This is a genomic window from Streptomyces sp. ISL-98 (genome assembly GCF_018614055.1).
Lineage (GTDB): Bacteria > Actinomycetota > Actinomycetes > Streptomycetales > Streptomycetaceae > Streptomyces > Streptomyces spiramyceticus.
Genome location: NZ_JAGGPB010000027.1, coordinates 1 through 57083, shown reverse-complemented (window position 1 = coordinate 57083; position 57083 = coordinate 1). Strand labels below are relative to the sequence as shown.

The window sequence follows — 57083 nt, the reverse complement described above, 5'->3', positions numbered from 1 at the left end:
CGTGTTGAAGTCCTGGGCGGCCTGCTTCCAGCCGTCGACGGTCGCGCCGTAGCGCCAGGGCCCGGATGCCGTGCCGATGTGCTTGAGGCCGAGGGCCTGGGCGTCGTCCAGGACCTTGGTCAGGTTCTGGGCGAAGGTGTACGCGTTCGGGTTGCCGTCGGCGTAGTAGCCGACGTGGCTGCCGATGCCGCGCAGGCCGTGGTCCCGGGTGAGCTGCCGGAGCTGGGCGAGGGTGATGGGGCCCGCCGAGCCCTGGGTGTAGCCGGCGTACTCGACCTCGTCGTAACCGAAGCGCTCCAGCTCGGCGAAGACCTTGGCGAAACCGAGGGTGCTCACCTTGTCGCGGAGGGAGTAGAGCTGGATGCCGAGGCGGCCGGGGGGAAGGACGGGGCGGCCGCGGCCCGGTGCCTGGGCTGCGGCTGTGGTCGGTGCTGCGGCGGCGGTCGGTGCGGTCGCGCCGAGGAGGGCGGCAGCGGTGGCGCCCGCGGCTACGCCGAGCATGCCGCGTCTGGAGAGCTTGTGGACGAGTTCGGGGTCGGTCGTGGTCTTGCGGCTCGGGCGGCTCAGGGGACTCTGGGGACTCATGCGTGGAACTCCTTTGTCAGTGCAGTCCGGCAAGCTGAAGGAGCAGAGCTTTCACATCGGTGGCCGCGACGCGGCCGGTGACAGCGCGGGGGGTGGAGCACAGGATGAGCGGACCTTCTTCGTCGCTCTCGGGGAGGCGGCCGTGGCTGCCGCGAATAGGTGAGGGGTCGAGCGGTACGACCGCCATGCGGTAGCGCATGCCCAGCTTCTTGCGGGCGAGGGCCTTGGCTGCCTTGAGGCGTACGTACGGGTCGAGGGGGTCCATGAAGAGCTCGACGGGGTCGTAGCCGGGCTTGCGGTGGATCTCGACGAGCTGGGCGAAGTCGGGCGCTCTGGTGTCGTCGAGCCAGTAGTAGTACGTGAACCAGGCGTCCGGTTCGGCTACGGCGACGAGTTCGCCGGAGCGGGGGTGGTCGAGTCCGTGGCTCTTCTTGCCCTCGTCGTCGAGGAGTTCGGCGATGCCTTCGACGTCCGCGAGTGCGGCGCGGGCAGCTGCCATGTTCTCGGGGTTCTCGGGATGGCGTACGTAGACGTGCGCGAGCTGGTGGTCGGCGACGGCGAACGCCCTTGACGCCATGGGATCGAGGTACTCCATGCCGTCCTGGGTGTGGACCTCGACGAGTCCCGCGCGGCGCAGCGCCCGGTTGATATCGACAGTGCGGGAGACCCGGGTGATGCCGTACTCGGAGAGCGCGACGACGGTACGGCCCTCGGCTTTCGCGTCGGCGAGCAGTGGAGCGACCACGGCGTCGAGTTCAGCCGCGGCCCGGAATGCGCGGGGGTCGTCGGGGCCGTAGCGCTGGAGGTCGTAGTCGAGGTGCGGGAGGTAGCAGAGGGCCAGGTCGGGGTGGCTGGTGCGCAGGATGTGACGGGTGGCGTCGACAATCCACCGGGAGGAGACGATGTCGGCGCCCGGGCCCCAGAAGTGGAAGAGGGGGAACGTACCGAACTTGTCGGTGAGTTCGTCGTGCAGGGAGGGGGGCCGGGTGTAGCAGTCGGGTTCCTTGCGGCCGTCGGCGTAGTAGACGGGGCGGGGTGTGACGGTGATGTCGGTGTCGGCGCCCATCGCGTACCACCAGCAGATGTTGGCGACGGTGTAGCCGGGGTGCGCGCGGCGGGCGGCGTCCCAGATCTTGTCGCCGGAGACGAGGCCGTTGTGCTGGCGCCAGAGGAGGACTTCGCCGAGGTCGCGGAAGTACCAGCCGTTGCCGACGATGCCGTGCTCGGCGGGGGTGGTGCCGGTGAGGAAGGTCGACTGGGCGGCGCAGGTGACGGCGGGCAGAACGGTGCCGAGGGGGGCGTGGGAGCCGGACTGGGCGAGCCGTTTGAGGTGGGGCATGTGGTCGAGGAGGCGGGGGGTGAGGCCGACGACGTCGAGGACGAGGAGCGGGGTGGGGCGCTCTGGCTGTGCTGCTCGTTCCGCCTGCTGTGCTTGCTCTGTCTGTTCTGCCTGTTCTGTCTCTGTCACGGCAGCTCCTTGAGTCCGAGATCGACCAGGAGGTCGCGGGCGAGGGTGAGTTCGGCGGCGATACCGTCCGCGAGCTGGGCCCGGGTACGGGGGCGCAGCTCGGCTGGGAGCGCCTGCCAGGTGTACGTCTCGACCTCCAGGTGACGGGTGAGCGGCGCCGGGCCGCCGACGAGGCGGGTCAGCGTGTCCTGGAGTACGGACAGGGTGGAGGTGAGCGGTGGGGCGGGCGGGGCGTGCAGGGGGACGTGGAAGTGGGCACGCCAGGGGGCGCCGTCCGGGAGCGCCGTACCGGCGAGCGCCTCGTCGAGGTCGTCGGTGCCGCGCAGGCCGGCGGCTGTGGCAGTGCGGGTCTGGTGGAGGAAGCGGGGCTCGGCGAAGGCTGCGAGGGCTTCGCGTACTTCGGGCAGGTGGGGGTGTTCGGCGTGCAGGGCGGCGGACAGCTGGGCCTTGGGGATGGTGACGCCGGCGGCGGTCAGCGCGTCGAGGGCGGTCGCGGGGTCCTCGAAGGAGGTGGCGAGGTGGCAGGTGTCGATGCAGATGCCGATGCGGCGGGACGCGAGCGCGGTGAGCGGGCCGATGGCGTCGGCGGTGGTCTCGACAGTGCAGCCGGGTTCGGGTTCCAGGCCGATCCGGATGGACTTGCCGGTCAGCTCTTCCAGGGCGTCGAGGCGTTCGGCGAGCGTGGTGAGGGCCGCGCGGGCGGTGTCGGCGCCGGTCGCGTCGAAGTGGGTGCGCCAGGCGAGCGGGAGGGTGGAGATGGTGCCTTCGGTGACGTCGTCGGCGAGGAGCGCGGCGAGCAGGCGGGCGAGGTCGGTGGTGTGGGCGAGGCGCTCGGTATCGGTCCAGTCCGGCTTGTACACGCGGTACTTGACCTCTTCGGCGCCGAATCCTTCGTACGGGAAGCCGTTGAGTGTGACGACTTCGAGTCCGCGCCGGTCCAGTTCGGCGCGCAGGCCGCGCAGCGCCGCCGGGTCGGTGATCAGGGCGTGCGCGGCGTCCTTCGCCAGCCACAGGCCGATGCCGATGCGGTCCCGGCCGAGGCGTCGGCGTACGGGCTCGCAGTGGTCACGGAGCTGGGCGAGTACGCCGTCGAGGGTTTCGGCGGGGTGGACGTTGGTGCAGTACGCGAGGTGGACGGTGGAGCCGTCGGGGTGACGGAAGCGCATACTGGCTCCCCCTCATTCTCCGCCGCGAAGGATGGAGTTGCCCTCGTGGAGCGGCTCCGGGACTTCGGACACGTCGAGGCGGAGGCGGCCGCTGAGGCCGTAGAAAGCGACGGGGTTGCGCCAGAGGACCTGGTCGACGTCGTCCTCGGTGAAGCCTGCGGCGAGCAGGGCGTCACCTACCTTGCGGGTCTTGAGCGGGTCACTCTTTCCCCAGTCCGCGGCCGAGTTGACCAGCACCTTTTCAGTGCCGTGGTCCTTGATGACCGCGACCATGCGGTCCTCGTCCATCTTCGTGTCGGGGTAGACGGAGAAGCCGAGCCAGCAGCCACTGTCAGTGGCGGCCTTTACGGTTGTTTCATTGAGGTGATCGAGGAGGACACGGCCCGGGGGGAGGTTCGATTCGCGGATGACGTCGATGGTGCGGTGGAGACCGGCGAGCTTGTCGCGGTGCGGGGTGTGCACGAGGGCGGGCAGGCCGTGTTCGGCGGCGAGTTGGAGCTGGGCGGCGAGGGCGGTGTCCTCGGCGGGGGTCATGGAGTCGTAGCCGATCTCGCCGACGGCTACGACGGAGTCCTTGACGAGGTAGCGGGGCAGTTCGTCGAGAACGGGGGTACAGCGGGGGTCGTTCGCCTCTTTGGGGTTGAGGGCGAGCGCGCAGTGGTGGGCGATGCCGTACTGGGAGGCGCGGAACGGCTCCCAGCCGAGGAGTGCGTCGAAGTAGTCGAAGAAGCTGGCGGGCGAGGTGCGGGGCTGGCCCAGCCAGAAGGACGGCTCGACGACGGCGCGCACACCGGCGGCGTACATCGCCTCGTAGTCGTCCGTGGTACGGGAGGTCATGTGGATGTGGGGGTCGAAGATGCGCATCAGGACTCCTCTGTGGGGGCGGCGGCCGTGAGGTCCGGGCCGGCCGTGAGGGCGAGGACGCGGTGGAGATCGTCCGGCACTGGGCGGCTTGCGGCGGTGCGTTCGGCGGCGTAGTCGCGGAGCATCCGGGCGAGCTCGGCGTCGTGCCGGGCACGTAGGGGGAGGCCGTCGACGGCGTCGACCGGCACGCCGGTGAAGAGGCACTTGAGTACGGCGTGACGCCAGGCGTGCTGGTCGAGGTGCTCGGCGGCGTACGGGCCGACCGCGGCGGCGACGAGACGGGTGTCGTTGGTGCGCAGGGCGTCTTCGACCAGCGGCAGGGCCTGGTCGCCGAGTCCGCCCAGGTGGGGCAGGGCGAGCAGCACGGCGCGGCGCTCGGCGGCGGTGCCTTGGGAGTAGAGGCGGGTGGTGGTGGCGTGGTCGGGCTGTACGGCGTGCAGGAGGAGGACGCGGGCGGCGTCGGCCAGGTCCTCGCCTTCCTGGCCCACCAGGGCCGTACGGCAGTGGCGTCCTGCCTCGGCGAAGCGGCGCTCCCAGGTGGGGAGGCCCCACTGGTGGGCTGAGCGGGGTGAGGCGGCCTCGGCCTCTGCTTGGGCCTCCACCTCTGCTTGGGCCTCCACCACCGCTTGGGCCTCCGCCACTGCTTCGGCCTCCGCCAGCGCCTCGTGCAGCCACGCCCGGCTCGCGCCGGCGAGGCGGGCTTCGAGTGCGGCTTGCAGGGCGGGTGCCGGTGCGCTGCTGATCAGTTCGGTCAGCATCGCTCGCCTCCTGCCGGTGCGGCGTGGCGGTCGGACGCCCGGGACTCCGCCGCGCGCAGGAAGCGGATGGAGCGCTCGGCCAGGTCGGGCCCGGCGTGTGAGTGGCGGGGCAGTTCGACGACCGTCAGGCCCTCGTAGCCGGTGGCGGCCAGTGCGTCCAGGACGGGAGGGAAGTCGATCTCGCCCTCGCCGAAGGGCAGATGTTCATGGACGCCCCGGCGCATGTCCTCGATCTGGACGTGCCGAAGCCAGGGGGCAGCCTCGCGTACGCAGTCGGCGGGCGGGGCCGGTTCCAGGCACTGGCAGTGGCCGATGTCGAGAGTGAGACCGAGGGGAGCCGGGTCGCCCAGGGCGCGGCGCAGGTGATGGAAGTCGGCGAGGGTGGAGAGGAGGTGGCCGGGTTCGGGCTCGACAGCGAGGGGTACGCCGGCGGTGGCGGCGGCTCCGATGACCGGGGTCATGGCCTCCGTCAGCCGCTGCCAGGCGGTGTCGGCCCGGGTCGCCTCGGGGGTGACACCGCTGAAGCAGTGCACGGCGTGGGCCCCGAGGTCGGCGGCGACCCGTACGGCGGTGACGAGCAGGTCGGCGCGGGCGGCGCGGCCTTCGGGGTCCGGGTCGAGCAGGGACGGGCCGTGTTTGCGACGGGGGTCGAGGACGTACCGTGCGCCGGTCTCGACGGTGACGCCCAGGCCGAGTTGTGCCAGTCTGCGCGCCACTCGGCCGGTGCGGGCGGCGAGTTCGGGGGCGAGGGGGTCGAGGTGCATGTGGTCGAGGGTCAGTCCGACGCCTTCGTAGCCGAGGTCCGCGAGGAGGGCGAGGGCGTCGTCGAGGCGGAGGTCGGTGAGGCCGTTGGTGCCGTAGCCGAAGCGGATCGGGGCGGGGGCGCCGGTCATGTGGGGCTCACCTTTCGCGAGAGCTTCCGGGCGAGGGGTACGAGCCCCATGAGCGCCACTCCGGTACCGACCGCGCCACTGCGGGCCGCGAGTGCGGCCTGCAACGGGATCATGGCCCGGATCCCGCCGCCCACGGCGCGCTGGGTGAGGGGTGGGGAGGGGTTGAGCGCGGCGTGGAGGAGGGGGTTGGCGGCGGTGCGGAAATAGGCGGCGGCCGCGAGGGCGGCGGGGGTCGCGAGGTGGGTGGCGATGCGGATCGCTTTGTGCGGGGAGCGGTTGGGTGCGGGGGTGAGTGTGCTCCCTGTGCCCACCCGGGACCCCCAACCGGCGCCCCGGGGCGCCACCGCGCTGGGGGTGTGCGCGAGGTCGGCGGATGGCCTTGGGTGGGACGGTTCGGGAACGGGTGCGGACCCCGCGCCAGCCCGGGGCCACCAGCGTTGGTTCGCGGGGTCGGGCTGTGGCTGCGGAATCTCCCCTGACCCGCCCCTTCCCGGCTGTGACACTTGCGGCTCCGCCGCGTGAGGGGGCAAGCCCCCTGGCCCCCCAGGCGTGGAGGGAGTGAACGTGGGGGCCGACGCCCCCGCGCCCCCCGGTGCGGCAGCTTCGCGCCGCAGGGTCGGGGCAGCCTCAGGGGTGCGTTGGCGGGAGACCAGGGCGGCCAGCACCGTGGCCGCTGCCAGGGCGGCCAGCGGTGCCGCCGTCGAGCCGCCGTGCGCCTCGCGGCGCGAGACCTCCGTAACGGCATAGGTGTGCGCGCCGAGCATCGCGGCGGCGGCCAGCGTGCCGGGTGACGTGAGGCGGCGCAGCGCGGATGCCACCCCGGCGCCGTCAACTGCCGGTATCGCGGAGCACCCCGCGTCCCTCAACCCCTGGGGGGCGGGCACCAGGCCAGGACCGGCGCCGGCCACGGCCAGTGCCTTCCGCGCCCCGCCGCCGTGTCCCGCTGCCGACCTGCCTGTCCGGCGGTTGAGGACCGGTGGCCGGGGCGGCGCCCCCGTCCGGGAAGGAACGGGTTGGGGTGGGGCCTTCAGCGGGCCGCGCCCCCTTCCCGTCGCCGCCGCGCCCAGGAACAGGTCCAGGGCCCGCGCCGTGGCCATCGTGGCCGAGGCCGCCGGGGTGTGCTTCAGGCCCAGGTCGTACGCCCAGACCGTGGCCGCCAGTGTGCTTGCCACCGCCAGCGCCGGACGACCCGCCCCCGCCGCCAGCGTCAGGCCCGTCACGGTCAGGGCCGCGGACGCCGCAAGGGCGGCCGGCGGGGTGATGCGGCCCGAGGGGATCGGGCGGTGCGGGCGGTCCACCGCGTCCTCCTCACGGTCCGCCCAGTCGTTCAGGGCCATGCCCGCCTCGTACAGGCACAGCGAAGCCCCGACGGCCAGTGCGGTGCCCCGGTCGGGGCGTACGCCGATGGAGGCCGCGCCCGCCAGGGCGTCCCCCGGGATGGTGAACAGGGCCGAGATGCGCAGGAGTTCCGCCCATGCGCCGAGCGTGGAGGAGGGCGTCATCGGGCCTCCCGCAGGCGGGCCGCGAAGCCGAGCAGCGCCGCGTACTGTTCCGCCAGCGCCGCCGGTGCACCGCCGTCCGGGTCCTTGAAGTAGAAGCCCAGCTCTGGGAGCGGACCCGAGATGCCCACCTCATGGGCGCGGGCCAGCAGCCGGGCCAGGTCCAGGACCAGTGGCGCCGCGAGCGCCGAGTCGCAGCCCTGCCACGTCGTCTGGAGCGTCATCCGCGAGCCGAGGAAGCCCTCGAAGGCGATGTGGTCCCAGGCTGTCTTCCAGTCACCCAGTGCCGGTACGTCGTCGATGTGGACGTTGCCCTCCGGAAGGGCGCCCAGAGTGTCCGCCAGGACACGGTTCTTGCCGGCGTTCTTGGCCGCCGCCGCAGCCGGGTCGGCCAGCGCCGCTCCGTCACCGCCGCCCAGCAGGTTCGTGCCGGACCACGCCCGTACGGACAGGGCGCGCTGCACGAACATCGGGGCGAGTACGGAACGGAGCAGCGTCTGGCCCGTCTTGCCGTCGCGGCCCGCGTGGGGAAGTCCGCTGGCCGCGACGGCATCCTGGAGGGCTGCGGCGCGCAGCCCGGTGGAGGGGGTGAAGTTGACGTACGGGCAGCCGGCCCGGAGCGCGGCCGTCGCGTAGAGGGAGCTGGGCGGCAGGGAGAGGTCGCCCGCCGCCGGCGCCGGTTCTGTCGAGGCGACGTTGACGACGACCACCCGGTCCAGGCGCTGCCTGTGAGCGAAGTCGAGCAGGTGTGCGGCGAAGGTGTCGATGAGTTCCGCTTCGCTGCGCGTGTCGCCGGGGAGCGGCCCACCCGTCCTTGTCTCCCGCTCCGCTGCTGCGAGTTCGCTGCGTACCGCCGAGGCCAGCCCGTACGGCAGGACGCCGCCGGCCTCCAGTTCCTCGGCCCGTTTGGGCAGCGGGCAGCTCACCGTGTCGTGCCCGCCGAAGACGAGCGAGGACAGCGGCGCCAGGCCGCTCTCCTCGAACGGCGGGCTCTCGGTGACCATGCCGTGCGCCGCGTGGAGCCCGGCGGCGAGGGCCGCGCAGCCCGCGACGGCGGTCGTGGCAACGGAGCCGCGTGCTCCGACGAACCACACTCCGGTCCGTGCCGTGTGCGTCGCGGCCGCTGCTGTCCCGTCGGATTGGGTGGTCACGGACTGCCTCCCTGCCGGAGAGATGGGGTGAACTGGAGTGAGGGACGGCGGGCGGGGGCTCGGCGTGCTCCCGCCCGCCGCCGGTCCTGGGTTTGCCGGTCTAGGAGCCACTCCTCGCGGCGAGCTCCTTGACCTTGATGTTGCGGAAGGCGACCTGGTCTTCGGCGCCGTGGTTCTGGATGCCGATGTGGCCCTGGGCCAGGCTGCGCGCGGGATCGGTGTTCGTGAAGTCGTTGATCTTCACGCCGTTGAGGTAGATGCGGAGCCGTTCTCCCTCGACCTTTATCTCGTAGGAGTTCCACTCCCCCGGCGGGTTGAGCGCGGCGTCACGTGCGGCATTGTCCGCCGCCTTGAAGCCGTAGACCGAGCCGGTGGTGCGGTCGGGGGCGTCGGACGCGTCGATCTGGATCTCGTACCCCTTGTTGACGGCCGACCACGGGTCGTCGGAGGCCGGGAAGCCGACGAAGATCCCGGAGTTGTCGTCACCCGCCATCTTCCAGTCCAGCTTGAGGGAGTACGACGTGAACTCCTTGGCCCGGTACCAGAGCATGCCCATGCCGCCGACGGAGTTCAGCGTGCGGTCGTCCTTGATCTCGAAGGACCCCGGACCCGCCTGCTTCCATCCGTCGAGGGTCTCGCCGTTGAAGATCGGCCGGTAGTCCTTCGAGGGCGTGCAGTCGGCCTTGGTGATCCCGGCGGCGTACAGCATTCCGCCCAGCAGGTGCTTGCGGAAGGCCGGTTCGGCGTACGACTCCTTGGTGTGGCCGCCGCCGGTGTAGAAGGAGCGCCCGCCCTCGTACGGCTGGCACCAGGCGATCGGGTGGTCGCCCTTCATGTTCCCGCCGGTGTAGCTGGTCTCGTCGAGGGTGGCCAGGACGCGGGCCTGCTCACGCGGGTTGGTGCGGTAGTTGTACCACTCGTCGGTGCGCTGCCAGGTGGAGCCGAGGTGCGTGGTGGCGGGATGGTCGTGGTCCTCGACGCGTACGGTCGCGGGCTGGATCTGCGGGTGCGAGTCGAAGTACGCGCCGACGAGTCCGCCGTAGAACTTCCAGTCGTACTCGGTGTCGGCGGCGGCATGGATGCCCATGTAGCCGCCGCCGTCGGCGACGTACTGCTCGAAGACCGTCTGCTGGTCGGCGTTGAGCACGTCACCGGTCGTGGAGAGGAACGCCACTGCGTCGTAACGCGCCAGGTTCTCGCGGGTGAACTGCTTCGCCTCCTCGGTGGCGTCGACGACGATTCCACGCTCCGCGCCGAGCTCCTTGAGCGCGGTGATGCCCGTGCCGATGGAGTCGTGGCGGAATCCCGCGGTCTTGGAGAAGACCAGGACGCGCTTCTTGGGGATCGCGTCGGACTTCGCCGTGGAGAAGGTGAAGTCGTCGACGTCGTAGAGGGCTCCGGCGCCGCCCTTGAAGACCAGGTAGAGGGTGGTCGTCCCGGCCGGGGGCCGCTTGATGGTGGTGGTGACGTTCTGGAAGACGTCCCAGCCGCCGGTCACGGGGACGACGGTGGAGCCGATGAGCCGGCCGTCCGGTGATCCGGTACGGACCTCCAGGGCGCCGCCGGCTCCGCCGGACGAGACGCGCGCGGTGAGCGAGGTGGCGTCGCCGACCCGGTAGGGCTTGAAGGCGATCCAGTCACCGTTGCTGATGTCGCCGACGGTCTTGCCGCCGTGCGCGGTCGGCTTGCTCTGCGGCGCCACGCCGCTCTGGGTGGAGTAGTGCTCGGCCTGGCGCTGCTTGGGCTGGAGCACCTTCTGGTCGTGGCTGGTCAGCGGGGCCTGGCCGCCGCCTCCGCCGTCCGTGTACTCGGCGTCGAAGACCGCGAAGATGTTGGCGTTGGGGTCGTGGCTGCTGTCGCTCGGCGTTTTTATGATGCCGGTGCAGCCGTTGACCGAAGTGACCGGGTGGCCGTGGCTGTCGTGGCCGAGGATGTACGTCACCTTGACCTTGGCGCAGTCGACCGTGCCGTCCTCCGGGTCGGTGACCTTCACCTTGAAGGGCACGTCGTCGCCGAAGTTGAACAGCTGTCCGTCACCGGGCAGTTCGAGTGTCACCTTGGGCGCCGTGTTGCCGACCACGACCTGTACGCTCGCCGATCCCGTACGCCCGGTCGTGTCCTTGGCGGTCACGGTCGCGGTGTACGTGCCGTTCTGCTTGTACGTGTACGTGGGGTTGGCAGCGGTCGACTTTCCGCCGTCACCGAACGCCCAGGAGTAGGTGAGGGCGTCACCGTCGGAGTCCGTTGTCCCTGCCGAGGAGAACTTCACGCGCAGCGGGGCGATTCCGGATGTCTTGTCGGCGGCGGCCTCGGCGACCGGGGAGTGCCCGCCGGTGGCGTTCTCGATGCGGTAGAGCCCGGAGTTCTCGTTCCCGCCGAACCAGGCGGTTCCGTAGTCGAGGACGTACAGCGCGCCGTCGGGACCGAAGGCGGAGTCCATGACCTGGGTGCCGGTCCAGGGGAAGGGGTTGATGGACTGTACAGCGCCGTTGACGTCCTGTTCTATGCGCTTGATCCAGCGCCGGCCGAACTCGCCCGCGAAGAAGTCGCCGTCGTACGCCTCGGGGAACTTCACCGGGGAGTCGAGGTCCTTGTCGTACCGGTATACGGGGCCGCCCATCGGGGACTCGGAGCCGGTGCCGAACTCGGGGACGGAACCGCCGTCGTACGGGATCCAGGCCTCCTGCGCGGGTGGCAGGTCGGTCAGTCCGGTGTTGTGCGGCGAGGTGTTCTTGGGCGCGGCACAGTCGAACTTGGCGCCGGACTCCTTCGTCGCGAAGTCGTAGTCGACGTAGGCGTCGTTCTTGCCGGTGCAGAAGGGCCAGCCGAAGTTGCCCGGCTTGGTGACGCGGGCGAACTCGACCTGTCCGGCCGGGCCGCGCTTGGGGGCGGCGGCGCCGGCGTCGGGGCCGTAGTCGCCGACGTACAGCACGCCGGTGGGCTTGTCGACGCTGAAGCGGAAGGGGTTGCGGAAGCCCATGGCGTAGATCTCGCGGCGCGTTTTGGCGGTTCCCGGGGCGAAGAGATTCCCTTCGGGAACTGCGTACGAGCCGTCCTCGTTCACCTTGATACGGAGGATCTTCCCGCGCAGATCGTTCGTGTTGCCGGAGGTGCGGCGTGCGTCGTACGCCGGATTGCGGTTCGGGCGTTCGTCGATGGGGGTGAAGCCGTCGGAGGCAAAGGGGTTGGAGTCGTCGCCGGTCGACAGGTAGAGGTTGCCCTGCGCGTCGAAGTCGATGTCGCCGCCGACATGGCAGCAGATGCCACGCGTTGCGGGTACGTCGAGGATCTTCTTCTCGCTGGCGTTGTCGAGGCTGCCGTCGGCCTTGAGGACGAAGCGGGAGAGCCGGTTGACGCCGTCGTACTTCGCGAATTCGGCGGCGGTGCCTTCGTTGGGGGCGTCACCGGCCGGGGTGTCCAGCGGGGGTGCGTAGTAGAGGTAGATCCGCCGGTTCTCGCTGAACTTCGGGTCGATGCCGATGCCCTGGAGGCCCTCTTCGTCGTGCGAGTAGACCGGAATCGTGCCGATGACGCGGGTGTTGCCGGCGGCGTCGGTCATCCGGAGCTCGCCGTCGCGTGAGGTGTGCAGGACGCTGCGGTCGGGGAGCACCGCGAGCGACATGGGTTCGCCCGTCTCGGGCTCGCCCTTGGCGAGGGTGACCTGCTGGAAGTCCTCGGCCGCGGCGGAGGGGGCGGCGGCGCTGCTGCCGGAGGCGGGCTTCTCGGCGGCGGGCTCTTCTGCAACGGCTGCGGGTGCTGTGAGGGCGAGTGATGTGGCGGCCAGGAGGCTGCTGGTGAGGAGTGCGAGAGTTCTGCGTGCGTTGAGCCGTTTTCTATGCACGAGTGTCCTCCGGAAGTGAGCCGGTTGAACGGGCGGGTGCGGATGCGCTCGGATTACGGGAACCGGAGTGCGCCGTCACACCGGATTCCAACTCATGTCCTGTACACCTCAGGGACGGTAGCGGCGTTCGTCCGGATCTGAAAGCCCTTGTGCGGGAGGGAAGTTGAACTTTGCCCTTACGCAGGACAAAGCGGTTTGGGCGCAGCCGGGACCGGCCCGGCGGCGGTGCGTTCCGCCGGGAAGGGGCGCGGGGGTCCCTACCCGCCCCTTCCCGGCTGTGGCATTTGCGGCTGCCGCCGCGTGGGGGGGGCAAGCCCCAGACCCCGGACGGCTGAAATACGAAGGGGAGCTAATCTCCCCCACCGAACGCCGCGTCGAACGACGCCGTCGGCGGGTCGAAGTCGTAGCGCTTCAGCGTGGCAAGCGCTTCCGGTGCGCCCGTCAGGCGGTCCATCCCCGCGTCCTCCCACTCCACCGAGACCGGCCCTTCGTACGCGATCGAGCGCAGCATCCGGAATACGTCTTCCCACGGAACGTCACCGTGCCCGGCCGACACGAAGTCCCAGCCGCGCCGCGGATCCCCCCACGGCAGATGCGAGCCGAGACGCCCGTTGCGCCCGTCGAGCCGCTTGCGCGCCTCCTTGCAGTCGACGTGGTAGATCCGGTCGCGGAAGTCGAAGAGGAAACCGACCGGATCGAGGTCCTGCCACACGAAGTGGCTCGGGTCGAAGTTCAGCCCGAAGGCGGCCCGGTGCCCGACGGCCTCCAGCGCACGGTGCGTCGTCCAGTAGTCGTACGCGATCTCGCTCGGGTGCACCTCGTGGGCGAAGCGCACACCCTGCTCGTCGAAGACGTCGAGGATCGGATTCCAGCGCGCGGCGAAGTCCTCGTACCCGCGTTCGATCATCCGTTCCGGCGCCGGCGGGAACATCGCCACCAGGTGCCAGATCGAGGAACCGGTGAACCCGACGACCGTACGGACCCCGAAGGCCGCCGCGGCCCTGGCCGTGTCGGCCATCTCGGCCGCCGCCCGCTGCCGTACGCCCTCAGGCTCGCCGTCGCCCCAGATGCGCGCGGGCAGGATCGCCCGATGCCGCTCGTCGATGATCGCGTCGCAGACGGCCTGGCCGACGAGATGGTTGGAGATCGCCCAGCACTTCAGGCCGTACTTGTCGAGCAGCGCGCGGCGACCGTCGAGATAGCCGGGGTCGGCCAGCGCCTTGTCGACCACGAAGTGGTCGCCCCAGCAGGCGAGTTCGAGCCCGTCGTAGCCGAAGTCGCGGGCGAGCCGGCAGACCTCCTCCAGGGGCAGGTCGGCCCACTGGCCGGTGAAGAGCGTGAATGGACGTGGCATTCCTGACGGACCTCCTAAGGGAGTACGGGCGTGTAGATCGCGTTTTTCTCTGCACTCTCCTCCACTGCCGCCAAAACCCGCTGCACCTGGAGCCCGTCGGCGAAGGACGGCTCCGGGTCGGCGCCGGTGGCGATGGCGTGGACCAGGTCGCGCGCCTGGTGGACGAAAGTGTGTTCGTAACCGAGGGCATGGCCGGGCGGCCACCAAGCCTCCAGGTACGGATGCTCCGGCTCGGTCACGAGGATCCGCCGGAACCCGGAGGAGACGGCCGGCTCGGTGTGGTCGTGGAAGGACAGCTCATTGAGCCGCTCCAGGTCGAAAGCCAACGAGCCCTGTTCACCGTTGAGTTCGAGCCTGAGTGCGTTCTTGCGGCCCGCCGCCATCCGCGTCGCCTCGAAGGAAGCCAGCGCCCCGGACGCGAGCCGCCCCGTGAAGAGCGCCGCGTCGTCGACGGTCACAGCGCCGCGCTCGGCCGCTGCGCCACCGCCGCCCGAGAGCCCGGCCGACGCCCCTGCGGGCAGCGGCCGCGACCGAACGAACGTCTCGGTCATCGCCGACACTCCCACGAGCGGCTCCCCCGCCAGATACTGCGCGAGGTCGACGATGTGCGCCCCCAGGTCGCCGAGCGCGCCGGACCCGGCGTGCTCCCGCCGGAGCCGCCAGGCCAGCGGGAACTCCGGGTCGACGAGCCAGTCCTGGAGATAGGTGACGCGTACGTGCCTGAGCGCCCCGAGCCTGCCCTCACCGATCATGCGGCGGGCGTACGCCATGGCGGGCACCCGGCGGTAGTTGAAGCCGACCATCGCCACCTGGCCGCGTGCGCGGGCCCGTTCCGCCGCCGCCGTCATGGCCTGTGCCTCGGCGACCGAGTTGGCCAGCGGCTTCTCGCACAGCACATGCTTGCCCGCGTCGAGCGCGGCGACGGCGATCTCCGCGTGGCTGTCCCCCGGCGTGCAGATGTCGACGATCTGCACGTCGTCGCGGGCTATGAGGTCGCGCCAGTCGGTCTCCGCCGCTGCCCAGCCGTGCTTGTCCGCCGCTGCCCGTACGGCCGCCGGGTCGCGTCCGCAGACGGCCGCGAGGACCGGCCGCGCCGGCAGGTCGAACACACGGCCCGCGGTGCGCCAGCCCTGGGAGTGGGCCGCGCCCATGAACGCGTATCCGACCATGCCGACGCCGAGCGCGGGCGGCGCACCGGCCGCCGCCTGTGCCGCAGCCTCCGCAGCCGCACCTGTACCCGTCTCCGTATCCGTCTCTTCCTTACGGGCCATCCGGATTCCTCCTCGTCGGACTCGTCACTCGCTCGGTGGGGGCAGGCGGGCGGGCCCGGTCAGCTGAAGCCCGTCGGCAGGTAGTCGTCGACGTTGTCCTTGGTGACGACGGCCGAGTAGAGGGTGATCGAGGCCGGGATCTCCAGCTCGGACATGCCGCTGACGCCCTTGCCCTGGCCGAGTGCGCGCGCCAGGTCGATGGCGGACGCAGCCATGGTGGGCGGGTAAAGGACGGTGGCCTTGAGCACGCTGTTGTCCGCCTTGATGGCGTCCATCGCGGCCTTGGCGCCCGCGCCGCCGACCATCAGGAAGTCGTCGCGCCCGGCCTGCTGGATGGCGCGCAGGGCACCCACACCCTGGTCGTCGTCGTGGTTCCACAGCGCGTCGAACTTCTTCTGCGCCTGCAACAGCTGGGCCATCTTGGCCTGGCCCGACTCGACGGTGAAGTCGGCGGCCTGGCGGGCGACCCGCTTGATGTTGGGGTAGTTCTTGAGGGCGTCGGCGAAGCCCTGGCTGCGCTGCTTGGTCAGCTCCAGGTTGTCGAGCCCTGCCAGTTCCACCACCTTGGCGTTCGGCTTGTCCTTGAGCTGCTCACCGATGTAGTTGCCGGCGTTCAGCCCCATGCCGTAGTTGTCGCCGCCGATCCAGCAGCGGTAGGCCTGCGGCGATGCGAAGATCCGGTCCAGGTTGACGACGGGGATGCCCGCCTTCATCGCCTGGAGGCCGACCTGGGTGAGGGCCTTGCCGTCGGCCGGCAGGATCACCAGTACGTCGACCTTCTTGTTGATCAGCGTCTGGACCTGGCCGATCTGCGCCGCGGTGTCGTTCGAGCCCTCGGTGATCTCCAGGGTCACCTCCGAGTACTTCTCGGCGCGCGACTTGGCGTTCTCGTTGATGGCGTTGAGCCACCCGTGGTCGGCCTGCGGACCCGCGAAACCGATGGTGACCCTCTTGCCGGGCTTGTCGTCGGCAGCGGGCTCGTTGTTGGCCGCCGGCTCCTGCTTCTTGGGCTCATTGCTGGTGCATGCGGTGAGCAGGGCGCCCGCGGACACGGCCGCGGTGCCGAAGAGCAGTCCTCTGCGACTGGTTTCTGGCATGGCTGTTCAACCCTTCGGTCAGGGATGTACGGGCGGTGAGAGAGGAGGAGCGGGAGGAGGCGGAGGGGCGTGATCAGGCCTCGCCGTCGCGCGCCGTCCGGCGCTGGACCAGTACGGCGGCGACGATGATCGCGCCCTTGGCGATCTGCTGGACGTCGCTCTGCAGGTTGTTGAGCGCGAAGATGTTGGTGATCGTGGTGAAGACGAGGACGCCGAGTACGGAGCCGACGATCGTGCCCCGCCCACCGCTGAGCAGCGTGCCGCCGATGATCGCGGCGGCGATGGCGTCGAGTTCGTACAGATTCCCGTTGGTGTTCTGTCCTGAGCCGGACAGGATGATCAGCAGGAAGGCCGCGATGCCGCAGCACAGTCCGGACAGCAGGTAGAGGTACAGGCGCTGGCGCCGTACGTCGATACCGGCGAGCCTGGCCGCCTCCGCGTTGCCGCCGACCGCGACCGTGCGCCGCCCGAAGGTGGTGCGGTTGAGCAAAAGCCAGCCCACGACGGTGACCACCGCGAAGACGAGGACGAGCGGTGGGATGCCGAGGACGTACGCGTCCGGGATGCCGAGGTCGAGTACCGGCTCGACGGTCACGATCTGCGTCTTGCCGTCGGTGATCTGGAGGGCGAGTCCGCGGGCCGATGCCAGCATGGCGAGCGTCGCGATGAACGGCACCATCCCGCCGTACGCGATGAGCAGCCCGTTGACGAGTCCGCAGGCCAGGCCCACGATCACCGCCGTGAAGAGGATGCCGGCGAAGCCGTACTCCTGGGTCGCGAGCGTCGTCGCCCACACCGAGGCGAGCGCCACGATCGCACCCACCGAGAGGTCGATGCCGCCGCTGGTGATGACGAAGGTCATGCCGACGGTGACGACGCCGATGACGGAGGCCTGGGTGAGGACGAGCTGGAGGTTGCTGCTGTCCAGGAACTGCTCGGGCTTGGTGAAACCGCCGACCGCGACGAGGACCGCGAGTACGCCGAGGAGCGACAGGTTGCGTACGTCGAGGCGCAGCCCGAGCGCGCGCCAGGCCGACTGCGCCGCTGGCGTCTTGGTGGTGACGACCGGTCCGTCCTGCTGCTGTTGCGCCGGCGAGGCAGGCTGCGTCATGGCGTCGGGCTCCCTTCCATCACGAGGTCGAGGACGCGGTGCTCGTCGAGTTCCCGGGCGGGCGCGGCGTGTACGACGCGCCCCTCCCTGAGCACCAGCACCCGGTCGGCGAGGCCCAGGACTTCCGGGACTTCGCTGGATACGAGGAGTACGGCCAGGCCTTCGTCGGCCAGCCTGCGGATCACGGCGTACAGCTCGGCGCGCGCCCCGACGTCGACGCCGCGCGTCGGCTCGTCCAGCAGCAGGACGCGGCAGCCGCGCAGCAGCCAGCGGGCCAGGACGGCTTTCTGCTGGTTGCCGCCGGACAGGGTGCGGATGCGGGCGTCGGGGTTGTCGGGGCGCAGGGACAGTTCGCGGGTGGCTTTCTGGGCCGCCCTGCGTTCGGCCGTACGGTCGAGCCAGCCGCCGCGCGAGAAGCGGGACAGGGTCGATACGGACACATTGCGGGTGACGGATTCGAGCATGAGCAGGCCCTGGGCCTTGCGTTCCTCGGGGGCGAGTCCGATGCCGGCGCGGACCGCGGCGCGGACGCTGCCGGGGCGCAGGGGGCGCCCTTCGACGAGTACGCGCCCGGCGCTGGGTTTGCGCGCCCCGTAGATCGTCTCCAGCACTTCGGAGCGTCCGGAGCCGACGAGACCGGCGAGGCCGACGATTTCGCCGGGGCGGACATCGAGGTCGAGGGCCTCGAACTCGCCGTCCCTGGCCAGCCCTTCGACCCGTAGTACGGGCTCGGCGGCCGGGGGTCCGCCCGCGATTCGTTCGGGGAAGACGTACTCCACATCGCGACCGGTCATCAGGGCGACGACCTCGCGCGTCGGGGTGCTCTTCGCGGGCAGCCCGACCGCCACGGCGCGGCCGTCCTTGAGCACGGTCACGCGGTCGCCGATGCGGCGGATCTCTTCGAGCCGGTGGGAGATGTAGACGACGGCGACGCCGTCCGCGGTGAGTCCGGCGACGATACGGAAGAGGTTGTCGACCTCGTCGGGATCGAGGGCGGCGGACGGCTCGTCCATCACGATGAGGCGTACGTCGTGGGAGAGGGCGCGGGCCATGGAGACGATCTGCTGCTGGGCGGCGGAGAGCGACCCGACGAGGCTGCCGGAGTCGATCTCGGGGTGGCCGAGCCGTTTGAGCAGGGCGGCGGCGGAGGCGCGGGCCGCCCTGCCGCGTACGACAAAGCCCGCGGTGGTCGGCTCGTGGCCGAGGAAGATGTTCTCGGCGACCGACAGGCCTTTCACCAGGTCGAGTTCCTGGTAGATGGTGGCGATGCCGAGGCGCATGGCGGCGATGGGCGACTTGAGGGTGACCACTGCGCCCTGCCAGGTGATCTCTCCGCCGTCGGGCTGGTGCACGCCCGCGAGGACCTTGATGAGGGTGGACTTTCCGGCGCCGTTCTGGCCGAGCAGGCAGTGGACCTCGCCCGCGAGGACCTCCAGGTCCACGCCGTCGAGGGCACGGACGCCGGGGAACGACTTGGTGATGCCGGACATCGTAAGAAGGGGTGCAGGTAGGGGTGGATCGGCTTGCGTTGGTGCCATGACGGTTCCCCTCGGCTGGGGCGGCGGCCGGTGAGCGAGCAGGGACAAGCAGGCAGGGCAGGGCGAAGCAGTGGCGATGTGCCGTGATGGTGCAGCTGTAGTGGCCGGCCGGCTGTAGCTGTAGCTTTAGGTCGTGCGCGTCGGCCGGGATCAGGCAGGCGAGAACAGGTGGTCACTGATGAGTCTGGCCGCGCCGATCACGCCGGCGGCAGGGCCCAACTCGCCCAGGACTATGGGCAGATTGCCGGTCGCCAGGGGCAGCGACTGACGGTAGACCTGGGTGCGGACGCTGGCGAGCAGGGTGTGGCCGAGGCCGGTCACCCCGCCGCCGATCACCACGAGCCCGGGGTTGAAGAAGCTGACGAGTCCGGCGATGACCTGGCCGACGCGGTTGCCGCCCTCGCGGATGAGGGCCAGCGAGGTGGCGTCGCCCGCTGCCGCGGCCGCGGCGACGTCGGCGGCCGTGAGCCGTCCCGCGGCTTCGAGCCGCGCAGCGAGTTCGGCCGACTGGCCGGAGCGGGCCGCTTCCTCGGCGTCGCGGGCAAGCGCGGCGCCGCTGAAGTGGGCTTCCAGGCAGCCCCGGTTGCCGCAGGCGCAGGCGCGGCCTTCCGGTTCCACCTGGATGTGGCCTATGTCGCCCGCGCTGCCCGTCGTGCCTCGGTAGACCTCGCCGCCGACGACGATGCCGCAACCGATACCGGTGCCGATCTTGACGCAGAGGAAATCGCCCACGGAGCGTGCGACGCCGGCGTGCTGCTCCCCCGTTGCCATCAGGTTGACGTCGTTGTCGACCATGACGGGGCAGCCGAGTTCCTGGCTGAGTGCTTCGCGTACGGGAAAGCCGTCCCAGCCGGGCATGATCGGCGGCGCGACCGGCACTCCCTCGGGGAAGCGGACGGGACCCGGCACGCCGATGCCCGCGCCGTCGAAGCCTTCGGCGAGTCCGGATGCCCTGAGCTTGGCGGCCATGGCGAGTGCCTGCTCGAAGACGGCGACCGGCCCCTCCCGTACGTCCATGGGGTGGTTGAGGTGGCCGAGTACCTCCAACTCCGCGTTGGTGACGGCCACATCGATCGAGGTCGCCCCGATGTCGATGCCGAGGAAGCGCAGTTCGGGCGCGAGCCGGATGTTGTGCGACCGGCGGCCGCCGCGCGAGGCGGCGAGGCCGTCGGCCACGACAAGCCCGGTTTCGAGCAGCCGGTCGACCTCGACCGCGAGCTTCGAGCGGGAGAGATCGACCAGGTCACCAAGCTGGGCACGGGAGTTGGGACCGCCGTCACGCAGCAGGCGGAGCAGTCGCGCCTGGTGCGCGTTCGCGGGTCGAGCCGTCATCCGTCTCACGTGCCCCTCCCTGCCTCATAGGCCGTTCTCTCTGACGGGCTTTGGAGGGGAACGTAGCAGCGGCTGCCGGGAGTGGGAAGAAGTTGCGCAGGAATCCACTACAACTTTCTCCACACCGAGGACAAAGCCGGTTCCTTGCCGAACGGGCAGCATCGCGGCCCGAGTTGGCACACGTGGCCCGCACGATCACCACGATCACCACGATCGCCGAGAGAAATGATCGAGTCGGAGGCGGCCGCAAGGGAGGCCTGCTCTGGACCTCCTGCGCCCGGCTGAAATTTCAGCTAGGCCTGGCGCTGGTGGTAGGTGGTGCGGGTGTGCTCGGTGTGGGCCCGCATGATCTCCGTGGCGCGCTGCTCGTCGCGGTCGGAAATCGCGGCGATCAGTGCGCGGTGCTCGATCCAGGACTGCTTGCCGCGCTGCCGGGCGACCGGCGTGTAGTACCAGCGGACCCGTCGGCCGACCTGCGCCGCAAGCTCGGCGAGTACGACGTTGCCCGCCAGCTCCATGACCTTGGCGTGGAATTGGGCGTTGAGTGACACGGCCAGATCCACATCGTCGTCCGCCACGGCCTGCTCGCCCGCGGCGCACACCGCCTCCAGCGCGGCGATCCCCGCAGAACCCGCATTGGCGGCGGCCAGTCTGGCGGCCTCCGCCTCCAGCAGCGTACGTACGGAGAGCAGCTGGTCGGCCTCCTCCTCGGTGGGCTCGTGCACGAAGGCGCCCTGCGCGGGTCGCAGATCGACCCATCCCTCGGTGTTGAGCCGCTGCAACGCCTCCCGTACGGGCTGCCTGGACACCCCGAGGTGCCCGGCGAGCTCGCTCTCGACCAGGTGCTGGCCGGGGCGCAGGGCGCGGGTCGTGATGAGTTCGAGCAGCGCCTCGTACACACGCTCGCGGAGTGGCCCCGGCCGCTCCAGCTTGGGCACGGTCCCTTGCGGCAGTCCTGCGGACAACATCGCGGTCCCCCTCGTGACGAGCAACGGCGAGCAGATATTGGCTATCGTCTACAGTCTACCGATCTCGGTAGGAGGTATACCGAGATCCTCGTCACGCCGCGTGCGCGAACCTCACCGGCTCACGGCCTCACGGCCTCACGGCCTCACGGGCAGCGGATGACCTGACCGGCGTACGAGAGATTCCCGCCGAAGCCGAACAGAAGCACCGGAGCGCCGGACTCGATCTCGCCGCGCTCGACCAGCTTGGACAGGGCCATCGGGATGCTCGCGGCCGAGGTGTTGCCCGAGTCGACGACGTCGCGCGCGATCACCGCGTTCACCGCGCCGATCTTCTGCGCGACGGGCTCGATGATCCGCAGGTTCGCCTGGTGCAGGACGACCGCCGCCAGCTCCTCCGGCGTCACCCCGGCCCGCTCGCACACCTTGCGCGCGATGGGCGGCAGCTGGGTCGTGGCCCAGCGGTAGACGGACTGGCCCTCCTGAGCGAAGCGCGGCGGGGTGCCCTCGATACGTACGGCGTGGCCCATCTCGGGCACCGAACCCCACAGCACCGGGCCGATACCGGCCTCCTCGCCCTCCGCGCACGCCTCGACGACCGCCGCGCCCGCGCCGTCGCCGACGAGGACGCAGGTCGTACGGTCGGTCCAGTCGGCGATCTCGGCCATCTTGTCGGCGCCGATGACCAGGACGCGGCTGGCGGATCCGGCCCGTACCGCGTGGTCGGCGGTCGCGAGTGCGTGCGTGAAGCCCGAGCAGACGACGTTGAGGTCCATCGCGGCGGGCGAGGTCATGCCGAGGCGGGCCGCGACGCGGGCGGCCATGTTCGGGGATCGGTTGATCGCGGTGGAGGTGGCGACGAGGACGAGGTCGATGTCGGCGGGTCCGATGCCGGCGGCGGCGAGGGCCTTGGCGCCGGCGTGGGCGGCCAGCTCGTCGACGGGCTCGTCGGGGCCGGCGACATGGCGGGTCCTGATGCCGACCCGGCTGGTGATCCACTCGTCGCTGGTGTCGACCATGGCCGCCAGATCGTCGTTGGTGAGCACCTTGGCAGGTTGATAGTGCCCGAGCGCGACGACACGTGAGCCGGCCATGTGCGGTTCCACCTTTCATTTGCGAACAGTCGGAACGGCCCAGTCTTCTTTGCGACTCACTGGTACGAGGGCACGTGAACCGACAGGATTCGCCCCTCAGTCTTTGGAGCTTCCTGCCGACGGCGACCTTGACCGCCACAAAGGCATACTGTAGACAATATTCTGTCGACTCAATCTCGACCCTTCCTGCTCCCCCTCGCTCGGTCCCTCAACCGATCGGAGAGCCCCGTGAAAGTCGCAGTTGTCGGCGCCGGAGCCATCGGCGCGTATGTCGGGGCCGCGCTCCACCGCGCGGGCGCCGAGGTCCATCTCATTGCCCGCGGCCCGCACCTGGCCGCGATGCGCCGGAGCGGCGTACGGGTGCTCAGCCCGCGCGGCGACTTCACCGCACGGCCCGCCGCGACCGACGACCCGGCCGAGGTCGGGCCCGTCGACTATGTCTTCCTCGGCCTGAAGGCCAACTCCTATGCGGCATCGGGCCCGTTGGTGCACCCGCTCCTGCACGGCCGTACGGCGGTGATCGCCGCCCAGAACGGCATCCCCTGGTGGTACTTCCACGGCCTGCCCGGCCCGTACGCCGGCCGCCGCATCGAGAGCGTCGACCCGGCGGGCGCGGTCAGCGCGACCCTGCCGCCGGCGCGCGCCATCGGATGCGTCGTCTACGCCGCCACCGAGCTGGAGGCACCCGGTGTCGTACGACACCTGGAGGGCACCCGCTTCTCGATCGGCGAGCCCGGCCGTGACGTGTCGCAGCGCTGCCTCGACTTCAGCGAGGCCATGCGGGCGGGCGGGCTCAAGTGCCCGGTCGAACCGGATTTGCGCAACGACATCTGGATCAAGCTGCTCGGCAACATCTCGTTCAACCCCATCAGCGCGCTCGCCAGAGCCACCATGGGCCAGATCTGCCGCCACCCGGACACCCGCTCGCTCGTCGAGTCGATGATGCGCGAGACGCTGGAGGTGGCGGCCGCCGTCGGCTGCCGCCCCGGGATTTCCGTGGAGCGGCGCATCGCGGGCGCGGAGCGGGTCGGCGACCACAAGACGTCCACGCTCCAGGACCTGGAGAAGGGCAAACCCCTCGAACTCGACGTGCTGCTCGCCGCCGTCGTCGAACTGGCCGGCCTCACAGGCACGTCCGTACCGACGCTGCGGGCGGTGCACGCGCTGGCCGACCTGCTGGCCACCAACTCCTCCTCCGCTGGGAGCGCACAGTGAAGAAGAAAGACAGGCAGCCGAAGCAGTACACACGGCTGGCCCACCCGCTCGTACGTGACTCCAACGGCACGCTGAGGCAAGCGACTTGGGACGAGGCGCTGGAGCGGGCCGCGACCGGATTCCGGCGGGCGACGGACACGTACGGCCCTGACGCCTTCGCCATGCTGTCCTGCGCCCGCGCGACCAACGAGATGAATTACGTCGCCCAGAAGTTCACACGCGTGGTCATGGGCACCAACAACGTCGACTCGTGCAACCGGACGTGCCACGCGCCCAGTGTGGCGGGCCTGTCGGCAGCCTTCGGCTCGGGCGGCGGCACCTCCTCGTACGAAGAGGTCGAGCACACCGACCTGATCGTGATGTGGGGCTCCAACGCCCGCTTCGCCCACCCCATCTTCTTCCAGCACGTACTGAAGGGCATCAGGAACGGCGCTCCGATGTACGCCGTCGATCCGCGCCGCACGTCGACCGCCGAATGGGCGGAGAGCTGGCTGGGCCTGAACGTGGGCACCGACATCCCGCTGGCCCATGCGATCGGGCGCGAGATCATCCACGCGGGGCTGGTGAACCGGGCGTTCGTGGAGCGGGCGACGACGGGGTTCGAGGAGTATGCCGACCTGGTCGAGCCATGGACACTGACGGCGGCGGAGAAGGTGACGGGTGTCCCGGCGGAGGCGATCCGAGAGCTGGCACATGCGTACGCGACAGCCGAACGCGCACAGTTGTGCTGGACGTTGGGCATCACCGAGCACCACAACGGCACGGACAATGTGCGAGCGCTGATCAATCTGTCATTGCTCACCGGGCATGTCGGCCGGTACGGCTCCGGGGTCCAGCCCCTGCGCGGCCAGAACAATGTGCAGGGCGGCGGCGACATGGGCGCCATCCCGAACCGGCTGCCCGGCTTCCAGGACATCCTCGACCCGGTGGCGCGGGCCAAGTTCGAACGGACCTGGAACACCGTCATCCCGCCCAGGTACGGCATGACGCTGACGGAGATGTTCGAGGCGATGGAGAGCCGCGAACTGCGCGCCGTCTATTGCATCGGCGAGAACCCGGCGCAGTCGGAGGCCGACAGCGAACAGGCGACGCGCAGGCTTGCCGCCCTGGACCATCTCGTCGTCCAGGACATCTTCCTGACGAAGACCGCGGAAATGGCGGACGTCGTGCTCCCGGCGACGGCGGCGTGGGCGGAGACGGAAGGCACGACAACGAACAGCGAGCGGCGCGTGCAGCGTGTACGGGCCGCTCTTGTCCCGCCGGGCGAGGCGCGCGAGGACATCGCGATCATCTGCGCGATGGCGGAACGGCTGGGCCACGCCTGGAAGTTCGCCGACTCCGAAGCCGTCTGGAACGAACTGCGGGACCTCTCCCCCGACCACTACGGCATGACGTACGACCGCCTGGAACAGCACCAGGGGCTGCAGTGGCCGTGCCCCGACACGGACCGCCTGCCGTCGAGCTTCCTGCACGCACGACTGTGGGAGACGGACCCGGCGCGGCGGGGACCGGCCGCTCCCTTCGGCCTGGTGGCACACGACCCGCCGGTAGACCTGACGGACGAGGACTACCCGCTGCGGCTGACGACAGGTCGGCGCCTCGACTCGTACAACACCGGCGTTCAGAGCGGCAGTTTCGCGTCCCCGCTGCGGCGCGGTGAGTACATCGAGCTGAGCCCGGAGGACGCGGCGGCGTACGGCGTCGAGGTGGGCGAGGAGGTCCGGGTCTCGTCCCGGCGCGGCGTCGTGACCGCGCCGGTGTGGGTCGATCCGGGGCTGCGGCCAGGACTGGCCTTCATGACCATGCACTTTCCCGACGAGGTCGACACCAATCAGCTCACGATCGAGGCGAACTGCCCGATCGCCGGGACGGCCGAGTTCAAGGCTTCGGCGATACGAGTGGAGAAGCTGGTGCCGGCATGGACCTGAAGTACAGGGACGCGGAGCCCACGGACGAGGAACGGTCGGCGGTGGACGAGCTGTTGGGCCCGCCCGCCTCGGGCTGGGAGGGCGCCGACCGCACGACGACCGGAACGGACCTGCGCTGGGCGCGCGGCGGGTCGGCGGCGCGAGAACGTCGTGACCTCCTCCTCCCGGCGCTGCACGCGGTGAACGACCGGGTGGGGTGGCTGAGCGAAGGCGCCCTGGACTACATCTGCCGACGGCTCACGGTGCCGCCGGCGGAGGCGTACGGGGTGGCCACCTTCTACGCGATGTTCTCGGTGAAGCCACGCCCGGCGAAGGTCCTCCACGTCTGCACGGACCTGGCCTGCGCGACACGCGGCGCGGCGGCACTGTGCGCGAACCTGGAGGAACGCCTGGGCGCGGCGGGCACGGCTGCGGGGGGCACGGTGTGGCAACCGAGCCCGTGCCTGGGGCTGTGCGAACGGGGGCCGGCGGCGCTGCTGCTTCAGGCGGGGGTGGAGCCCGGTGCAGGGGCGGAGCCCGGAGCAGGCGCGGAACCCGGAGCAGGCGCGGAACCCAGAGCAGGCGCGGGCTGTGCCCCCGGGCCGGGAGCGAGCCCTGATCTCGGGCTGGGCTCCGGGACAGGGGCGGGCGCTGACCCCCGGCCCGGCCTCGAAGTCCGGGGCGGCGGTGCCGCGTTGGCGGGGGCTGCGGCGGAGGCCGAGGCATTCCCCCACCCCGCCCCTTCCCGAAACCGGGGGCAAGCCCCCGGCCCGTCGGAGGGGGAGAGCGGGACGGGGCGGGGCCCCAGACGGGGAAGCGGCAGCTCCGCGCCGACCGGGTCAGCCGCAACGCCGGCCACCGCCCCCCGTCCCCGCGCCGCCGCCGTCATCGCCCCCGCCTCCCCCCACGCCGTCGACCTCGCCACCCGCGCCCCCGAGACCGCACCCCCCGAGCCCCCCGCCGCCACCGCCGTGCCCCAATTCGGCGACCCCGGACTCGTACTCCTGCGGCGGATCGGGAGCGTAGATCCGTACAGCCTCGACAGTTACCGCGCCGAAGGCGGATACGCCGCTCTCCGGCGGGCGTTCGCGCTCGGGCCCGCCGGGGTCGTCCGGGAGGTGCTCGACGCCGGGCTCGTCGGGCGGGGCGGGGCCGCGTTTCCCACCGGGCGGAAGTGGGACGCCACCTCCCGCCGGCCCGATCACCCGCACTACCTCGTCTGCAACGCCGACGAGAGCGAGCCCGGCACCTTCAAGGACCGGGTCCTGATGGAGGGCGATCCGTACGCCCTCGTCGAAGCCATGACCATCGCCGGGTACGCCACCGGCGCCCACCACGGCTACCTCTACCTGCGCGGCGAGTACCCGCGAGCGTACGAAAGGCTCAGTCACGCCATTGCCCAGGCCAGGCTGCGCGGCTTCCTCGGCAGCGACGTCCTCGGCCACGGGTACGCCTTCGACATCGAGATCCGCCGCGGCGCGGGCGCGTACATCTGCGGCGAAGAGACCGCGATCTTCAACTCCATCGAGGGGCAGCGGGGCGAACCCCGCTCCAAGCCCCCCTTCCCCGTCGAGAAGGGCCTCTTCGGAAAGCCGACCGCCGTCAACAATGTGGAGACGCTGGTCAACGTGCTCCCGATCCTGACCGAAGGTGCCGCCGCCTACGCCCGCACCGGCACCGAATCCTCCACCGGCACCAAACTCTTCTGCGTCTCCGGCCAGGTGGACCGCCCCGGCATCTACGAGCTGCCCTTCGGCGCCACCCTGCGCGAGCTCCTCGAACTGGCCGGCCCGCCCACCGTCCTCCGGGCGATCCTCCTCGGCGGGGCCGCCGGCGGCTTCGTACGCCCCGACGAGCTCGACATCCCCCTCACCTTCGAAGGCACGCGCGCCGCCGGCGCCACCCTCGGCTCAGGCGTGGTCCTGGTCCTGGACGACACCGTGGAGCTGCCCGCCATCCTGCTCCGCATCGCCGAGTTCTTCCGTGACGAATCGTGCGGGCAGTGCGTGCCCTGCAGGGTCGGCACCGTACGGCAGGAGGAGGCGCTGCACCGGATCAAGGACCGTACGGGCGCTGCCGCCGCCGGAGACATCGCGCTGCTCCGTGAGGTCGGCGGAGCCATGCGGGACGCCTCGATCTGCGGTCTCGGACAGACCGCCTGGAACGCCGTCGAGTCCGCCATCGACCGCTTGGGAGCCTTCGAATGACCGCGATTCCGCTTCAACCGCCGCGCAGGCTCATCGAGTTCACTCTCGACGGGGCCGAGACCCGCGTCCCGGAGGGGTCCACGATCCTCGACGCCTGCCGAGCCGCAGGCCAGGACATACCGACCCTGTGCCAGGGCGACACCCTCACTCCCAAGAACGCCTGCCGGGTGTGCGTCGTCGAGGTCGAGGGCGCCCGTACGCTCGCACCGGCCTGCTCGCGCCGCGCCGAGCCCGGCATGGTGGTGCGTACGGACACCGAGCGCGCCCGGCACAGCCGGAAGATCGTGCTGGAGCTGCTCGCATCGTCGACGGATCTTTCCACGACGCCGCGCGCCGCCGAGTGGATCAAGGAGTACGAGGCGAAGCCCGACCGCTTCGGCCCGGACGCCGCCCGTCTCAACGAACAGCCCAAGATCGACAACGACCTGTACGTCCGCGACTACGACAAGTGCATCCTCTGCTACAAGTGCGTGGACGCGTGCGGCGAGCAGTGGCAGAACACCTTCGCCATCGCCGTCGCGGGCCGCGGCTTCGACGCCCGCATCTCCGTCGAGCACGACGCCGCGCTGACCGACTCCGCATGCGTGTACTGCGGCAACTGCATCGAGGTCTGCCCGACCGGCGCGCTCAGCTTCAAGTCGGAGTTCGACATGCGCGCGGCCGGGACCTGGGACGAGGCGTCCCAGACGGAGACGACGACCGTGTGCGCGTACTGCGGCGTCGGCTGCAACCTCACCCTGCACGTGCAGGAGAATGAGATCGTCAAGGTCACCTCACCGCACGACAACCCGGTGACCCACGGCAATCTGTGCATCAAGGGCCGTTTCGGCTACCAGCACGTACAACAGCGCTGATCTCGACGCCCTGAAGACTCGAAGACTCGAATGACTTGAAGAAGTGGGACTGATCATCATGGGACGGGTCACCGAGCGCCGCCGCGTCATCCGTGTCAGGGACGGGGCGGTCACGACGCGTCCCGACACGCTGGTCGCCGAGGAGCCCCTCGAAATCCGGCTGAACGGCAAGCCGCTCGCCATCACCATGCGGACGCCGGGCGACGACTTCGCGCTCGCGGCGGGCTTCCTGGTGAGCGAGGGCGTGCTCGGCGCCGCCGACGACGTGCAGTCGATCGTGTACTGCGCGGGCGCCACCGAGGACGGCACAAATACGTACAACGTGGTGGATGTGAAGCTCGCTCCGGGTGTCCCGGTCCCGGACATCACTCTTGAGCGCAACGTCTACACGACGTCCTCGTGCGGCCTGTGCGGCAAGGCCAGTCTCGACGCGGTACGCACCACCGCCCGCTTCCCGATCGCCGATACTCCGCCGGTCCGTCTCACACCCGAGCTGCTTGCCGGCCTCCCCGACCGGCTGCGCGCGGCACAGCAGGTGTTCGACAGGACCGGGGGTCTGCATGCGGCCGCGCTGTTCTCGGAGGCGGGCGAGCTGCTCGACGTACGGGAGGACGTCGGCCGGCACAACGCGGTCGACAAGCTCGTGGGGCGGGCACTTCAGGACGGCCGCCTGCCGCTGTCGCGTGCGGTTCTGCTGGTGTCGGGGCGGGCGTCCTTCGAGCTCGCGCAGAAGGCGGTGATGGCCGGTATCCCGGTCCTCGCTGCGGTCTCCGCGCCTTCGTCCCTGGCCGTGGACCTGGCGGCCGAGACCGGTCTGACGCTGGTCGGTTTCCTGCGCGGGCCGAACATGAACGTGTACGCGGGCGACGAGCGCATCGCCCTGCACACCGGGGTCTGACGCGCCCCGCGACACGGGATACGGGCCCGGCCGGCGGGGAGCGCCCCCTGCGTCGGCCGGGCTCTCCGTAAGGCCGGATCCGGGGCGGCGTCCGCGGCTACCATCTCCGGATGTCCCGCAGTGAGAAGAAGTCCCGGCGTCTGGTGGTCGACGACAAGACCTTCCTGTGGTGGGTTACCCACCGGCACCGGGCCGAGGAAGGCCGGTTCCTGGACTGCTGCGAGATCCTCGACATCCGCCCTTTCGGGGAGCGGGGACGCCTCCTGATCACGTTTCAGGACGGGCCGGGCCGTCTGGTGCCGGACGGTTATATGCCGTCGGGGTCTGTCGGGAAGGCACGCGGCGCCGACCTCAATCTCCATGAGCCCGGCACGGTCAGGGCGTTGCTCGACGAAGCGGGGGCTGACGGCTGGGACACGGATGATCCGCAGGTCAGGACGGTGGACGGCTGGGCGTTCTTCGACGCGGTGGCCGCGCGGCGGGGCGGCGGCTGACGTCGGCGCGAGGTCGCGCCGACGGGCGGCGTTGCGTCAGCGCCGCTGCCCGCGCCGGGCCCGGCTCCTGGCTTCCGCCGGGGCGGGGATGAGCTGGAGTGCCAGGGTGGCCGGGGGCTTTGCGATGCCGGGGCCGCCGGCTGCGACCCAGGCCAGGATGTCGTCCGTACAGTCGTCGTCCAGTGCCCAGCCGACCCAGGCTGCGCGCCCGCCCCGGCGGCGTCCCTCGGTGGAGGGCTGGACCACTACGACGTTGGCCTGACCGCACGGGCCGAGGCATTCGCTCGTACGCACCGCGAGCCGCCCACCGGACGCGTCGGCGGCCTCGCGTAGGCGGCGCAGCTGGCCGTCGTGGTCCGTGCCCGGATGCTTGCGGGCGTCACCGCAGCAGCAGCCCCGGCAGACGGTGAGGGCACAGGGGCGGGGACCGAAGGGGCGTATCGCGGAAGTCACTTGGCGATTTTGCCAGGTGGGGGCGGCGTTCGTCGTGGGTGGGGGGCGGGTGTGGTGCGGGTGCCCTGCGGTGCGGCGTGGTGCGGGTTGCCTGCGGCGCAGTTCCCCTACCCGCCCCTTCCCGGCTGTGACATTTGCGGCTGCCGCCGCGGAGGGCTCTGCCCCAGACCCCGCTCCTCAAACGCCCGAAGGGCGTCGGGGGCCTGGGGGCTTGCCCCCCAGCTTCGGGATAAGGGGCGGCTAGGGGAACAAGCCCGCGCAGCGCTCACCCAGCCAACGAAACCCGCCGGGAGGCAACTGACTCCGCCCCGTCCTCCCGCACCGCATCGCCCGCCCGTCGTTTCGCAATCACCGCGCACACCATCAACTGCATCTGGTGGAACAGCATCAACGGCAGCACCGCCAAGCTCGCCTCCGCCCCGAACAGCACACTCGCCATCGGCAGTCCCGCCGCCAGGGACTTCTTCGACCCCGCGAACTGGATCGCGATCCGGTCGCCGCGCCCGAAGCCGAGCCGCTTCGCCCCGTACCAGCTCAGCGCCAGCATCGCCGCGAGCAGCACCGCCTCGACGCCCAGCAGCGCGCCGAGCCGGGCCGGGCTCACCTGGCGCCAGATGCCCTCCGTCACGCCGTGGCTGAAGGCGGTGTAGACGACGAGCAGTATCGAGCCGCGGTCCACGTACCCGAGCGCCTTCTTGTGCCGCACCAGGAAGCCGCCCACCCAGCGCCTCAGCAGCTGCCCCGCGACGAACGGCAGCAGCAGTTGCAGGACGATCTTCAGCAGCGAGTCGGCGGAGAAGCCACCCATTCCGCCGCCGATCAGCAGGGCCGCCAGCAGCGGGGTGAGGAAGATCCCGACGAGGCTGGAGAAGGACCCCGCGCAGATCGCCGCAGGCACATTTCCGCGCGCGATGGAGGTGAAGGCGATCGAGGACTGGATGGTCGACGGGACGAGGCAGAGAAAGAGGAGGCCGCCGTAGAGCTGGGGAGTGAGGACGTACGGGACGAGCCCCTTGGCGGCCAGGCCGAGCAGCGGGAAGAGCGCGAACGTACAGGCCAGGACCGTCAGATGGAGTCGCCAGTGCCGCAGCCCGTCGAGCGCCTCGCGGGTGGAGAGCCGGGCGCCGTACAGGAAGAACAGCAGCGCAACCGCTCCGGTGGACGCCCCGCCGACCGCCTCGGCCGCCGTGCCGGACGCCGGCAGCAGTGTCGCGAGGACCACCGTCCCGATGAGCGCCAGGATGTACGGATCGATCGGCAGCCAGGACGGCAACTGCATCGTGCGGCGGCTCATGAGCTCCACTTGCTGTCAGGTCAGGTCAGGTCGGGTCGGTACGTGCCCTCCCCATCGTCCACCTGATCGAGGCGATCGGGAATCCCGTATACAGCTCTTACTGTCATCACGATCAGCGATAAACTTCTCCCATGTACGAGCCCACCCAGCTCCGCACCTTCCTCGCCGTCGCCCAGACCCTGAGCTTCACCCAGGCCGCCCGCCGCCTCGGCCTCCGCCAGTCCACCGTGAGCCAGCACGTGCGCCGCCTGGAGGACGCGACCGGGCGTCGGCTCTTCACGCGTGACACGCACCGCGTGGAGCTCACGGAGGACGGCGAGGCGATGCTCGGCTTCGCCCGTACGATCCTGCAGGCCCACGAGAGGGCCGCGGCCTTCTTCACCGGGACCCGGCTCCGCGGCAGGCTGCGCTTCGGCGCCTCGGAGGACTTCGTACTGACGCGCCTGCCGGAAATCCTGGAGACCTTCCGGCTCGACCACCCCGAGGTCGAGCTGGAGCTGACCGTCGAGCTGTCCGGCACCCTGCACCGCCAGCTGGAGGCGGGCCGCCACGATCTGGTCCTCGCCAAGCGGCGTACGGGCGACACCCACGGCGAACTGGTCTGGCAGTCCACGCTCACCTGGATCGGCGCCCCGTCCCTGCGCCTCGACCCGGACCGCCCGGTCCCGCTGATCCTCTTCCCGCCGCCCGGCATCACCCGGGCCCGCGCCCTCGAAGTCCTGGAGGAACACGGCCGCCCCTGGCGCATCGCCTGTACGAGCGGCAGCCTCAGCGGCCTGATCGCGGCGGCCCGCGCGGGCCTCGGCGTCATGGCACACACCCGCGGCCTGATCCCGCCCGGGCTGGCCCCCCTGCCCGCGAAGGCGGGCCTGCCGGATCTCGGCGGCGTGGACTTCGTCCTGCTGCACGGGCGCAGGCGCGCGGCCGCCCAGGACGCGGCGGACGCCCTGGCGGCGGCGATCCTGGCGGGCGGCGACCGACTGCACCGGGGGAATACGCAGTAGGCGTACAGATTTGGTGGAGATTCTCGCGCACCATACTTACTCCACGGTCAGGAGCGCGCCCGAGCCTTCCCCATGTGCCCGTTTTCCACCTGCTGAGCTGTACAGATGCACATGAATTCGGATTCCGCGACCCCCTCCCGTCGACTGGCCCGCTGGGGTACGGTCACGGCGCTGTGCGGAGCGCCACAAGGAGCAGGTCATTGCGCGAGTTCACTGTCCCACCCATGGCGACGGCGCCTCAGGTCGGCGGGCTGGCGGACGTCGTCTTCGACCACGCCGAGACGGATCCGTACCGCGTCGCGCTCGGACGCAAGGGCGAAGACGGGCTCTGGCACGACGTGCCGTCGGCCCAGTTCCGCGACGAGGTGCTGGCGATCGCCAAGGGGCTGCTGGCGCACGGTGTCCGGTTCGGGGACCGGGTCGCGATCATGTCGCGTACGCGCTACGAGTGGACACTCTTCGATTTCGCGCTCTGGACGGTCGGCGCGCAGCCCGTGCCCATCTACCCCACGGCCTCCGCCGAGCAGGTCTTCTGGACGCTGCACGACGCCGGGGTCTCGGCCTGCATGGTGGAGCACGAGGACCATGCGATGACCATCGCCTCGGTGATCGACCGGCTGCCGCAGCTGAAGCGCCTGTGGCAGCTGGACGCCGGCGCCGAGGCCGAGCTCGCCCGGGCGGGGGTGGACATCGAGGACGAAGTGGTCCACCGCCACCGGCGGGCGGTGACGCCCGATTCCGTGGCCACCGTGATCTATACGTCGGGCACGACGGGCCGCCCCAAGGGCTGCGTGATCACACATGCGAATTTCATGTACGAGACCGACACGGCGATCACCCGCTGGGAGTCGGTGTTCCACTCCAAGCCGGGCGACGAGGCCTCGACGCTGCTCTTCCTGCCGCTCGCGCATGTCTTCGGGCGGATGATCGAAGTCGCGGCGATCAGGGGGCGGGTCAAGCTCGGCCATCAGCCCGTTCTCTCGGCGCATGCGCTGATGCCCGATCTGGTGGCGTTCCGGCCGACGTTCATCCTGGCCGTGCCGTACATCTTCGAGAAGGTCTACAGCGGGGCGCGGCGCAAGGCCGAGGCCGCCGGGAAGCTGGGCGCGTTCGACAAGGCCGTCGAGGTGGCGGTGCGCTACGCGGAGGCGCTGGAGCAGCGCGCGTTCGGCACCGGGCCCGGGCCTTCCGCCTCGCTGCGGCTGCAGCACCAGTTCTTCGAGAAGGCGGTGTACGGGAAGGTGCGCGACGCCATGGGCGGGCGCGTGCGGCACGCCATGTCCGGGGGTTCGGCGATGGAGCGGCAGCTCGGGCTGTTCTTCGCGGGCGCGGGCGTGACGATCTACGAGGGGTACGGCCTGACGGAGTCGACAGCCGCCGCCACCGCCAACCCGCCCGAGCGCACCCGCTACGGCACGGTCGGCCAGCCACTGCCCGGTACGACGGTGCACATCGCCGACGACGGGGAGGTCTGGCTGCACGGCGGCCAGGTCTTCTCCGGGTATCTCAACGACCCCAAGGCCACGGACGCGGTGCTGCATGACGGCTGGCTGGCCACGGGTGACATCGGCGCTCTGGACGACGACGGCTATCTGACGATCACCGGGCGGAAGAAAGAGATCATCGTGACGTCCGGCGGCAAGAGTGTGTCGCCGATCGGCCTGGAGGAGCGGGTGCGGTCGCATCCGCTGGTGGCTCAGTGCCTCGTCGTCGGCAACGACAGACCGTACATCGCCGCCCTCGTCACGCTCGACCAGGAGGCCGTCGACCACTGGCTCCAGATGCACAACAAGCCGCCGCTGAACGCGGCGGACCTGGTGCGGGATCCCGATCTGGAGATGGAGGTCCGGCGGGCGGTGGTGGCCGCCAACACGCTGGTCTCGCAGGCCGAATCGATCCGTACGTTCCGGATACTGGCCCACCAGTTCAGCGAGGAGCACGGGCTGCTGACGCCGTCGCTGAAGCTCAAGCGCAAGGCGACCGAGGCGGCGTACCGGGTGGAGGTGGACGCGCTCTACCGGTGACGGCGGTCGGTGACGGCTACGGATCCCGCACTCTTCTGACGGGTCATCAATTGCCGATGCGTCAGTTATTGACGGTTCATCAGGTCAGCCACAGAATGCGGGGCATCCCAAGGGAGGGACCCCACTGTGTTGCGACCGATCCGCACCATCGCCGCAGCTGCCGCAGTGCTGCTGGCCGCCACCGCCTGCAACTCCGCATCGACCCATGGCCCCGGCGACGACGCGGGCAAGGGCGGGGGCGGCTCTGTACGCGGAGTGAGCGCCGACTCCATCAAGGTCGGCGGCATCGTCTCGATGACCACCGCGAGCGGGTACTCCAAGAAGGACACCGACCTCGGCGCGAAGGCCCGTTACGACCGCGCCAACGCGGAGGGCGGAGTCAACGGCCGGAAGATCGACTACCTGGGCGCCGAGGACGACGGGCAGGACCCCGCCAAGAACCTGGCCGCCGCGCGGGGGCTCGTCCAGCGCGAGAAGGTCTTCGCCGTCGCTCCGATGAGCTCGGTCACCTTCTCCGGCGCCGACTTCCTGGAGCAGCAGAAGGTGCCGACCTTCGGGTGGGGCACGCTGCCCTCGTTCTGCGGGCCCAAGTACATCTACGGCTTCAACGGCTGCCTCGTCCCGATGCCCGGCGGCACGCTCAACCAGACTTGGCCGGAGGGTCTGGCCACGGTGCTCGGCGGGGCCAAGGGCAAGTCGGTGGCGCTGCTCGCCAATGACAACGACGCGGGCAAGTTCGGCATCCGTACCTTCACCCAGGGCTTCACCGCCGCCGGATACAAGGTGTCGTACGCCAAGGCCGTCGTGCCGGCGACGTCGGTGCCGAGCGACTGGTCGGCGTACACCAAGGAGATCATGCGCAGCGACGGCGGCAAGGCGCCGGACGTCGTGATCTCCGTGATGCAGACGCCGTACAACATCGGCCTGTTCACGACGCTCAAACGCGGCGGCTTCAAGGGCGTGCTGTCCGATCCGACGGATTACGACCCCGGGCTGCTCGCCAAGGACGCTACGAAGCAGGCGCTGGACGGCGTGCATGTGCTGCTGCAGTTCGAGCCCTTCGAGTCGGAAAGTGCGGGGATGCGGCAGTTCAAGGAGGACATCAGGAAGACGGCGGGCGGCAAGGACGTACCGCTGAACATGCACATGGTCACCGGATACATGTCCGCCGATCTCTTCCTGGCGATCGCCGAGAAGGCGGGCAAGGACCTGACCGTCGAGTCCTTCCAGAAGGCGGCGGGGTCGTTCTCCGACAGCGGGACGCTGGTGGGCGACCGGGCCGAGCCCAAGGGGCAGCGGGAGAGCTTCGGCTGCGGGGCGCTGGTGCAGCTGAAGGACGGCAAGTACGAGGTGTCTTCGCCGTTCAAGTGCTATCCGCCCATCCCGTTCGATTAGGGAGGGGGTCCCGTCATGGGTGATCTGCTGGGCTTTGTGCTGAGCGGGCTGGTCTCGGGTGCGCTGTACGCCCTGCTGGCCACAGGGCTTGTCCTCTCGTACTCCGCGTCGGGGCTGTTCAACTTCGCGCACGGCGCGACGGCATATCTGTGTGCGCTCGCCTTCTACGAACTGCACTCGGGCTTCGGGTGGCCCGCTGTGCCGACCGCGTTCCTGCTCGTGTGTGGCGTCGCACCCGGGATCGGGTGGGGGCTCGACCGGCTGATGTTCAGGAAACTGGCGCGGGTCGGCGAGACGGCGCAGATCGTGGCGACGATCGGGCTGCTCGTCGCGCTGCCTGCCGCCGGGCTGTGGACGGTGGAGCTGCTGGCGGAGGCGGGGGCGCCCGTGGTGCCTGCCGAGAACCAGTTCGGGCTGCCGGGGGTCGGGCCGAGCCCGGCCACGTCCTGGCAGCTGATGGACGGCCTGGGCATCGACTCCGACCAGCTGATCACGTGGCTGACGACGGCCGTGGTGGCCGTGGGGCTCTGGGTACTCATGCGGCACACGAGGCTCGGGCTGCGGCTGCGGGCCGCCGTCGACAACCGCACGCTGGTGGAGCTGCGCGGCATCAGCGCGGACCGGCTGTCGTCGGTGGCTTGGATGCTGTCGTCGGGGCTGGCGGGACTGGCGGGTGTGCTGGCGACGCCGCTGCTCGGCCTGTCCGCCCACGACTACACCCTGTTCTTGTTCGTCTCGGCGACGGCGGCGGTGCTGGGGCGGTTCGCGTCGACTCCGCTGGCGTTCGCGGGCGGGCTGGGGCTCGGCGTACTCCAGAATCTGACGGCCGGATACGCGTCCTTCGCCGACGACATCACCGGATTCCGTACGGCGGTGCCCTTCCTGATCCTCTTCGCAGGACTGCTGGTGATGACGCGCCGACAGCGGACGGCAGGGACGGCGGCGGCGGACGCACCGCCGGTCGACTATCTCGCCGGGCGGTCGTGGGCGCGGAGGTGGGGGCCGTGGGCGGCGGGCGCGGCGCTGCTGTCGGCGGCCTTCTACACCGTGACGACGCCCTTCTGGAGCGGGATCCTTGCGCAGGGGCTCGCGATCTCGCTGGTCTTCGTCTCCTTCACGGTGGTGACGGGGCTCGGCGCGATGGTCAGCCTGGCTCAGGCGACGTTTGTGACGGGCGCGGCGCTGGTGGCCGGGCTGCTGATGAGCCACGGCTGGCCGTTCGTGGCGGCGGCGCTGGTGGGCACGTGCGCGGCGGCAGTACTCGGGGCTCTGGTGGCGCTTCCCGCGCTGCGGCTGGGAGGGCGTTCGCTGGCGCTGGCCACGCTTGCCCTGGCCTTTCTGGCGGATCAAGTGCTCTTCCAGATGCGGTGGTTGAGGAACGGCGACACGGGCTGGGAGATCCCGCGCCCGGCCTTCGGCCCGGTGGACTTGGCCGACGACCGGGCGATGGGCGTGGCCCTGGTGGTGCTGCTGACGGCGGCGGTCGCCTCGCTGAGCGCCCTGCGCAACTCCCCCTCGGGGCGGGCGATGCTGGCGGTACGGTCCGCTCCTGCGGCGGCGTCGGCCTCGGGCGTCTCGGTCATCCGTACGAAGCTGATGCTGTTCACCCTGTCGGCGGGAATCGCGGGCTTCGGCGGCGTGATGTACGCGTCGTACAACACCCGCATCACGGCGACCGACTTCACTGCGATGACGGGCTTGATCTGGCTGGCGGTGGTGGTCGCGGCAGGGGTACGGCGCCCGCAGTTCGCGGTGGTGGCGGGCCTGGTCTTCGCACTGGTGCCGCATGTCGTGTCGGAGTACGTCACGGAGTCGACGCAGCTCCCGGTCATCCTGTTCGGCCTGGCGGGATTGGCACTGGCGAACGACCCGGACGGGTACTGCGCGGCGGTGGCGGTGCGGAGGTATCGGCGGAGGGGGATGCGGGCGGGCGTGGCCTCGGCGCGGGTGGGGGTGCCGGTGGGGGTGGGGGCTGGCGACTCGGCGCGGGGCGAGGCCGACGACTCGGCGCGGGTAGCGGCTGGCGACCCGGCGCGGGTGGAGGTGCCGGTGCGGGTGAAGGCCAGTGACTCGGCGCGGGTGGAGGCCGGCAACTCGGCACGGGTAGCGGTTGGCGACCCGGCGCGGGGCGAGGCCGACGACTCGGCGCGGGTGCCGGTGCGGGTGGAGGCGGAGGCTGCGCCCGAGGTGGGAGGGGCGGCTGCGCCGGGGGTTGGGGCGAGGGCGGTGCCTGATGCGCGGTGCGGGGCTGCGGACCCCGCGCCGGCTTCGGTGCCGGGGCGGGTACGGGAACCGTCCCCGGTGCCTGCGGCCTCGGAGCCACCGGTCGGCCTCGGGGGCGGAGTTCCCCCACTCCACCCTCTCCGCCCGGAGGCAGACCCCCGGGCCCACAGGACGACACCCGCCGCGCAGGACGAACCAGACGCAGCCGCCGCCCAACCGTCGGTGTTCGGAGCGCTGGTCGAGCAGCCACCCGCCCTTGGGGGCCGAGGGGCCTCCCCCCGTTCCGGGAAGGGGCGGGGTGGGGAAGAAGCCCCCTCCGCCGCGCTCGCGCTGCGCGGCGTTCACGCCGGGTACGGCGGAGCCCCCGTACTGCACGGCGTAGATCTGACCGTACGCGCAGGAGAAATCGTCGCCCTCCTCGGTCCCAACGGGGCCGGGAAATCCACCACTTGCCACGTCGCCGCCGGACTGATCGCACCCCTCACCGGCAGCGTCCACATCCACACGCGCGACGCCACCCGCGACGGCCCCGTACGGCGTTCCCGTGCAGGCGTCGTCCTCGCGCCGGAGGGGCGGGGGATCTTCCCCTCGCTCACCATCGAGGAGAATCTCGCGCTGCGCCTGCCCGAGCAGTCCGCCCGCGACGCGGTGTACGAGCGCTTCGCGAGCCTCGCCAAGCGCCGTACCGTACCCGCCGGTTCGCTGTCCGGGGGCGAGCAGCAGATGCTCGCGCTCGCGCCCCTGCTCCAGCACCCACCGGCCGTACTCATCGCCGACGAGCCGTCGCTGGGGCTCGCGCCACGCGTCGTAGACGAGGTGTTCCGACTGCTGACGGAGCTGCGCGAGGCGGGCACGGCGCTGCTGCTGGTGGAGGAGAAGGCCGCCGGGGTACTGGGAATCGCCGACACCGTGGCGTACCTCGCGCAGGGCCGCGTCACCTGGTGCGGTCCGCGCAACGAAGTGCGTGCCGACCAGCTCACCGAGGCGTACCTGGGAATCGCGGCGAAGGTGAGGTCATGAGTGAGTACGTCTGAGTACGTCATCGAAGCCGACTGGATCCGCGTCCGCTTCGGCGGCATCACGGCGCTCGACGGCGTACGCATCGCTGTCCGCCCAGGAGAAGTGTGCGGCCTCATCGGCCCGAACGGTGCCGGCAAGACGACGCTGTTCGATGTCCTGTCGGGCATACGGCGGCCCGACGAAGGGCACGTAGTGCTGGACGGTACGGACATCACGCGCCGCTCCCCCGCCTGGCGAGCCCGCCACGGCATGCGCCGCACCTTCCAGCGCCAGCAGCTCTTCGGCCAGCTCACCGTCGCCGACAACCTAGTGGTCGCCCAGGAGTGGCGCGGCGGCGGAGGCGGCCTCGCAGCCGACCTCCTGGCGGCGCCGACGCGACGCACCCGAGCGACCGCGCGCCGCGAAAGGGCCGCCGAAGTAATGCGCTCCTGCGGCCTCGACGCGCTCGCGGGCTCATACGCCGGGACGCTCCCCGTCGGCCAAGCCCGCATGGCCGAGCTTGCCCGCGCCCTGGCCGACCCGCCCCGCGTGCTGCTGCTCGACGAGCCGGCGTCCGGCATGTCGAGCGAGGAGAGAGCGCAACTTGCCGCCGTAATCCGTCACTTGACGGCAGAGGCCGGCTGCGCGGTCATCCTCGTCGAGCACAACGTCGCCTTCGTCATGGAGCTGTGCACCCGCGTCGTAGTCCTCGACCTCGGCAAGGTCCTGGCCGAGGGCAGCGCCACAGAGGTGAGACAGAACCCCGCTGTCCGGGACGCATACCTAGGAACACCGAATGCCGCACTAGATCGTGCAGCAGACAAGGGCGTGGACGGACCCGGCGGCAGCTGACAGACGGCGCCAAGAAGGAGCAGCCCACCCGCATGGATCCGCGGTCACTCCCCCGCGGCGTCCAGGAAGATCCGCGCCAGTTCGTGCGGTTGGGAGAACATCGGCCAGTGGCCGGTGTCCATCTCGACCAGCCGCCAGCGATCGCTGGTCAGCAGCTTGGCCACGTCGTCACTCGGCTCGGCTCCGTCGAGCAAGCACTTGATGTACGTCGCCGGAAGCTCGCCAAGTGGCCGTGCCAGGACGGCCGGCTCGGTCAGTGAGGCGCCCGGGTGCGGCGTCGAGCCGCCCACGATCCGTGCGATCTGCTCATCGGTAAGGCCCTTGCCGCCGTAGTCGGGCGCGGCCCGCGGTGCCCAGAAGCCGCCGTTCCCGGCGATCGAAGCCTCCAGCTTCGCCGGGCCCTCCCACCAGGCGGATACGAACGACTCGCCGTCCGTCGGAACGTTGGAGTCGACGAAGACCACGTGGGCCAGCCGGTCGCCGATCCGCTCGGCGGCCTGACCGACCGGTATGCCCGAGTAGCTGTGCCCGACCAGGACGACGTCGCGCAGGTCCTGGCGTTCGACCTCGTCAACGATGTCCTGGACGTGAGTCTGCTGCCCGGCCGGCACGCCCTGCTTGTCTGCGAGGCCGGACAACGTCAACGGGTGGGCACGATGGCCGGCCGCACGCAGCTGCGGCACCACGTCGTCCCACGCCCACGATCCGAGCCAAGCGCCTGCCACGAGTACAAATTCCGTCATGTCGCCAACGTAGCCCAGTGGTCTGACAACCGGTCGGGACCACCTTCGATCCGCGCCCTGGTCCACCACACGCTGCGCCCATGCGCCGACTCGTGCAGCAGGCTCCCCGCCAACCAGCACCAACACGACAGCGTTTCACGCCGGCAGGGACTCCGCGAGGCTGGGAAATCCAGTTGCTCTGCCTGAACGCCGCTGACAGGGTTTGCGCCCATGCCTACCTTCTCCGCGTATGACGGAACCAAGCTTGCGTACCACGTCTTCGGAGACGGCCCTCCTGTGGTCTGCCTGCCCGGAGGGCCGATGCAGGCTTCCGTGTACCTCGGCGACCTCGGCGGCCTTTCCGCGCACCGCCAGTTGGTCATGCTGGATCTTCGGGGCACTGGCCAGTCAGCGATACCGCAGGACGCCGTCTCGTACCGTTGCGACCAACTTGTCGATGATGTTGAGGCCCTGCGCGAGCACCTTGGCCTGGAAAGGATGGACCTGCTCGCGCATTCCGCCGGCGCGAATCTGGCGGCGCTGTATGCGGGCCGCCACCCGGAACACATCAACAAGCTCGCGCTGATCACGCCGAGCACCATGGCCGTCGGCCTTGCGATCACCGGAGACACCCGGCGTGAGACCGCGCAGCTGCGCCAGGACGAGCCATGGTTCGCCGGAGCCTTCGAGGCCTTGGAAGCAATCGTTGCCGGCAAGGCGACGGACGACTCCTGGCAAGCCATCGCGCCGTTCTTCTACGGCCGCTGGGATGAGGTGTCTCAAGCCCATCAGGCTGCTGAGGCCGGGCAGAAGAACCAGCAGGCCGCGGCCGCTTTCGGCGCCGAAGGCGCTTTCAACCCGGATGCCACCCACACGGCTCTCGCCCAGTTCGGACCGCCGGTGCTGCTGCTCGCCGGGGAAGTTGATCTGGCAGCCCCTCCTCGCACGATGGCCGAGTTCGCCGGGCTGTTTCCGAACGCCAAACTCGTCGTTCAGCCCGGAGCCGGACACTTCCCGTGGCTCGACGACCCCGACCGGTTCGTGGCGACCACTGCGGCGTTCCTGGAATAGGCAACCACTCAGTCGTCTGGCCACATGCCGGCCATACGACGGCGCCATGGTCCGTAAAGCATCCCGCTGGCGTCTTGTGCGTGGAAGAAGACACTTTCGCCTCCGAGCTGAGGGCTGGGGTAGGAGTGCGGTGTCGCACCAGCAGACGGCCGGGGTGGACGCTGAGATCGGCCGGGCCGCCCCAAGACGTGGTGCGTGTACCCCATCCACCGGCCCGCCGCCCGGCGACGGCGATCGGCCACTTCCCGGGCCTTCTCCGGGGCCAGCCCCGACCCCCAAGTCGAACCGGGCTCGCCGCTCCCCAGCCCACTCACCCCAGACACCGGGCATGAGTCTCAGCCGACCACCGGGAGTGGTGGACCCCGAACCGAGCCGGGTCGCCCCATTCCACCGGTGCGCACCACCCACCAAGCCGTAAGCCACCGAAACGGCCCGGACCACCCCGCCAGCCCACTCCGCCGGACAAGGCGTCGACGCCACGAACGAGCGCCCTTGATGCGCCGACTCGGCTCACCGACCGTGACCCGCTCGGTGCGGCCCGAAACCCCCAGACGCAATGCCTGAGAGCCGAGCCTCTGCGGCCCGTCGCCTCCGCTGCGGGCACAGGACGGGAATGCTTCAGGCCCCGTGATCGTTGACGAGGGGAGTAGCAACCGACGAAGTAAGGACCGATCGCTCGTGAGCAAGGCCTCCTCCGCCCCCTCCCTCACCCTGAACAATGGCGTCGAGATGCCCCAGCTCGGTTTCGGCGTCTGGCAGGTGCCTGACGACGAGGCCGCGAACGCTGTCGGCACAGCGATCCAGGCCGGGTACCGAAGCATCGACACCGCCGCGATCTACGAGAACGAGACCGGCACCGGCAAGGCGATCGCCGCCTCCGGCGTCCCCCGCGACGAGCTGTTCGTGACGACGAAGCTCTGGAATTCGGAGCACGGTTACGACTCCACGCTCCGCGCCTTCGACGACTCGCTGGCCAAGCTCGGCGTCGACTACGTCGACCTCTACCTGATCCACTGGCCGGTGCCTTCCAAGGGCGCGTACGTCGACACGTACAAGGCCTTCGAGAAGATCTACGCGGACGGCCGCGCCAAGGCGATCGGCGTCTCCAACTTCCTTCCCGAGCACCTCGAACGGCTCATCGGCGAGACCTCGGTGGTCCCGGCCGTCAACCAGATCGAGCTCCACCCGCACCTCCAGCAGGCCGAGTCCCGCGCCTTCCACGCCCAGCACGGCATCGCCACCGAGGCCTGGTCCCCCCTCGGCCAGGGCAAGGGCCTGCTCGAAGTCCCGACGGTCGTCGCGATCGCGCAGAAGCACGGGAAGACTCCGGCCCAGGTCGTGCTGCGCTGGCACCTCCAGGTCGGCAATGTCGTCATCCCCAAGTCCGTAACGCCGTCGCGGATCGCCGAGAACATCGACATCTTCGACTTCGAGCTCGACGCCGACGACCTCGCGGCCTTCGCCGCCCTCGACGAGGGCAAGCGCCTCGGCCCGGACCCGGCGACGTTCGACTAAGACGCCTGACGATTCCCAGAACAAACTCCAGAACGAATTCCAGAACCATTCCGGAACGAATCCAGGACACGCCGACGCCATCCCCATGTGGCGTCGGCGCCTGCTCTTATGCGCGACTTCGTGATCGCGGACACTCTTTCCCATGGCCGACAACACCCTCTGGATCGCCGCTCTCACCGCCGGAACCGCCGTACTCGCCAGCTTCGTGACCAGCCGAGGCACGGCCCGCGCCGCCCGAATACAGGCGGACACGGCCGCAGCCAGCGTCGAGACCGACCGCCTCAGGGCGGCTCGGCGCGGCGCGTACGTCGATGTGATCGAGCAGGCCCAGCGCATGGGCGAGCTCTACTGGAAAGTCACCGACGCCGACCAGATCCGCGATACCGATGCGCGAGCCGCCGCACTCAAGGATCTACGAGGTCGCCTGCGCGACGAGTACGCGAGCCTGCGCCACCGCGTGTGGGTCGTCGACCTGGAGGGGCCCGCTCCCGTAGCCGAAGCCGCGGACGCTCTGCGTCGCGCGACGTCGGACAACTACCGCGCCCTTGAGGCCATGATCGCCGGACAGCCCGACGCAGCCCAGCGGTTCAACGACTGCTACGCCCCCTTCTGGCAGTCCGTCATGGGCTTCGTCGACATCGCCAGGGACGCCCTGCACAACACAAACGTACGGTGATCACTAATTGGCGGTCCTGCGCCAACTGCGTCAACCTCGCCCCCACGACGGCCGGATACGACACCGCGACACGGAAGGCACCGCGTGACCAGCACCAGCGGCAACACAAGCGATGACGCCCCCAAGCCCCAGCCCATCTCCGAAGGCACGTACCGCCTGCGCAACGTCGGCAGCGGCCTGCTGCTTGAGGTGTACGGCGGCAACAAGGGCAGCGGTGCCAACGTCCAGCAGGGCAAGGAGAGCGGCGGCCCGGCGCAGCACTGGTACGTGTCCGCCGTACACAGCGGCGGTGGCCTCTACCACCTGGTGAACGCCGCCAGCGGCAAGCGGCTCGACGTTGCCGGGGCCTCGACCGAGAACGGGGCCAACATCCAGCAGTGGAAGGCCAACAACTTCGGCGCCCAGGAGTGGCTGATCGAGCAGCACCTGGACGCGCCGGGCACGGTCACCCTGATCAGTTACGTGAGCGGGCTGCTGCTGGAGGTCGCCGACGGGAGCATGGACGACGGCGGGAATGTGCAGCAGTGGGAGGACACCGACTCCCCCGGCCAGTGGTGGCAGTTGGAGCCGGTGATCAACCCGTAAGTATCACAGCGGCAACATCACACCGTAGACATCACAGCGCAGGCATCACACCGTAGGCATCACACCCGGCGCAACGCCGTCCGGTACTCCTGCGGACTGACTCCGCGCACCCGTTTGAACGCCGCGCTCAGCGCGAAGGACCCGCTGTAGCCGACCTGCCGCGCCACCGCCCCTACCGTCGTGTCCGTCTCGCGCAGCAGATCCGCGGCGAGGTCGAGGCGCCACCCGGTGAGGTACGCCATCGGGGGCTCCCCCACCAGCTCGGTGAAGCGCCGGGCGAGCCCCGCCCGCGAGACGCCGGCCTTCGCAGCGAGCGCGGCCACCGTCCAGGGGTGGCCGGGGTCGTTCTGCATCAGCCGCAGGGCCTGGCCGACGACGGGGTCGCCCATTGCCCGGTACCACGCCGGCGCCTCCGCTTCGGGCCGTGAGAACCACGTCCGGAGCGTGGCGATCAGCAGCAGGTCGAGCAGCCGGTCCAGCATCACGCTCTGGCCGGGTTCGTCCCTGCCGATCTCGTCTTCGAGCGCCGGCATCAGCGGGCAGTTCCACAGTTCGGCAGGCAGGTACACCAGCGGCGGCAGCGCGTCCAGCAGCCGCCCGCTGACCTCCCCCGCCAGTTGATACGTACCGATGAGCATGGCCGAAGCCCCGTCCGGGCTGTCGCCCCATGTCCGTACGCCCAGATGCATCGCGTCGGCCAGCGGCTCGCCCTGGAGCGTGTTGCACACGCCCCCAGGTCCGATCCTGGCGCGCGGCGGGCTCGCCGGGTCGTCGGCGCAGGTGTACGGCTCGGGGCCGCGCGCGATGGCGATGTCGCCGGGGCGCAGCAGTACCGGGTCGCCACCGTCGGGCATCACCCAGGCGTTGCCGCGGGTCATGCACATAAGGGAGAGGGGTGCCCGGTCCTCGACGCGTACCGCCCAGGGCGGATTCATCACGGCGCGGAGGAGGAAGGCGCCGCGGGCGCGCGGCCCGTCGAGGAGGTCCGCGAGTACGTCCATGAACCTCAGCGTAGACGCAGACGTATGGAGTTGAACCTTTGAAGCATGGCCCGTCCAGGCTCGCCCGGCGAATCTTGAGGCATGACAGAAAACATTAAGCAGGCAGCGCAGCCCGAGCAGGCAACGGTGTTGGTGACGAGCGGCACGGGCAAGACCGGCCGCCGAGTGGTCGAGCGGCTCGCCGCCCTCGGTACGACGGTCAGGTCCGGATCCCGCAAGGGTGAGGTGCGGTTCGACTGGGAGGACGATTCGACATGGGGTCCGGCGCTGCGCGGCGCGGACGCGGCGTATGTCGCGTACTACCCGGACCTCGCCGCTCCCGGGGCCGTGGAAGCGGTGCGGACCTTCGGCCGGATCGCGAAGGAGGAGGGCATACACCGGCTGGTGCTGCTTTCGGGGCGCGGCGAGCCCGAAGCGGTGCTGGCGGAGGAGGCGTTGCGCGAGTCGGGTGCGGCGCTCACGGTCGTACGCGGGAGCTTCTTCGCGCAGAACTTCAGCGAGGGCGCCATGGTCGAGGGCGTCATCGCCGGTGAAGTGGCGTTCCCCGCGGGCGAGACGGCGGAGCCGTGGGTGCACGCCGACGATCTGGCGGATGTGGTGGTCGCGGCGCTCACGGAGGACGGGCACGCGGGTCTGGTGCACGAGCTGACCGGCCCCCGGCTGCTGACCTTCGCCGAGGTCGTGGCGGAGATCTCGAAGGCAACGGGCCGCGAGGTGCGGTATGTCCCGGTGTCGGTGGCGGAGTACGCCGCGATGCTGCAGGAGTACGGGATGCCGGGGGCGGTGGCGGAGTGGCTGGCGGGGCTGTTCGGCACTCTGCTCGACGGGCACAACGCGTCGACGACGGACGGGGTCGAGCGGGTGCTGGGCCGCGCGCCGAAGGACTTCGCGGACTTCGCCCGGGAGGAGGCGGCGGCGGGTACGTGGGGTGGGTGATGGGGGCAGTTGATGGGGGCGGGTGTGGATGCGGCGCGGGTGCGCGCGGTGCGGGTGCGGTGCGGGTTCCCTGCGGCGCGGGCGCACGTGCGGTGCGGCGCTTCCCCTCCCCGCCCCTTCCCGAAACAGGGGCTCCGCCCCAGACCCCGCTCCTGGCGGGTAGGGGAGAACAGAGCCCGCCGCAGCCATCAGCTACGGCTGCGGCCACGGCTGCCGCTACGCACCCCCCACCTCCTTCCGCAGCGCAAGCAGCCGGTATTCCGGGTCCGGGCGAGGTGACTCCGGATCCGGGAGCGCGGACAAGGCGGTCGCGAGGTCCTCCGCCGCCGCCCCGCGCACCGTGATGCGCGAGGCGTACTGCCCCTTGCGCAGTGCGTCGGCGGTGCGCAGCGGCGAACGCCCCTGGCCGTGGCCGACGAAGCGGGCGTCGCCCACCGCCGTCAGGCCGTGCTCCGCCCCGTACGCCTCGATCAGTTCCGTACGGTCGAAGGCGTGGGCCGTACGGTACGGAGCGAGGACGGCGTCGATGTCGCAGCCCACGTCGTGCGCGTCGTCCTTGTCGACGGTGGTGACGAACACGCCGCCGGGGCGCAGCACTCTAGCCGCCTCGGCCAGCACGTGCGCCGCGTCCCGCACCAGGTGCAGCAGCCAGACCGCGCTCACCGCGTCGACGGACGCGGTCGGCAGCGGCAGCCGCCGCACATCGGCGAGTACGACCGAACCCGGCCCCAGCCGGTCGGCGGCCTTCCTGGCCATGCCGTACGCCGCGTCGGCGCCCAGCACCCGCAGGCCCGGCCGGACCAGGCGGGCGGTGACGATGCCGGTGCCGCAACCGATGTCGAGGAGGGTGCAGGCGTGCGCGGGCACGAGGCCGAGCACCGCCCGGGCGGCGGCCTCGGCACACGGGACGCCGCCCCGGGTGGCGTCGTACTGGGCGGCTTCGGCGTCGTAATCCAGCATGCCGAAGATCGTACGGTTGACGTGGTCAGCCCGGCGTCAGTTCGCCCCGTGCCCCCGCGCGATGTCCTCGACCCTGCGCGCGAGTTCGAAGTCCAGCTCGGTGACCGCACCTCCGGCGCTGTGCGTGTTCACGGTCAGCGCCAGGGTGTTGTAGCCGAGGGTCAGGTCGGAGTGGTGGCCGAGCTCCTCCTGGATCTGGGCGACGTGGACGACCATCGCGGCCCCCGCGAAGTGCGTACCCAGACGGTACGTACGGGCGATCCGGCTGTCGTCCAGCGACCAGCCGGGCAGTTCGCGGAGCCGGTCCTCGATCTCCTTCTGCGACAGCGGCTCGGTGGCCATGGCGAAGCTCCCTCCGGAGAAAAGTGTTGCGGTGCTGATCAGCTTGCCACTTTCCGGTCGAATTGATGCCCAGACGCTGCCGCGGACATTCCATGGCCGTAATTCAGCGATCGGTTACGGTCTCCGGTATGACAACTGTGGGGGTCGACAAGGGTGTGGGTCCGCTGCTCCGTGGCTGGCGCGAGCAGCGGCGGCTGACTCAGCTGGAGTTGGCGCTGCGTGCCGAATCATCGGCGCGGCACATCAGTTTCATCGAGACCGGCAGGTCGCGCCCCAGCGAGGAGATGGTCCTGCGACTGGCCGAGCACCTCGACGTACCTGTACGGGAGCGAAACGCGCTGCTCCTGGCGGCCGGTTACGCCCCGCAGTACGGCGAGACGTCGCTCGACGACCCGGCGATGGGCGCCCTGCGCGAGGGCATCGAGCGGCTGCTGCAGGGCTACGAGCCGTATCCCGCTCTCGTGGTCGACGGCTCGTACACGGTGATCGCGGCCAACCTCGGCATCATGATGCTGCTGGACGGCCTGCCCGAGCATCTCCTCACGCCGCCGCTGAACGCGATGCGGATCACCCTCCACCCCGAGGGCCTCGCACCGCGCATCCGCAATCTGCGCGAGTGGCGCGGCCACCTGAAGGCCCAGATGGAGCGTCAGATCGCCCTGGCCAGGTCGGAGGCGCTGCGTGCGGTGTACGACGAGGTGTCGGCCTATCCGATGCCGGAGGCCGACGTCGGCGCCGGCGCCGACGAGCCGGACCGCCCGGACGACCCGCCGTACCCCTACTTCGCGCTGCCGCTCCAGATCGAGCACGACGGCCGGGTGCTGTCGTTCGTCTCGTCGATCTCGACCTTCAACACCCCGATGGACGTGACCGTCGCCGAGCTGGCCATCGAAACCTTCCTTCCGGCCGACCCGGCGACGGTCAAGTACCTTCAGTCGCTGGCGCCCTGATCAGGCGTCTCCCCTCCGCCTCCCTTCATCCCCGTTCATCCCCGGGCGCGCAGCGCCAGGTGCTGGAGGCCGGCGAATCCGACCCTTCCCCAACGCCGGCGCCGAGCGTGCTCGGGCTGCCTGCCGACCGCCGACGATCGTGATCCGCTGTGCGCCCACTGTTCCGGCTACGGTCCTCGCCGGGCTGTGCGGACGCGGCCCCGACTGGCTGAAGAAAATCGAGAGGGGACAGCCTGTCGGCGCTGGCAGTCACCCTCTACCAGTCCATCGGAACGTAGAAGCGTCCCCTCTCACCTTCGGGTGAGAGGGGACGCTTTCGTGCGTTCGGCGCGCGCCCGTCGCTCGTACGGCCAGGCGCGCTCTCCGTTGCGCGCAACGGAAGTCGCATACGTCGGAGCAGGCAATCTTGCGCAACCCAAGGCAACCGTAAGCGGATTCTCTGCATGCTGGTGCTCCCATCAGCGAGAACGGAGCACCCCATGACGCTCAAGTTCATCGGGACCACATCCGAGCACGGCAACTGCCCCACGCTGTACGAAGTCGAAGAGACCGGGGACATCGTCGTACAGGGCGACCAGCTGACCGACCCCGAGCACCTCGCCCAGCTCCGCGACGTGGGCACCAGCGAGACGTTCGTCGTGATCCCCCGCGAGCTCCTGACCCGCTTCGCCCCGAAGGAGTGACGGTGCCGCCCCTGATCCCGTTCAACGAGATCACCCACCTATTCGCCGAGTTCGAGCACAGCACATGGCGACTTGAGACCCGCCGCGGGTACGCCTCCGACCGGCAGGGCGACCGCTTCCAGGCGTTCAAGCGCGGCATCATGCCGGAGCTGGAGCCTGACCACCCGTGGAACGTCAACGTCCGGCAGAAGGCCTCCCAAGGCGCTCGGTTCTCCCGGGTGCGGATCATCGACGAGCCGCCCACGGACGGCCAACGGTTCCTCATGGCGACGGCTGCCGGGAACGTCGAGGCCGGCGAGGACATTCGCGTCCTCCCGCGCTCCGAGGCCAAGCGGCTGGAGCTGCCCGACTTCGATCTGTGGCTGTTCGACTCTCGCGTCATGGTCCGTATGCACATCGACGACACAGACACCACCACCGGCGTTGAAGTAGTTGAGGATCCGGTGCAGGTCCTCGCCGCTTGCCGGGCGCGTGACGCTGCCTGGCCCCTCGCGCTCCCTACTGCTGAAGTGTGGGCGCAGGTACGTTCGTCCGTGTGAGCACGGACTTTCAGAGTGCGAGGGTCGCCCTCGGCGCGCGCCTGCGGGAGCTGCGCGCCGAGGCCGGCCTCAACGGCAAAGACTTGGCCACGCTGCTTGGCTGGCAGCGTTCGAAGGTGTCGCGACTGGAGAACGGGAAGCAGACCGCAACCGCGGACGACCTGGCCGCATGGGCGACCGCCACGCGTGCCCCGGATGAGGTCAACGATCTGGAGAGCCGCCACCGGGGGTTGGAGTCACAGCAGCGCTCATGGCGACGGCAGCTCGCGGCGGGGCACCGGTCGGTGCAGGATCGCTACGTCGTCGAGTACCGGAGCACAGCCACGATGCGCGGGTACGAGGCCACCGTGATTCCGGGGCTGTTCCAGACACCGGACTACGCCCGGCATCTGTTGATCCAGAATGCTGCATTGATGCGGTCGCCCCGCGATACGGAGGAGGCCGTGCATGCTCGCATGCGGCGGCAAGAGGTGCTGTACGAGGTGGGCAAGCTGTTCCGCGTCCTGGTGTGGGAGGGCGCCCTTCACGCGTTGATCTGCCCCCGCGACGTGATGGCCGGCCAACTCGACCGGCTCGTAGGACTGATCGGGATGAGCACGGTCGAGCTGGGAATCGTCCCGCTCGGCGTGCCGCTCCCGCTGACCCCGAAACACGGCTTCTGGATCTTCGACGAGCAGCGCGTCGTCGTCGAGACGATCAATACTGAGTTGCAGTACGAATCCGCCGAGGAAATCGACCTGTACGGCCGGGTGTGGGACCAGCTGCACGAAGTTGCGGCGTACGGCCCGAAGGCGCACCGGCTAATCGCCCGAGCGCGGGCAGCGATTCAGCCTGCCTGAGCAACCGCGCCAAACCTGCGCCGGAGCATGCGCAATCGCGCGCAATCGCCGGGCGGTCGCGCGGGTGGCGTTCCTACGGTCGTCCTCATGACGAAAGGAACCCGCCCCTCGGGGGCCACCGACGCGGGACCGCCCGGCACCTGGTGTCACTGGCACAAGGGACCGTCGATGACCGCCGTCCTGGTCGACGCCGTCGAGCAGACGTCCGGCTCCGGCTACGGCAAGTACGCCTGCGCGCCTTGCCGCGAGCAGCGCGGCCTCGTCCCCGCCTCGCAACGGACAGCGTTGGCAAGGGGAGCGTCATGAGGGGCGAGGTGATCACGACCGTACGGCCTGCGGGGCTCCGTATCTGCTGGGTGCCGATGCCCGAGGCCCCGGCGCGGTGCTGCACTCTCAAGGACCCGAACCACAGGGGCGACCACTTCCACGAGTACTCGGGCGCGTCCTGGCCCCGTCGTCCGGGTGGGAAGCGGTGACCGTCCCCACGACGGCCCGGCCCAGCGCGGACATCGCCGGGGAGTGCCGTATCGGTGAGCACAGGTTCTGTCACGGCAACGAGGACGTACGCGCGGGTGGCGTTGTGGCCGTTCGACTCCGATGCGCCTGCCCCTGCCACCGGATACCCCGCTGACTGCTCCGGTCGGCGGATGTCCACGTGACGTCCGCTGGGTGCTGAGCCCCCTGACTCCTGCTTCGGTTGCCGCGCTCCTGGGGACGTCGACAGCCGAGGCAGGTTCTTCACCCATCACATCGAACGGAGAGTCACATGTCCGATGACGGTAAGCACGCCGGCCAGCCTTCCGACAAACCGTGGACGCCTCCGCCCCCTTCGCCGTCCCCTGACGGGCCACCCCCCAAGGTCACCAACCAGCAGGCAAAGGTCAGCAACCGGGCGGGGGCCTGACGGTGGGCAGCACTGTGCAGGTGCACCCGCAGCACACGGCCCTCGTGGAATTACTGGCGGGGCGTGGTCTGTTGTCCCCGCGGTGGCATGAGGTGTGGGAGCGAGTTCCCCGCCACGCTTTCGTTCCGCCGACGATCTGGCGCCAAGGGCCCGAGCGGTGCGAGCTGGTCACCACGGATGCCGAGTGGCGGCAGCTCGTCTCCAGTGACGAGCCTGTCGTGACGCAGGTCGACGACGGGGCACTCGACGGGCCCGGCGAAGCTACGTGCGCCAACTCCCAGCCGAGCCTGGTCGCGGGCATGCTGCAGCATCTCGACGTGCAGGACGGTGACAAGGTGCTGGAGATCGGCACCGGCACCGGCTACGTCGCGGCGCTTCTCTCCGAGCGCCTGGGCGACGAGCAGGTCTTCAGCGTCGAGATCGACCCCATCCTCGCCCGCCAGGCGCGGCAGCGGCTCGCCGCGGCGGGCTACGCACCCTCGGTGGTAACGACCGATGGTGAGCATGGGTGGGCGCAGGCGGCCCCGTACGACCGGCTGATCTCCACTTGCGCGCTGCGGCGCGTGCCGTACGAGTTGGTGCGCCAGATGCGGCCGGGCGGAATGCTGGTCACCCCGCTCGCCCGCGAGTTCTGGAGCGGCGCAATCGTCCAACTGTCCGTGCAGGAAGGCAGCCGGGCATCGGGGCCGTTCCGGGGCGGTGCGTCCTACATGCCGATGCGCTCTCACCGCGTCCCGGACGGGCCGCCGGTGGGAGGTACGGCGAGGGCGACCGACACCACGCTCGACCCCCGGCGGCTGCTGACCGTCGGGTTCGCCATCTACGCGGGCGCCCGGATGCCTGGGGTCTCTATGGTTCACGCCGAGGAGGCCGGCCGGGTTCAGGTGTGGTTGACGGACCAGGCTGGGTCTGGGGCGTTCGCCGAGTCCGGTGAGCAGGCGTTGCAGTACGGCGAGCACAACCTGTGGTGGGACGTCGAGAAGACGTACCAGGAGTACGAGGCTCTGGGTTCGCCGGGCGCCGATGCGTTCGGGCTGACCGTCACTCCGGGCGGTCAGGAAGTATGGCTGACCCGGCCGACACGAGTGATCGTCTCAGCGTAAGGCGTCAATCGGGTGGCCGCTCGACGGCGAGCAGGCTGAGCGGCTGCCCGGTTACTCCCGCACGAGCTCGGCGAGCGGGACGCGAAGCGCGCGAGCGATCTGGAACAAGCGATCTGGAACAGCAGACCGAGGCTCGGGGCGCTTGTGCCGTACTCCATGCGACGAACCGTTTTGTGATCGGCGCCGACGACCTCGGCAAGCGCGACCCGCGAGAGATGTGCCGCAACGCGTGCCTGGCGGATCCGTAGGCCGACGACCTTGCGGCGGGTCACCCCATGGTGCTGCGCTTCACTCGTCTCGACTGCCCTGCTTATGCTCGTCGAGCGCCTTCGCGGCGGGCTCGACGACATGGTGCGCGATCGGCGAGACGCATGACATCAGCAACGACAACTTACCTGCCTAAGAACCTTTCTCGACCTTCAACACTCCGATGGACGTGACCGTCGCCGAGATCCCCGTTCATCCCCGGGCGCGCAGCGCCAAGTGCTGGAGGCCTGCGAATCCGGCGACGGTCGCCGCCTGCATCGGGATCCAGAACGTCCCCGCGGTCGTCGGCGAGAACCACAGCACGAGCGCGGCGAGGCTGACCACGGCCCACACCAGATTGGCCTCGATGACGGCCTTGACGGCGAAGGTGCCCGGCTCCCTGCGCGAAGCGAGGTAACCGACACCGGCTCCGAACAGCACAAGAAACACGCCGATTTCGAGCAGGAGGGTGGACCCGACCCCGAGAAGCCTGCCGACGGGGCCCGACGCGGCGACGTACACCAGCCCGTTGGTGGTGGTCACCACGGCGTCGAGGGCGAGGAAGCGGCGCAGCATCGTCTGCGGCTCGGTAGTCCTGGAGAGGTTGGCGAGCAGGGTCGCGGACATGGGGAATCAGCCTCCATCGAGGTCGTACGGGCTGGTGGGCCCGGTTCCCGGGCGGAGTGCGCCGTCCGGGTTCCGGTAACCGCAACCATGCCGCGCTCGAAGGAGAGCGTCGATTACCTCGCGGGTAATGGCGAAGGACACGGCCCTCCCAGTCATGGCTCCCCTCACCGGCGTGCACCGGCCGTAGGGAGCCACTAGGTAGGAACCATCCGTGGCGCCCGTCAGGAGTGGCGTATGGCTGGACCGTCACAGCAACCGCAGTCGCTAGCTAGCAACAGACCCCGCGGCTACTCCCCCACGCTCGCGCCCGTACCGGTCAGCTGGGCCGACGGGGCCGAGCCCGGCCCGTTGTGCTGTGCCGCCCAGCCGTCGAGCGCGGTGCGGCAGGCGTGGTCCAGGTGTCGCAGTTCGGTCAGGTCCAGCTCGACGGGCTTGTTCCGGGGCAGCGCCTCCAGCGCGTCCAGGATCTTCGGCAGCCGCAGGAACGTCGCATTGCCGCGAAGGATGACGATGATCCGTCCACCAGTCAACTCCCTTACCTCGACCTGGACATGGGAGGTCTCCCAGGCGGACTTCACGACGGAGAGCAGCAGTCCGAGCAGCACGCCTTCGAACATGTCGGTGACAACGATGGCGCCCGCAGTCACCGCCAGGATCACCGCCTCGCCCCGGTGTTCGCGCCACAGCTGCGGCAGCTGTCGTGCGGGCACCAGCTTCACTCCGGCGTGCACCAGGACGGCCGCGAGCGCGGCGATCGGGACGACACCGAGAGCGGCCGGCAGCAGCGCCGCGAAGACCAGCAGCCAGACGCCGTGCAGCACCCGCGAGGCCTTGGTCCGCGCCCCAGCCTGGACGTTGGCCGCGCTGCGTACGATCACGGCGGTCATCGGCAGCGCGCCGAGCACCCCGCACACCGCGTTGCCCGCGCCCTGCGCCATCAGCTCCTTGTCGTAGTCGGTGCGAGCCCCGTCAGTCATCCGGTCCACGGCCGCCGCGCTGAACAGCGACTCCGCGGAAGCGATGAGAGTGAAGGCGAGCACCGTGCCGATGACGGACAGCTGGGCGAGCCCACCGAGTTCACCGAGGCCGGGCGGCTGGATGGACGCCAGCAGGCCCTGCACCTCCACCCTGGCGATGGGCAGCCCGAGCAGCGCCGTCGCGGCCGTGGCGACACCGATGGCCGCGAGCGGGCCGGGCACCGTACGGACCTTCGCAGGCAGCCACTTCCACAGCACGAGGAGACCGAAGGTGCCCGCGCCGACGGCGAATGCCGCAAGGGCCTCGGGGCGACCGATGATCTGCGCGGCGAGCCCGGGGAGCCCGGCGATCTTCCCCAGTCCGCTGCCGGGCTGGTCGGCGTCGGCCATCGCGTAGACCTGGCCGAGGATGAGGATGAGGCCGATGCCGGCCAGCATCCCCTGGACGACGGCGACGGATATCGCGCGGAACCACCGGCCGCAGCGCAGCGCGCCAAGAGCGAGCTGAAGGGCTCCTGCGGCGAGCACGATGGCGCCGAGCGACGCGAGCCCGAACTTCTGCACGGCTTCGTGGACAAGGACCGTGAGCCCGGCCGCGGGGCCACTGACCTGGAACGAACTGCCCGGCAGCCAGCCAACGACGATGCCGCCGACGATGCCGGTGATCAGCCCGAGTTCGGCGGGGACACCGGAGGCGACGGCGACACCGACGCACAGCGGGACGGCGACGAGAAAGACGACGAGCGAGGCGAGCACATCGTGGCGGAAGGTCGAGGGATTCAGTGCCGAGAGCTTGGATGTAGAGCGCTTGGTGGAGCGCTTGAGTGAGGCGAGCATGGTTCTACGGTTCCTCCGGAAGCAGTGAGCGGATCGTGCGCAGCGGGTGGTGCGCAGCGGATGGCGAGGGATCTCTACAGCGGCTGGAAGGCCCCCGTCTCCGGCCGATAGCTGCGCACGGCCCCCGTGTGCACCTCGTAGAACCAGACATCCAACGAGAGCCGCCCGGCGGCGATCCCTTCCGCTACACACGGATAGGCCCGCAGCCGCTCCCCCTGCGCCAGCGCATGCCGCTGCACGGCATCGGCGAATTCCGGCGAACTCCCGTCCGCCGCACCCGCCCCCGCCCCGCGCAGCCACTCCGGCGCTGCGGTGTCCAGCCAGCCCTGGATGGAGGGCGCCCCGCTCAGGTCGTCGTCGCGCACCATGGCACCAACCGCCCCGCAGTGGGAGTGACCGCAGATGACGATGTGCCGTACGCCGAGCACGCGCACGGCGTACTCGATGGTCGCGGGCTCGCCCGCGGGGTGCCCATGGCGGTACTCGGGGACGATGTTGCCCGCGGTGCGCAGCTCGAACAGGTCGCCCGGGCCCGCCCCGGTAATCAACGAGGGCACGACACGCGAATCGGAACACGTGATGAAGAGGGCCTGCGGTGACTGCCCGGCTCCCAGCCGACGGAAGTCCTCGCCGCGCTCCGCACAACGGCTCTCGAAGGAACGGGCGTACGCGGTGAGTTGCTGCATGGTGGCCTGCCTCCTACTCGCCCTCTCAGGCGTGTGGTGTGGTCGGGTCAAGAATTGACGCGGCGCTCTGTGAGCACCTGTGGCACACCATGGCGCAGTGATCCTGAAGCGAAGCTGAAGACCGCTCCGCCAGGACTTGACGGTCGATCATGTACGGAGCCTGATGGCTACGGCATTTGCACAGCCTGCGCCACGCCGCACGAGGCCGTCGTACCCGACAACGTCCTCACCGCCACACAGGTGCAGCAGTCCGATACGGCCGCAGATCCGGGCGGGGCGCAGCGCAAGAGGCCGCAGCTGGGACCGTCGGAACAGGTCCGGGTGCCAGGAGATGCTCAGTTGTCTCGCCTCGGCACTGCCCCCGTGCGCCGGCGCTGCGGCGAGACTGCTGGCCGTTCAGCATGATCTAGTGCCGCATCAGGCAACGTTCGCCCTGTCGACGACGGCGCGTAGGCGCTGGTCGTCGGCGTGGCGGTTTCGCCAGATGATGTAGCGGCGGATCATGCTGCCCTGTTCTTTGTGGGTGGTGTGGTCGGTGCCGTCGAGGGTGAGGTAGCGAAGTGCGGTGAACTGGGCCTCGATGCGGTTGAGCCAGGAGGAGTTCGTCGGGGTGTAGGCGATCTCAACGTTGTTCGCTGCGGCCGAGGTACCGACCCGCTGGCACTTCTTCGTGGTCAGGTGCGGGGAGAAGTTGTCGCAGACGATCGCGATACGGACATCGGCTGGGCAGAGGGTGCGCAGGTAGCGGCAGAACTCAAAGAACTGCGTCCGCCTCTTGACTGGCTTGATGTGGCCGTAGAGCTTGTCCTTGGCCAGGTCCAGGGCGGCGAACAGGTGTCGCACGCCGCCGTAGCGGTTGTAGGTGGCCCGGCGCCGTCGGCGTGGTTCGCGAGCGGGGTCTTTGTGCCTGCCGCTGCGTTCGGCCCATTGCCATCCGGGGTGCGGCATCAGGTTGAGCGGACCGAACTCGTCCATGCAGAAGACGACTTCGGGTTCGCCGTCCTCGGGTATGACCTCGCCGTCGGCGATTGCGTAGAGGTATTCGACGCGGGCCTTCTTAGCTTGGCGTTTATGGTGC

50 protein-coding genes (1 of these 50 running past the window's edge) are annotated in these 57083 nt (G+C 70.2%); 22 read left to right on the top strand and 28 right to left on the bottom strand.

Going from position 1 to position 57083, the window contains the following annotated elements; genetic code table 11:
• From J7I98_RS19695 to J7I98_RS19615, 17 genes are all read right to left on the bottom strand, one after another.
• Positions 1–585 carry the 5' portion of a sugar phosphate isomerase/epimerase gene (locus J7I98_RS19695; RefSeq protein WP_214922071.1) on the bottom strand. The gene continues 492 nt to the left of window position 1, outside the view, so only the first 585 of its 1077 coding nucleotides appear in the window; its start codon is at positions 583–585; its stop codon lies off the left edge, out of view.
• A 16-nt stretch (positions 586–601) separates the two neighbouring features.
• Positions 602–2053: a nucleotide pyrophosphatase/phosphodiesterase family protein gene (locus J7I98_RS19690; RefSeq protein WP_214922070.1), complete on the bottom strand. Its 1452-nt coding sequence runs from the start codon at positions 2051–2053 to the stop codon at positions 602–604.
• Complete coding sequence (eboE, locus tag J7I98_RS19685) at positions 2050–3219, bottom strand: metabolite traffic protein EboE (protein WP_214922069.1); 1170 nt, start codon at positions 3217–3219, stop codon at positions 2050–2052. Before eboE ends, J7I98_RS19690 begins: the two co-directional genes overlap by 4 nt.
• A 12-nt stretch (positions 3220–3231) precedes the next feature.
• Positions 3232–4083 carry a TatD family hydrolase gene (locus J7I98_RS19680; protein ID WP_214922068.1) on the bottom strand — a complete coding sequence of 284 codons (852 nt, stop codon included), beginning with the start codon at positions 4081–4083 and terminating at the stop codon, positions 3232–3234.
• Positions 4083–4841: an EboA domain-containing protein gene (locus J7I98_RS19675; RefSeq protein ID WP_214922067.1), complete on the bottom strand. Its 759-nt coding sequence runs from the start codon at positions 4839–4841 to the stop codon at positions 4083–4085. Before J7I98_RS19675 ends, J7I98_RS19680 begins: the two co-directional genes overlap by 1 nt.
• Positions 4835–5734 carry a sugar phosphate isomerase/epimerase gene (locus J7I98_RS19670; RefSeq protein WP_214922066.1) on the bottom strand — a complete coding sequence of 300 codons (900 nt, stop codon included), beginning with the start codon at positions 5732–5734 and terminating at the stop codon, positions 4835–4837. The genes J7I98_RS19675 and J7I98_RS19670 overlap by 7 nt, the downstream gene beginning before the upstream one ends.
• Positions 5731–7236 carry a UbiA family prenyltransferase gene (locus J7I98_RS19665; RefSeq protein ID WP_251020882.1) on the bottom strand — a complete coding sequence of 502 codons (1506 nt, stop codon included), beginning with the start codon at positions 7234–7236 and terminating at the stop codon, positions 5731–5733. The genes J7I98_RS19670 and J7I98_RS19665 overlap by 4 nt, the downstream gene beginning before the upstream one ends.
• Positions 7233–8384, bottom strand: a complete 1152-nt coding sequence (locus J7I98_RS19660; RefSeq protein WP_214922065.1) for an inositol-3-phosphate synthase — start codon at positions 8382–8384, stop codon at positions 7233–7235. Before J7I98_RS19660 ends, J7I98_RS19665 begins: the two co-directional genes overlap by 4 nt.
• A 100-nt stretch (positions 8385–8484) precedes the next feature.
• Positions 8485–12225, bottom strand: a complete 3741-nt coding sequence (locus tag J7I98_RS19655) for a ThuA domain-containing protein (protein WP_214922064.1) — start codon at positions 12223–12225, stop codon at positions 8485–8487.
• Between the two features lie 349 nt (positions 12226–12574).
• On the bottom strand, positions 12575–13579 hold the full coding sequence (locus J7I98_RS19650) for a sugar phosphate isomerase/epimerase (RefSeq protein WP_214922063.1): 1005 nt from the start codon (positions 13577–13579) through the stop codon (positions 12575–12577).
• A 14-nt stretch (positions 13580–13593) separates the two neighbouring features.
• Entirely contained in the window at positions 13594–14850 is a 1257-nt protein-coding gene (locus J7I98_RS19645) for a Gfo/Idh/MocA family protein (protein WP_214922062.1), read from the bottom strand.
• A gap of 59 nt (positions 14851–14909) precedes the next feature.
• The gene (locus J7I98_RS19640) at positions 14910–15947 is read right to left on the bottom strand and encodes a substrate-binding domain-containing protein (protein ID WP_214922061.1); all 1038 of its coding nucleotides are present in this window, start codon (positions 15945–15947) and stop codon (positions 14910–14912) included.
• Between the two features lie 73 nt (positions 15948–16020).
• Positions 16021–17058 (bottom strand): ABC transporter permease, encoded by a 1038-nt coding sequence (locus J7I98_RS19635; protein ID WP_214922060.1) that lies wholly within the window; start codon positions 17056–17058, stop codon positions 16021–16023.
• Positions 17055–18548 carry a sugar ABC transporter ATP-binding protein gene (locus J7I98_RS19630; protein ID WP_374225154.1) on the bottom strand — a complete coding sequence of 498 codons (1494 nt, stop codon included), beginning with the start codon at positions 18546–18548 and terminating at the stop codon, positions 17055–17057. The genes J7I98_RS19635 and J7I98_RS19630 overlap by 4 nt, the downstream gene beginning before the upstream one ends.
• Positions 18549–18746: 198 nt before the next feature.
• A complete protein-coding gene (locus J7I98_RS19625) occupies positions 18747–19928 on the bottom strand; it encodes an ROK family transcriptional regulator (protein WP_214922096.1) in 1182 nt (393 codons plus the stop codon).
• Positions 19929–20221: 293 nt separating this feature from the next.
• The gene (locus J7I98_RS19620) at positions 20222–20896 is read right to left on the bottom strand and encodes a GntR family transcriptional regulator (protein WP_214922058.1); all 675 of its coding nucleotides are present in this window, start codon (positions 20894–20896) and stop codon (positions 20222–20224) included.
• 143 nt (positions 20897–21039) lie between these two features.
• Positions 21040–21987 (bottom strand): beta-ketoacyl-ACP synthase III, encoded by a 948-nt coding sequence (locus tag J7I98_RS19615; protein WP_214922057.1) that lies wholly within the window; start codon positions 21985–21987, stop codon positions 21040–21042.
• A 186-nt stretch (positions 21988–22173) separates the two neighbouring features.
• Between J7I98_RS19615 and J7I98_RS19610 the strand changes: the two genes are divergently transcribed.
• The 6 genes from J7I98_RS19610 to J7I98_RS19585 all read left to right on the top strand — a co-directional run bounded on the left by J7I98_RS19610 (position 22174) and on the right by J7I98_RS19585 (position 29562).
• Complete coding sequence (locus J7I98_RS19610; protein ID WP_214922095.1) at positions 22174–23202, top strand: 2-dehydropantoate 2-reductase; 1029 nt, start codon at positions 22174–22176, stop codon at positions 23200–23202.
• On the top strand, positions 23199–25130 hold the full coding sequence (locus J7I98_RS19605) for a molybdopterin oxidoreductase family protein (RefSeq protein ID WP_214922056.1): 1932 nt from the start codon (positions 23199–23201) through the stop codon (positions 25128–25130). Before J7I98_RS19610 ends, J7I98_RS19605 begins: the two co-directional genes overlap by 4 nt.
• Complete coding sequence (locus J7I98_RS19600; RefSeq protein WP_214922055.1) at positions 25121–27316, top strand: NAD(P)H-dependent oxidoreductase subunit E; 2196 nt, start codon at positions 25121–25123, stop codon at positions 27314–27316. Before J7I98_RS19605 ends, J7I98_RS19600 begins: the two co-directional genes overlap by 10 nt.
• Entirely contained in the window at positions 27313–28170 is an 858-nt protein-coding gene (locus J7I98_RS19595; protein ID WP_214922054.1) for a 2Fe-2S iron-sulfur cluster-binding protein, read from the top strand. The genes J7I98_RS19600 and J7I98_RS19595 overlap by 4 nt, the downstream gene beginning before the upstream one ends.
• 58 nt (positions 28171–28228) lie before the next feature.
• Complete coding sequence (fdhD, locus tag J7I98_RS19590; RefSeq protein WP_214922094.1) at positions 28229–29068, top strand: formate dehydrogenase accessory sulfurtransferase FdhD; 840 nt, start codon at positions 28229–28231, stop codon at positions 29066–29068.
• 110 nt (positions 29069–29178) lie between these two features.
• Positions 29179–29562 carry a hypothetical protein gene (locus J7I98_RS19585; protein WP_214922053.1) on the top strand — a complete coding sequence of 128 codons (384 nt, stop codon included), beginning with the start codon at positions 29179–29181 and terminating at the stop codon, positions 29560–29562.
• A 36-nt stretch (positions 29563–29598) separates the two neighbouring features.
• Here the strand turns inward: J7I98_RS19585 and J7I98_RS19580 are convergent, their stop codons facing one another.
• Both J7I98_RS19580 and J7I98_RS19575 read right to left on the bottom strand, forming a co-directional pair.
• The gene (locus J7I98_RS19580) at positions 29599–30015 is read right to left on the bottom strand and encodes a (2Fe-2S) ferredoxin domain-containing protein (RefSeq protein ID WP_214922052.1); all 417 of its coding nucleotides are present in this window, start codon (positions 30013–30015) and stop codon (positions 29599–29601) included.
• Between the two features lie 265 nt (positions 30016–30280).
• The gene (locus J7I98_RS19575; RefSeq protein ID WP_214922051.1) at positions 30281–31309 is read right to left on the bottom strand and encodes a bile acid:sodium symporter family protein; all 1029 of its coding nucleotides are present in this window, start codon (positions 31307–31309) and stop codon (positions 30281–30283) included.
• Positions 31310–31440: 131 nt separating this feature from the next.
• On the opposite strand from J7I98_RS19575, the gene J7I98_RS19570 reads away from it, so the two are divergent.
• The 5 genes from J7I98_RS19570 to J7I98_RS19545 all read left to right on the top strand — a co-directional run bounded on the left by J7I98_RS19570 (position 31441) and on the right by J7I98_RS19545 (position 39806).
• Positions 31441–32313, top strand: a complete 873-nt coding sequence (locus J7I98_RS19570; RefSeq protein WP_214922050.1) for a LysR substrate-binding domain-containing protein — start codon at positions 31441–31443, stop codon at positions 32311–32313.
• A 224-nt stretch (positions 32314–32537) separates the two neighbouring features.
• Entirely contained in the window at positions 32538–34337 is a 1800-nt protein-coding gene (locus J7I98_RS19565) for a long-chain fatty acid--CoA ligase (protein WP_214922049.1), read from the top strand.
• 126 nt (positions 34338–34463) lie between these two features.
• Positions 34464–35732: an ABC transporter substrate-binding protein gene (locus J7I98_RS19560; protein WP_214922048.1), complete on the top strand. Its 1269-nt coding sequence runs from the start codon at positions 34464–34466 to the stop codon at positions 35730–35732.
• A gap of 15 nt (positions 35733–35747) precedes the next feature.
• Positions 35748–38975: an ATP-binding cassette domain-containing protein gene (locus J7I98_RS41145; RefSeq protein ID WP_251020881.1), complete on the top strand. Its 3228-nt coding sequence runs from the start codon at positions 35748–35750 to the stop codon at positions 38973–38975.
• The gene (locus tag J7I98_RS19545) at positions 38976–39806 is read left to right on the top strand and encodes an ABC transporter ATP-binding protein (protein WP_214922047.1); all 831 of its coding nucleotides are present in this window, start codon (positions 38976–38978) and stop codon (positions 39804–39806) included. It abuts the gene before it with no gap.
• Positions 39807–39850: 44 nt separating this feature from the next.
• Here the strand turns inward: J7I98_RS19545 and J7I98_RS19540 are convergent, their stop codons facing one another.
• Positions 39851–40549: an alpha/beta fold hydrolase gene (locus tag J7I98_RS19540; RefSeq protein WP_214922046.1), complete on the bottom strand. Its 699-nt coding sequence runs from the start codon at positions 40547–40549 to the stop codon at positions 39851–39853.
• A 210-nt stretch (positions 40550–40759) separates the two neighbouring features.
• Between J7I98_RS19540 and J7I98_RS19535 the strand changes: the two genes are divergently transcribed.
• The 4 genes from J7I98_RS19535 to J7I98_RS19520 all read left to right on the top strand — a co-directional run bounded on the left by J7I98_RS19535 (position 40760) and on the right by J7I98_RS19520 (position 44375).
• Positions 40760–41599, top strand: a complete 840-nt coding sequence (locus tag J7I98_RS19535) for an alpha/beta fold hydrolase (protein WP_214922045.1) — start codon at positions 40760–40762, stop codon at positions 41597–41599.
• A 729-nt stretch (positions 41600–42328) separates the two neighbouring features.
• Complete coding sequence (locus J7I98_RS19530) at positions 42329–43114, top strand: aldo/keto reductase (protein WP_214922092.1); 786 nt, start codon at positions 42329–42331, stop codon at positions 43112–43114.
• 142 nt (positions 43115–43256) lie between these two features.
• Positions 43257–43790 carry a hypothetical protein gene (locus tag J7I98_RS19525; protein ID WP_214922044.1) on the top strand — a complete coding sequence of 178 codons (534 nt, stop codon included), beginning with the start codon at positions 43257–43259 and terminating at the stop codon, positions 43788–43790.
• Positions 43791–43874: 84 nt separating this feature from the next.
• Positions 43875–44375, top strand: a complete 501-nt coding sequence (locus tag J7I98_RS19520) for an RICIN domain-containing protein (RefSeq protein WP_214922043.1) — start codon at positions 43875–43877, stop codon at positions 44373–44375.
• 59 nt (positions 44376–44434) lie between these two features.
• On the opposite strand, the gene J7I98_RS19515 is transcribed toward J7I98_RS19520, so the two are convergent.
• Positions 44435–45376, bottom strand: a complete 942-nt coding sequence (locus J7I98_RS19515; RefSeq protein WP_214922042.1) for an AraC family transcriptional regulator — start codon at positions 45374–45376, stop codon at positions 44435–44437.
• A gap of 81 nt (positions 45377–45457) precedes the next feature.
• Here J7I98_RS19515 and J7I98_RS19510 point away from each other — a divergent pair, with 81 nt between their 5' ends.
• On the top strand, positions 45458–46312 hold the full coding sequence (locus tag J7I98_RS19510) for an NmrA family NAD(P)-binding protein (RefSeq protein WP_214922041.1): 855 nt from the start codon (positions 45458–45460) through the stop codon (positions 46310–46312).
• A gap of 216 nt (positions 46313–46528) precedes the next feature.
• On the opposite strand, the gene J7I98_RS19505 is transcribed toward J7I98_RS19510, so the two are convergent.
• Together J7I98_RS19505 and J7I98_RS19500 are read right to left on the bottom strand one after the other, a co-directional pair.
• Complete coding sequence (locus tag J7I98_RS19505) at positions 46529–47272, bottom strand: class I SAM-dependent methyltransferase (protein ID WP_214922040.1); 744 nt, start codon at positions 47270–47272, stop codon at positions 46529–46531.
• 36 nt (positions 47273–47308) lie between these two features.
• Positions 47309–47614, bottom strand: coding sequence for a 4a-hydroxytetrahydrobiopterin dehydratase (locus J7I98_RS19500; RefSeq protein WP_214922039.1), 306 nt, complete (start codon positions 47612–47614; stop codon positions 47309–47311).
• A 128-nt stretch (positions 47615–47742) separates the two neighbouring features.
• Between J7I98_RS19500 and J7I98_RS19495 the strand changes: the two genes are divergently transcribed.
• From J7I98_RS19495 to J7I98_RS19470, 6 genes are all read left to right on the top strand, one after another.
• Positions 47743–48564 carry a helix-turn-helix domain-containing protein gene (locus J7I98_RS19495; RefSeq protein WP_214922038.1) on the top strand — a complete coding sequence of 274 codons (822 nt, stop codon included), beginning with the start codon at positions 47743–47745 and terminating at the stop codon, positions 48562–48564.
• A 479-nt stretch (positions 48565–49043) separates the two neighbouring features.
• A complete protein-coding gene (locus J7I98_RS19490; protein WP_214922037.1) occupies positions 49044–49247 on the top strand; it encodes a hypothetical protein in 204 nt (67 codons plus the stop codon).
• 2 nt (positions 49248–49249) lie between these two features.
• Entirely contained in the window at positions 49250–49786 is a 537-nt protein-coding gene (locus J7I98_RS19485; protein WP_214922036.1) for a DUF6879 family protein, read from the top strand.
• Positions 49783–50625: a helix-turn-helix transcriptional regulator gene (locus tag J7I98_RS19480; protein WP_214922035.1), complete on the top strand. Its 843-nt coding sequence runs from the start codon at positions 49783–49785 to the stop codon at positions 50623–50625. Before J7I98_RS19485 ends, J7I98_RS19480 begins: the two co-directional genes overlap by 4 nt.
• A gap of 87 nt (positions 50626–50712) precedes the next feature.
• The gene (locus J7I98_RS19475) at positions 50713–50931 is read left to right on the top strand and encodes a hypothetical protein (protein ID WP_214922034.1); all 219 of its coding nucleotides are present in this window, start codon (positions 50713–50715) and stop codon (positions 50929–50931) included.
• Positions 50932–51531: 600 nt separating this feature from the next.
• Positions 51532–52632 carry a methyltransferase domain-containing protein gene (locus J7I98_RS19470; RefSeq protein ID WP_374225152.1) on the top strand — a complete coding sequence of 367 codons (1101 nt, stop codon included), beginning with the start codon at positions 51532–51534 and terminating at the stop codon, positions 52630–52632.
• Here J7I98_RS19470 and J7I98_RS42920 read toward each other — a convergent pair.
• The 5 genes from J7I98_RS42920 to J7I98_RS19445 form a co-directional block, all read right to left on the bottom strand.
• Positions 52584–52982 (bottom strand): helix-turn-helix transcriptional regulator, encoded by a 399-nt coding sequence (locus J7I98_RS42920; protein WP_374225151.1) that lies wholly within the window; start codon positions 52980–52982, stop codon positions 52584–52586. The two genes, J7I98_RS19470 and J7I98_RS42920, sit on opposite strands and share 49 nt — an antisense overlap.
• A gap of 109 nt (positions 52983–53091) precedes the next feature.
• A complete protein-coding gene (locus J7I98_RS19460) occupies positions 53092–53505 on the bottom strand; it encodes a hypothetical protein (RefSeq protein ID WP_214922032.1) in 414 nt (137 codons plus the stop codon).
• A 287-nt stretch (positions 53506–53792) separates the two neighbouring features.
• Positions 53793–55319, bottom strand: a complete 1527-nt coding sequence (locus tag J7I98_RS19455; protein WP_214922031.1) for a SulP family inorganic anion transporter — start codon at positions 55317–55319, stop codon at positions 53793–53795.
• 74 nt (positions 55320–55393) lie between these two features.
• A complete protein-coding gene (locus J7I98_RS19450; protein ID WP_214922030.1) occupies positions 55394–56005 on the bottom strand; it encodes a carbonic anhydrase in 612 nt (203 codons plus the stop codon).
• A 417-nt stretch (positions 56006–56422) separates the two neighbouring features.
• The coding region (locus J7I98_RS19445) for a transposase (protein ID WP_251020880.1) at positions 56423–57083 on the bottom strand (661 nt) is incomplete at its 5' end.

Bases quoted from the DNA above. Each gene is read 5' to 3' on its own strand.
- eboE (WP_214922069.1), bottom strand. From the start codon at position 3,219: ATGCGCTTCCGTCACCCCGACGGCTCCACCGTCCACCTCGCGTACTGC.
- J7I98_RS19680 (WP_214922068.1), bottom strand. From the start codon at position 4,083: ATGCGCATCTTCGACCCCCACATCCACATGACCTCCCGTACCACGGAC.
- J7I98_RS19675 (WP_214922067.1), bottom strand. From the start codon at position 4,841: ATGCTGACCGAACTGATCAGCAGCGCACCGGCACCCGCCCTGCAAGCC.
- J7I98_RS19670 (WP_214922066.1), bottom strand. From the start codon at position 5,734: ATGACCGGCGCCCCCGCCCCGATCCGCTTCGGCTACGGCACCAACGGC.
- J7I98_RS19665 (WP_251020882.1), bottom strand. From the start codon at position 7,236: ATGACGCCCTCCTCCACGCTCGGCGCATGGGCGGAACTCCTGCGCATC.
- J7I98_RS19650 (WP_214922063.1), bottom strand. From the start codon at position 13,579: ATGCCACGTCCATTCACGCTCTTCACCGGCCAGTGGGCCGACCTGCCC.
- J7I98_RS19645 (WP_214922062.1), bottom strand. From the start codon at position 14,850: ATGGCCCGTAAGGAAGAGACGGATACGGAGACGGGTACAGGTGCGGCT.
- J7I98_RS19640 (WP_214922061.1), bottom strand. From the start codon at position 15,947: ATGCCAGAAACCAGTCGCAGAGGACTGCTCTTCGGCACCGCGGCCGTG.
- J7I98_RS19635 (WP_214922060.1), bottom strand. From the start codon at position 17,058: ATGACGCAGCCTGCCTCGCCGGCGCAACAGCAGCAGGACGGACCGGTC.
- J7I98_RS19630 (WP_374225154.1), bottom strand. From the start codon at position 18,548: ATGTCCGGCATCACCAAGTCGTTCCCCGGCGTCCGTGCCCTCGACGGC.
- J7I98_RS19625 (WP_214922096.1), bottom strand. From the start codon at position 19,928: ATGACGGCTCGACCCGCGAACGCGCACCAGGCGCGACTGCTCCGCCTG.
- J7I98_RS19620 (WP_214922058.1), bottom strand. From the start codon at position 20,896: ATGTTGTCCGCAGGACTGCCGCAAGGGACCGTGCCCAAGCTGGAGCGG.
- J7I98_RS19615 (WP_214922057.1), bottom strand. From the start codon at position 21,987: ATGGCCGGCTCACGTGTCGTCGCGCTCGGGCACTATCAACCTGCCAAG.
- J7I98_RS19600 (WP_214922055.1), top strand. From the start codon at position 25,121: ATGGACCTGAAGTACAGGGACGCGGAGCCCACGGACGAGGAACGGTCG.
- J7I98_RS19595 (WP_214922054.1), top strand. From the start codon at position 27,313: ATGACCGCGATTCCGCTTCAACCGCCGCGCAGGCTCATCGAGTTCACT.
- fdhD (WP_214922094.1), top strand. From the start codon at position 28,229: ATGGGACGGGTCACCGAGCGCCGCCGCGTCATCCGTGTCAGGGACGGG.
- J7I98_RS19585 (WP_214922053.1), top strand. From the start codon at position 29,179: ATGTCCCGCAGTGAGAAGAAGTCCCGGCGTCTGGTGGTCGACGACAAG.
- J7I98_RS19575 (WP_214922051.1), bottom strand. From the start codon at position 31,309: ATGAGCCGCCGCACGATGCAGTTGCCGTCCTGGCTGCCGATCGATCCG.
- J7I98_RS19570 (WP_214922050.1), top strand. From the start codon at position 31,441: ATGTACGAGCCCACCCAGCTCCGCACCTTCCTCGCCGTCGCCCAGACC.
- J7I98_RS19565 (WP_214922049.1), top strand. From the start codon at position 32,538: ATGGCGACGGCGCCTCAGGTCGGCGGGCTGGCGGACGTCGTCTTCGAC.
- J7I98_RS41145 (WP_251020881.1), top strand. From the start codon at position 35,748: ATGGGTGATCTGCTGGGCTTTGTGCTGAGCGGGCTGGTCTCGGGTGCG.
- J7I98_RS19540 (WP_214922046.1), bottom strand. From the start codon at position 40,549: ATGACGGAATTTGTACTCGTGGCAGGCGCTTGGCTCGGATCGTGGGCG.
- J7I98_RS19535 (WP_214922045.1), top strand. From the start codon at position 40,760: ATGCCTACCTTCTCCGCGTATGACGGAACCAAGCTTGCGTACCACGTC.
- J7I98_RS19530 (WP_214922092.1), top strand. From the start codon at position 42,329: ATGCCCCAGCTCGGTTTCGGCGTCTGGCAGGTGCCTGACGACGAGGCC.
- J7I98_RS19525 (WP_214922044.1), top strand. From the start codon at position 43,257: ATGGCCGACAACACCCTCTGGATCGCCGCTCTCACCGCCGGAACCGCC.
- J7I98_RS19515 (WP_214922042.1), bottom strand. From the start codon at position 45,376: ATGGACGTACTCGCGGACCTCCTCGACGGGCCGCGCGCCCGCGGCGCC.
- J7I98_RS19510 (WP_214922041.1), top strand. From the start codon at position 45,458: ATGACAGAAAACATTAAGCAGGCAGCGCAGCCCGAGCAGGCAACGGTG.
- J7I98_RS19505 (WP_214922040.1), bottom strand. From the start codon at position 47,272: ATGCTGGATTACGACGCCGAAGCCGCCCAGTACGACGCCACCCGGGGC.
- J7I98_RS19500 (WP_214922039.1), bottom strand. From the start codon at position 47,614: ATGGCCACCGAGCCGCTGTCGCAGAAGGAGATCGAGGACCGGCTCCGC.
- J7I98_RS19495 (WP_214922038.1), top strand. From the start codon at position 47,743: ATGACAACTGTGGGGGTCGACAAGGGTGTGGGTCCGCTGCTCCGTGGC.
- J7I98_RS19490 (WP_214922037.1), top strand. From the start codon at position 49,044: ATGACGCTCAAGTTCATCGGGACCACATCCGAGCACGGCAACTGCCCC.
- J7I98_RS19475 (WP_214922034.1), top strand. From the start codon at position 50,713: ATGACGAAAGGAACCCGCCCCTCGGGGGCCACCGACGCGGGACCGCCC.
- J7I98_RS42920 (WP_374225151.1), bottom strand. From the start codon at position 52,982: ATGTCGTCGAGCCCGCCGCGAAGGCGCTCGACGAGCATAAGCAGGGCA.
- J7I98_RS19460 (WP_214922032.1), bottom strand. From the start codon at position 53,505: ATGTCCGCGACCCTGCTCGCCAACCTCTCCAGGACTACCGAGCCGCAG.
- J7I98_RS19455 (WP_214922031.1), bottom strand. From the start codon at position 55,319: ATGCTCGCCTCACTCAAGCGCTCCACCAAGCGCTCTACATCCAAGCTC.
- J7I98_RS19450 (WP_214922030.1), bottom strand. From the start codon at position 56,005: ATGCAGCAACTCACCGCGTACGCCCGTTCCTTCGAGAGCCGTTGTGCG.